The 55,685-nt window shown below is 65.4% G+C and carries 51 protein-coding genes (2 of these 51 running past the window's edge); 23 read left to right on the forward strand and 28 right to left on the reverse strand.

Annotated features, from left to right (window positions below; all coding sequences use genetic code 11):
- Positions 1 to 269, forward strand: partial view of an MFS transporter gene (locus G4Z14_RS04875; protein WP_164623663.1) — the end only. It extends 979 nt beyond the left edge of the window; 269 of the gene's 1,248 nt are visible here — the last part of the coding sequence; its start codon lies off the left edge, out of view; the stop codon is at positions 267 to 269.
- A 137-nt stretch (positions 270 to 406) separates the two neighbouring features.
- On the forward strand, positions 407 to 1,597 hold the full coding sequence (locus G4Z14_RS04880; RefSeq protein ID WP_164623664.1) for an MFS transporter: 1,191 nt from the start codon (positions 407 to 409) through the stop codon (positions 1,595 to 1,597).
- On the opposite strand, the gene G4Z14_RS04885 is transcribed toward G4Z14_RS04880, so the two are convergent.
- The gene (locus G4Z14_RS04885; protein WP_164623665.1) at positions 1,567 to 2,658 is read right to left on the reverse strand and encodes a capsular polysaccharide export protein, LipB/KpsS family; all 1,092 of its coding nucleotides are present in this window, start codon (positions 2,656 to 2,658) and stop codon (positions 1,567 to 1,569) included. The genes G4Z14_RS04880 and G4Z14_RS04885 overlap by 31 nt on opposite strands.
- A 72-nt stretch (positions 2,659 to 2,730) precedes the next feature.
- Here G4Z14_RS04885 and G4Z14_RS04890 point away from each other — a divergent pair, with 72 nt between their 5' ends.
- From G4Z14_RS04890 to G4Z14_RS04900, 3 genes are all read left to right on the forward strand, one after another.
- The gene (locus G4Z14_RS04890) at positions 2,731 to 3,633 is read left to right on the forward strand and encodes a glycosyltransferase family 92 protein (protein ID WP_164623666.1); all 903 of its coding nucleotides are present in this window, start codon (positions 2,731 to 2,733) and stop codon (positions 3,631 to 3,633) included.
- Positions 3,634 to 3,730: 97 nt separating this feature from the next.
- Entirely contained in the window at positions 3,731 to 4,753 is a 1,023-nt protein-coding gene (locus G4Z14_RS04895) for an aspartate-semialdehyde dehydrogenase (RefSeq protein ID WP_164623667.1), read from the forward strand.
- Positions 4,754 to 4,838: 85 nt separating this feature from the next.
- Positions 4,839 to 5,303, forward strand: coding sequence for a hypothetical protein (locus G4Z14_RS04900; protein WP_164623521.1), 465 nt, complete (start codon positions 4,839 to 4,841; stop codon positions 5,301 to 5,303).
- Here the strand turns inward: G4Z14_RS04900 and G4Z14_RS04905 are convergent.
- Together G4Z14_RS04905 and G4Z14_RS04910 are read right to left on the reverse strand one after the other, a co-directional pair.
- On the reverse strand, positions 5,273 to 6,616 hold the full coding sequence (locus G4Z14_RS04905; protein WP_164623668.1) for an aspartate aminotransferase family protein: 1,344 nt from the start codon (positions 6,614 to 6,616) through the stop codon (positions 5,273 to 5,275). The two genes, G4Z14_RS04900 and G4Z14_RS04905, sit on opposite strands and share 31 nt — an antisense overlap.
- Before the next feature lie 14 nt (positions 6,617 to 6,630).
- Complete coding sequence (locus G4Z14_RS04910) at positions 6,631 to 6,810, reverse strand: hypothetical protein (RefSeq protein ID WP_164623669.1); 180 nt, start codon at positions 6,808 to 6,810, stop codon at positions 6,631 to 6,633.
- Between G4Z14_RS04910 and G4Z14_RS04915 the strand changes: the two genes are divergently transcribed.
- A complete protein-coding gene (locus G4Z14_RS04915) occupies positions 6,809 to 7,174 on the forward strand; it encodes a CidA/LrgA family protein (RefSeq protein ID WP_164623670.1) in 366 nt (121 codons plus the stop codon). The genes G4Z14_RS04910 and G4Z14_RS04915 overlap by 2 nt on opposite strands.
- Positions 7,167 to 7,883: an LrgB family protein gene (locus G4Z14_RS04920; RefSeq protein ID WP_164623671.1), complete on the forward strand. Its 717-nt coding sequence runs from the start codon at positions 7,167 to 7,169 to the stop codon at positions 7,881 to 7,883. The genes G4Z14_RS04915 and G4Z14_RS04920 overlap by 8 nt, the downstream gene beginning before the upstream one ends.
- Positions 7,884 to 7,910: 27 nt before the next feature.
- Here the strand turns inward: G4Z14_RS04920 and G4Z14_RS04925 are convergent, their stop codons facing one another.
- The 6 genes from G4Z14_RS04925 to G4Z14_RS04950 all read right to left on the reverse strand — a co-directional run bounded on the left by G4Z14_RS04925 (position 7,911) and on the right by G4Z14_RS04950 (position 13,867).
- Positions 7,911 to 8,390 carry an RNA pyrophosphohydrolase gene (locus G4Z14_RS04925; protein ID WP_164623672.1) on the reverse strand — a complete coding sequence of 160 codons (480 nt, stop codon included), beginning with the start codon at positions 8,388 to 8,390 and terminating at the stop codon, positions 7,911 to 7,913.
- A 43-nt stretch (positions 8,391 to 8,433) separates the two neighbouring features.
- Positions 8,434 to 9,786 carry a S41 family peptidase gene (locus G4Z14_RS04930; RefSeq protein WP_227751543.1) on the reverse strand — a complete coding sequence of 451 codons (1,353 nt, stop codon included), beginning with the start codon at positions 9,784 to 9,786 and terminating at the stop codon, positions 8,434 to 8,436.
- Between the two features lie 4 nt (positions 9,787 to 9,790).
- A complete protein-coding gene (locus G4Z14_RS04935; protein ID WP_164623674.1) occupies positions 9,791 to 10,912 on the reverse strand; it encodes a murein hydrolase activator EnvC family protein in 1,122 nt (373 codons plus the stop codon).
- Entirely contained in the window at positions 10,909 to 12,432 is a 1,524-nt protein-coding gene (gpmI, locus tag G4Z14_RS04940; RefSeq protein ID WP_164623675.1) for a 2,3-bisphosphoglycerate-independent phosphoglycerate mutase, read from the reverse strand. Before gpmI ends, G4Z14_RS04935 begins: the two co-directional genes overlap by 4 nt.
- Before the next feature lie 58 nt (positions 12,433 to 12,490).
- Complete coding sequence (locus tag G4Z14_RS04945; protein ID WP_164623676.1) at positions 12,491 to 13,321, reverse strand: SDR family NAD(P)-dependent oxidoreductase; 831 nt, start codon at positions 13,319 to 13,321, stop codon at positions 12,491 to 12,493.
- An 81-nt stretch (positions 13,322 to 13,402) separates the two neighbouring features.
- Complete coding sequence (locus G4Z14_RS04950; RefSeq protein WP_164623677.1) at positions 13,403 to 13,867, reverse strand: SH3 domain-containing protein; 465 nt, start codon at positions 13,865 to 13,867, stop codon at positions 13,403 to 13,405.
- Positions 13,868 to 14,012: 145 nt separating this feature from the next.
- Between G4Z14_RS04950 and G4Z14_RS04955 the strand changes: the two genes are divergently transcribed.
- On the forward strand, positions 14,013 to 16,316 hold the full coding sequence (locus tag G4Z14_RS04955) for a DNA topoisomerase IV subunit A (protein WP_164623678.1): 2,304 nt from the start codon (positions 14,013 to 14,015) through the stop codon (positions 16,314 to 16,316).
- Between the two features lie 63 nt (positions 16,317 to 16,379).
- Here the strand turns inward: G4Z14_RS04955 and nagA are convergent, their stop codons facing one another.
- Both nagA and G4Z14_RS04965 read right to left on the reverse strand, forming a co-directional pair.
- A complete protein-coding gene (nagA, locus tag G4Z14_RS04960; RefSeq protein WP_164623679.1) occupies positions 16,380 to 17,504 on the reverse strand; it encodes an N-acetylglucosamine-6-phosphate deacetylase in 1,125 nt (374 codons plus the stop codon).
- Complete coding sequence (locus tag G4Z14_RS04965; protein WP_164623680.1) at positions 17,501 to 18,328, reverse strand: BadF/BadG/BcrA/BcrD ATPase family protein; 828 nt, start codon at positions 18,326 to 18,328, stop codon at positions 17,501 to 17,503. Before G4Z14_RS04965 ends, nagA begins: the two co-directional genes overlap by 4 nt.
- Before the next feature lie 63 nt (positions 18,329 to 18,391).
- Between G4Z14_RS04965 and G4Z14_RS04970 the strand changes: the two genes are divergently transcribed.
- Positions 18,392 to 19,054, forward strand: coding sequence for a 4'-phosphopantetheinyl transferase family protein (locus tag G4Z14_RS04970; RefSeq protein WP_164623681.1), 663 nt, complete (start codon positions 18,392 to 18,394; stop codon positions 19,052 to 19,054).
- On the opposite strand, the gene hpaR is transcribed toward G4Z14_RS04970, so the two are convergent.
- On the reverse strand, positions 19,042 to 19,452 hold the full coding sequence (gene hpaR / locus G4Z14_RS04975; protein WP_321573008.1) for a homoprotocatechuate degradation operon regulator HpaR: 411 nt from the start codon (positions 19,450 to 19,452) through the stop codon (positions 19,042 to 19,044). The genes G4Z14_RS04970 and hpaR overlap by 13 nt on opposite strands.
- A gap of 192 nt (positions 19,453 to 19,644) precedes the next feature.
- Here hpaR and hpaD point away from each other — a divergent pair, with 192 nt between their 5' ends.
- On the forward strand, positions 19,645 to 20,496 hold the full coding sequence (gene hpaD / locus G4Z14_RS04980) for a 3,4-dihydroxyphenylacetate 2,3-dioxygenase (RefSeq protein ID WP_164623683.1): 852 nt from the start codon (positions 19,645 to 19,647) through the stop codon (positions 20,494 to 20,496).
- A gap of 60 nt (positions 20,497 to 20,556) precedes the next feature.
- Here the strand turns inward: hpaD and trhO are convergent, their stop codons facing one another.
- Positions 20,557 to 21,459, reverse strand: a complete 903-nt coding sequence (gene trhO / locus G4Z14_RS04985) for an oxygen-dependent tRNA uridine(34) hydroxylase TrhO (RefSeq protein ID WP_164623684.1) — start codon at positions 21,457 to 21,459, stop codon at positions 20,557 to 20,559.
- 108 nt (positions 21,460 to 21,567) lie between these two features.
- Between trhO and pncA the strand changes: the two genes are divergently transcribed.
- The 3 genes from pncA to pncB all read left to right on the forward strand — a co-directional run bounded on the left by pncA (position 21,568) and on the right by pncB (position 24,302).
- A complete protein-coding gene (gene pncA / locus G4Z14_RS04990; protein ID WP_164623685.1) occupies positions 21,568 to 22,173 on the forward strand; it encodes a bifunctional nicotinamidase/pyrazinamidase in 606 nt (201 codons plus the stop codon).
- Positions 22,170 to 22,943 carry a DUF6782 family putative metallopeptidase gene (locus G4Z14_RS04995; RefSeq protein WP_164623686.1) on the forward strand — a complete coding sequence of 258 codons (774 nt, stop codon included), beginning with the start codon at positions 22,170 to 22,172 and terminating at the stop codon, positions 22,941 to 22,943. The genes pncA and G4Z14_RS04995 overlap by 4 nt, the downstream gene beginning before the upstream one ends.
- 66 nt (positions 22,944 to 23,009) lie before the next feature.
- Positions 23,010 to 24,302, forward strand: coding sequence for a nicotinate phosphoribosyltransferase (pncB, locus tag G4Z14_RS05000; protein ID WP_164623687.1), 1,293 nt, complete (start codon positions 23,010 to 23,012; stop codon positions 24,300 to 24,302).
- A gap of 11 nt (positions 24,303 to 24,313) precedes the next feature.
- On the opposite strand, the gene G4Z14_RS05005 is transcribed toward pncB, so the two are convergent.
- From G4Z14_RS05005 to G4Z14_RS05050, 10 genes are all read right to left on the reverse strand, one after another.
- Positions 24,314 to 25,330 carry an inorganic phosphate transporter gene (locus G4Z14_RS05005; protein WP_164623688.1) on the reverse strand — a complete coding sequence of 339 codons (1,017 nt, stop codon included), beginning with the start codon at positions 25,328 to 25,330 and terminating at the stop codon, positions 24,314 to 24,316.
- 13 nt (positions 25,331 to 25,343) lie between these two features.
- A complete protein-coding gene (locus tag G4Z14_RS05010; protein ID WP_164623689.1) occupies positions 25,344 to 25,988 on the reverse strand; it encodes a DUF47 domain-containing protein in 645 nt (214 codons plus the stop codon).
- A 90-nt stretch (positions 25,989 to 26,078) separates the two neighbouring features.
- Positions 26,079 to 27,008 carry a phosphotransferase enzyme family protein gene (locus tag G4Z14_RS05015; protein WP_164623690.1) on the reverse strand — a complete coding sequence of 310 codons (930 nt, stop codon included), beginning with the start codon at positions 27,006 to 27,008 and terminating at the stop codon, positions 26,079 to 26,081.
- Positions 27,005 to 28,267 carry an aspartate aminotransferase family protein gene (locus G4Z14_RS05020; RefSeq protein ID WP_164623691.1) on the reverse strand — a complete coding sequence of 421 codons (1,263 nt, stop codon included), beginning with the start codon at positions 28,265 to 28,267 and terminating at the stop codon, positions 27,005 to 27,007. Before G4Z14_RS05020 ends, G4Z14_RS05015 begins: the two co-directional genes overlap by 4 nt.
- A complete protein-coding gene (gene arfB, locus G4Z14_RS05025; protein WP_164623692.1) occupies positions 28,264 to 28,686 on the reverse strand; it encodes an alternative ribosome rescue aminoacyl-tRNA hydrolase ArfB in 423 nt (140 codons plus the stop codon). Before arfB ends, G4Z14_RS05020 begins: the two co-directional genes overlap by 4 nt.
- Before the next feature lie 285 nt (positions 28,687 to 28,971).
- Positions 28,972 to 29,592 carry a queuosine precursor transporter gene (locus G4Z14_RS05030; protein WP_164623693.1) on the reverse strand — a complete coding sequence of 207 codons (621 nt, stop codon included), beginning with the start codon at positions 29,590 to 29,592 and terminating at the stop codon, positions 28,972 to 28,974.
- A gap of 82 nt (positions 29,593 to 29,674) precedes the next feature.
- Complete coding sequence (locus tag G4Z14_RS05035; protein ID WP_164623694.1) at positions 29,675 to 30,565, reverse strand: esterase-like activity of phytase family protein; 891 nt, start codon at positions 30,563 to 30,565, stop codon at positions 29,675 to 29,677.
- On the reverse strand, positions 30,538 to 31,449 hold the full coding sequence (gene mepA / locus G4Z14_RS05040) for a penicillin-insensitive murein endopeptidase (RefSeq protein WP_164623695.1): 912 nt from the start codon (positions 31,447 to 31,449) through the stop codon (positions 30,538 to 30,540). Before mepA ends, G4Z14_RS05035 begins: the two co-directional genes overlap by 28 nt.
- Positions 31,446 to 32,810 carry an MFS transporter gene (locus G4Z14_RS05045; RefSeq protein ID WP_164623696.1) on the reverse strand — a complete coding sequence of 455 codons (1,365 nt, stop codon included), beginning with the start codon at positions 32,808 to 32,810 and terminating at the stop codon, positions 31,446 to 31,448. The genes mepA and G4Z14_RS05045 overlap by 4 nt, the downstream gene beginning before the upstream one ends.
- 95 nt (positions 32,811 to 32,905) lie before the next feature.
- The gene (locus G4Z14_RS05050) at positions 32,906 to 33,466 is read right to left on the reverse strand and encodes an acyl-CoA thioesterase (RefSeq protein WP_164623697.1); all 561 of its coding nucleotides are present in this window, start codon (positions 33,464 to 33,466) and stop codon (positions 32,906 to 32,908) included.
- A gap of 129 nt (positions 33,467 to 33,595) precedes the next feature.
- Here G4Z14_RS05050 and G4Z14_RS05055 point away from each other — a divergent pair, with 129 nt between their 5' ends.
- From G4Z14_RS05055 to yaaA, 3 genes are read left to right on the forward strand one after another with little or no spacing between them, the layout of a single operon-like run.
- Complete coding sequence (locus G4Z14_RS05055) at positions 33,596 to 33,883, forward strand: YggT family protein (RefSeq protein ID WP_164623698.1); 288 nt, start codon at positions 33,596 to 33,598, stop codon at positions 33,881 to 33,883.
- Positions 33,884 to 33,894: 11 nt separating this feature from the next.
- Positions 33,895 to 35,943, forward strand: a complete 2,049-nt coding sequence (gene recQ, locus G4Z14_RS05060; RefSeq protein WP_164623699.1) for a DNA helicase RecQ — start codon at positions 33,895 to 33,897, stop codon at positions 35,941 to 35,943.
- A 32-nt stretch (positions 35,944 to 35,975) separates the two neighbouring features.
- Positions 35,976 to 36,761, forward strand: coding sequence for a peroxide stress protein YaaA (gene yaaA / locus G4Z14_RS05065; RefSeq protein ID WP_164623700.1), 786 nt, complete (start codon positions 35,976 to 35,978; stop codon positions 36,759 to 36,761).
- A 55-nt stretch (positions 36,762 to 36,816) separates the two neighbouring features.
- Here yaaA and G4Z14_RS05070 read toward each other — a convergent pair whose 3' ends face one another.
- Positions 36,817 to 39,366, reverse strand: coding sequence for a response regulator (locus G4Z14_RS05070; protein WP_164623970.1), 2,550 nt, complete (start codon positions 39,364 to 39,366; stop codon positions 36,817 to 36,819).
- 173 nt (positions 39,367 to 39,539) lie between these two features.
- Here G4Z14_RS05070 and G4Z14_RS05075 point away from each other — a divergent pair, with 173 nt between their 5' ends.
- On the forward strand, positions 39,540 to 44,987 hold the full coding sequence (locus G4Z14_RS05075; RefSeq protein ID WP_164623701.1) for an alpha-2-macroglobulin family protein: 5,448 nt from the start codon (positions 39,540 to 39,542) through the stop codon (positions 44,985 to 44,987).
- A complete protein-coding gene (gene pbpC / locus G4Z14_RS05080; protein ID WP_164623702.1) occupies positions 44,984 to 47,026 on the forward strand; it encodes a penicillin-binding protein 1C in 2,043 nt (680 codons plus the stop codon). Before G4Z14_RS05075 ends, pbpC begins: the two co-directional genes overlap by 4 nt.
- A gap of 6 nt (positions 47,027 to 47,032) precedes the next feature.
- Here the strand turns inward: pbpC and bktB are convergent, their stop codons facing one another.
- Genes bktB through G4Z14_RS05095 form a run of 3 tightly spaced genes read right to left on the reverse strand, consistent with a single transcriptional unit; the run spans position 47,033 to position 49,247 of the window.
- Positions 47,033 to 48,202 carry a beta-ketothiolase BktB gene (gene bktB / locus G4Z14_RS05085; protein ID WP_164623703.1) on the reverse strand — a complete coding sequence of 390 codons (1,170 nt, stop codon included), beginning with the start codon at positions 48,200 to 48,202 and terminating at the stop codon, positions 47,033 to 47,035.
- The gene (maiA, locus tag G4Z14_RS05090) at positions 48,199 to 48,828 is read right to left on the reverse strand and encodes a maleylacetoacetate isomerase (RefSeq protein WP_164623704.1); all 630 of its coding nucleotides are present in this window, start codon (positions 48,826 to 48,828) and stop codon (positions 48,199 to 48,201) included. Before maiA ends, bktB begins: the two co-directional genes overlap by 4 nt.
- The gene (locus G4Z14_RS05095) at positions 48,825 to 49,247 is read right to left on the reverse strand and encodes a MarR family winged helix-turn-helix transcriptional regulator (protein ID WP_164623705.1); all 423 of its coding nucleotides are present in this window, start codon (positions 49,245 to 49,247) and stop codon (positions 48,825 to 48,827) included. Before G4Z14_RS05095 ends, maiA begins: the two co-directional genes overlap by 4 nt.
- A 158-nt stretch (positions 49,248 to 49,405) precedes the next feature.
- Between G4Z14_RS05095 and G4Z14_RS05100 the strand changes: the two genes are divergently transcribed.
- Positions 49,406 to 50,476, forward strand: coding sequence for an MFS transporter (locus G4Z14_RS05100; RefSeq protein ID WP_164623706.1), 1,071 nt, complete (start codon positions 49,406 to 49,408; stop codon positions 50,474 to 50,476).
- On the opposite strand, the gene G4Z14_RS05105 is transcribed toward G4Z14_RS05100, so the two are convergent.
- Entirely contained in the window at positions 50,473 to 50,631 is a 159-nt protein-coding gene (locus tag G4Z14_RS05105) for a hypothetical protein (protein WP_164623707.1), read from the reverse strand. The two genes, G4Z14_RS05100 and G4Z14_RS05105, sit on opposite strands and share 4 nt — an antisense overlap.
- 153 nt (positions 50,632 to 50,784) lie before the next feature.
- On the opposite strand from G4Z14_RS05105, the gene hmgA reads away from it, so the two are divergent.
- The 4 genes from hmgA to G4Z14_RS05125 form a co-directional block, all read left to right on the forward strand.
- Entirely contained in the window at positions 50,785 to 52,146 is a 1,362-nt protein-coding gene (gene hmgA, locus G4Z14_RS05110; protein WP_164623708.1) for a homogentisate 1,2-dioxygenase, read from the forward strand.
- A gap of 66 nt (positions 52,147 to 52,212) precedes the next feature.
- A complete protein-coding gene (fahA, locus tag G4Z14_RS05115) occupies positions 52,213 to 53,472 on the forward strand; it encodes a fumarylacetoacetase (RefSeq protein ID WP_164623709.1) in 1,260 nt (419 codons plus the stop codon).
- A 1-nt stretch (position 53,473) separates the two neighbouring features.
- The gene (locus G4Z14_RS05120; protein ID WP_164623710.1) at positions 53,474 to 54,424 is read left to right on the forward strand and encodes an MBL fold metallo-hydrolase; all 951 of its coding nucleotides are present in this window, start codon (positions 53,474 to 53,476) and stop codon (positions 54,422 to 54,424) included.
- Positions 54,425 to 54,507: 83 nt separating this feature from the next.
- Positions 54,508 to 55,685, forward strand: partial view of an FAD-dependent oxidoreductase gene (locus tag G4Z14_RS05125; protein ID WP_164623711.1) — the 5' portion only. The gene runs 364 nt beyond the window's last position; only the first 1,178 of its 1,542 coding nucleotides appear in the window; its start codon is at positions 54,508 to 54,510; the stop codon falls past the right edge of the window.

The following is a 55,685-nucleotide window of genomic DNA, read 5'->3' on the forward strand; positions in this document are numbered from 1 at the left end:
TCATGGGCGCGCTGTGGCTGGCGACAGTGCCGCTGACCTCGGGTCTTGTCGCCCATATCTACGGCATCCGCTATATGGGCACACTTTACGGCTTCATCTTCCTTTCGCACCAGATCGGCGGGTTCCTCGGGGTCTGGCTGGGTGGCAAGATGTTCGACATCACTGGCAATTACACGCTGGTCTGGTGGATTGGCGTTGGCGTCGGGGCGTTTTCGGCCATTGTCCACCTGCCGGTGCGCGAGCGGCCCTTGCAGGCTGCCGCTGCCTGATTGGCGGTCATTGCCTGCACCAGCAGGATTGCCAGATCGCGATCCTGGCATCTGGTCGCAGGTCAGAGCGCGGGGGGCGCGGCATTGACCCTGCCAGTCCCCCCTGCCAAGGTCGCCGCAACCGCGACGGAGACGCCATGCGCATCGGAATTGCCGCCCTGATCCTCGCCTATGTGCTGAGCCAGTTCTACCGCGCCTTTCTGGCGGTGCTGGCGCCAATTCTGGCGGCCGACCTGAACGCCAATGCCGAGGAACTGGCGCAGGCTTCGGGCTGGTGGTTCCTGACCTTCGCCCTGATGCAGGTGCCGGTCGGCTGGGCGCTTGACCATATCGGGCCGCGCCGCACCACGGCGCTGCTTCTGGCCATCGGGGCCGCGGGCGCGGCGGTCTTTGCCAGCGCCACTGCACCGCTGCACATCACGCTTGCCATGGTGCTGATCGGGGTCGGCTGTTCCTCGGTGCTAATGGCAAGCTATTTCATCTTCGCCCGCACCTATTCCCCGGCGGTTTTCGGCACTTTGGCCGGCATGGTGGTGGGCATCGGCAGTCTGGGCAACATCGGCGCGTCGCTGCCCTTGAGCTGGGCGGTCGAGGTCTGGGGCTGGCGCGGCACGGTCTGGGGGCTGGCGGCAATCACCCTTGCGGCCGCCCTGGTGATTTTCGCACTGGTGCGCGACCCCGCCAAGGTTGCGGGTGGCGTCAAAGGCTCGCTTCTTGATCTGCTGAGAATGCCCGCCCTTTGGCCGATCCTGCTGATGATGGCCGCCTGCTATGCACCTCCCGCGGGCATTCGGGGTCTTTGGGCCGGGCCGTGGTACGCCGATGTATTCGGCGCCGATGCCGCGCGGATCGGGCGGGTGACGCTGGTGATGGGGCTGGCGATGGTGGCCGGCAACTTCGCCTATGGTCCGCTGGATCGTATCCTCGGCAGTCGCAAATGGCTGGTCTTTGGAGGCAACGCGCTGATGCTCGTCTGCCTTGTCGGGCTTTATGCCCGGGTCGACAGTGACCAGTGGACCACGGTTGCGCTTCTGGCGGGCGTGGGCTTTTTCGGTGCGTCCTTTCCGATGGTCATGGCGCATGGCCGCGCCTTCCTGCCGCCGCATCTGACCGGGCGCGGGGTTTCGCTGATCAACCTGTTCGGCATCGGTGGCGCAGGGCTGATGCAGATCGTCACCGGGCGCATCCATAGCGCACTGACGCCGCCCGGCACCGTGGCAAATTCGGTTCCGCCCTCGGTGCCCTATGCGGCGCTGTTCCTGTTCTACGCTGCGCTGACGGTGGCGGGGCTGGCCATCTACCTTTTGTCGCGCGACCGGCGGGACTGATCGCACTTGGCAGCAAAGGCCGCGCGGTCAAAGCCGGTCTCGGAGAAGCGCGGGTAATACTGCGCCTCCAGCCAGGACATGAAGCCCTCGCGCAGACCCGCGTCAAAGGACTGCGGCGCGGCGAAAGCGGCGTTGACCTTGGCCTGAGAAGAGCAGGGTGTCACAAGACCCGGCAACGCAAAGAAGGCGCGGCCAAGGGTGATGACAGGCTTGTCGTGAAAGAAGGCCTGCAGGCCCATCGACGAATTCAACGTCACCACCCCTTGCGAGGCAGCCAGTTGCGCAAAGCTGTCGGTGGCATTGTCCAGAACCGCCCGCCCGGAGGCCAACAGGGGGGCAAGCAACGGGCGAAGGCTTTGCTTCGCGCTCGGATGCTCCTTCAGCCGAAGATGCCAGCCGGGGGGCAAGTGGGGCACGGCTGCTGTCAGGGCCCTGATGAACCCCGGATAATCCGCACTCCATCCGGCGAACAGCCGGACCTGACTGTCGTCGGGCACTTGCAGCGGGCAGAACAGAAATGGGGTGTCGGGCAAAGCTCCGCCGGTTTGTTGCACGTCGGTCCGGCGTGACGCCCGCGCGGCAAGGGACACCCCCATCGCCCGCCAGTCGGTGAGGGGTTGGGTGCGGAAAAAGTCCGGATCGCGGGGCACGCTGCCTTCGGCATTCACGCCCGCAGGGTCAAGCGTGATGCGGCCCGGCAGGGGGGCAAGCTCGGCATGCAGCACCGGCGCACCGGCATCGCGGGCGGCGTCAAGAAACACCTTGCGCCCACCTGTCAGCCCGTTCCACGCCACGGCCAGATGCTCGGGGTGGCGCGCGAAATAGCGCCGCGCCCAGTTGTATTGTCCCGTCAGCAGGGCGCGCTTCGCCCAACGCGCCAGCACGGTCCGCCCGGGTTTCTTCGCGCGTGCAAGCGCCGCGTCCACCCGCAGGCGCGTTTCAGGCCAGCCAAAGGGCGACAGGGGCACGACCCACAGCCGCCGCGCCCCGCCCTCCACCTCGGCCAGCGCGCGAAAGACAGCGGCCTTCTTGGCGTTGAACTCTTCAGGGTAAACGATCATTCTGGGCATCCCGTGGGGCTTGTCCCCTACCTAACCCGACAAACCCGCCCGCGAAAGCCGTTTGGACCGCCGATGATCCCTTCGTTCTTCCTGCGCCCGATCACGCGCTTTGCGATTGCCCCGCCGCCGGCCTCCGCGACGCGCGCCGGCGTTGCCATCGTGCTGATCGTGCGAAACGAGGCCCGCCACATCGCCGAATGGGCCAGATTTCACCAGATGGCGGGGGTGATGCAGTTCTTCGTCTATGACAACGGCTCGACGGACGGCACGATCGAGGCGCTCCGCGCCGCCCTGCCAGAGACGGCCCTTACAGTCATCCCCTGGGCGCAGCGGCGGTTCCGCACCACGCTCGGGCGCGAGATTCACAATCAGGTGCTGGCCTATGCCCATGCGCTGATGAACTTCGGCCCGGCCTGTCGCTGGATGGCCTTCATCGACGTCGACGAGTTTCTGGTGCCGGTCTCTGCCCGTTCGATCCCCGAGGCCATGCAGGGATTGGAGGGGACCGCGCATGTCTCCCTGCCGTGGCAGATGTTTGGCCGCGGCGGCCATGCCGGCCCGCCCGAGGGCGGCGTCGTGGCCAGTTATACCGCCCGCGCCCGCGATTCCTTTGAGTTGTCCCATGGCCTGAACTTCAAATGTCTGGTCGATCCGTCGCGCGTGACCGAGGTCGGCGTGCATGGATTTGCCATCGACGGGCGCGAAGAGGGCGTCAATGACGCCGGCCAGGTGGCCGCGCACAAGGACCGCGTGAAGCCGGGTTTTGCCAGCAGGGAACGGCTGCAACTGAACCACTACTACACCCGGTCGGACGCCGAATTGCAGGCCAAGATCGGGCGCGGATCGAACAAGGACGTGCAGGCCGACAAGCACATCCGCCGGGTGATGCGGATCGTTCAGGCGATCGAGGCCGATACCGTCGAAGACCGCACGGCCATCGATTTCGTGGCCCGGCTGCACAGCCCGCAACCCTGACGTCGCAGCGCGGCATTTCCCGCTTCCCCCCAAGCGATTCCTGCGCTAACAGGCCCCGTCCTTGAACGGTCTTGGACAGATATTGGAGATACCCAAGATGGGCTATAAAGTCGTCGTCGCGGGTGCCACGGGTAACGTGGGCCGCGAAATGCTGAACATCCTCGCCGAGCGCGAGTTCCCGGTTGACGAGATTGCCGCGCTGGCGTCGCGCAAATCTCTCGGCACTGAAGTCAGCTTTGGCGACAAGACTATCAAGACCAAGGATCTCGACACTTTCGATTTCACCGGCTGGGACATCGCGCTGTTTGCCGTGGGCTCCGAGGCGACCAAGGTTTATGCCCCCAAGGCCGCTGCGGCCGGTTGCGTGGTGATCGACAACTCCTCGCTCTACCGCTACGACCCGCAGATCCCGCTGGTCGTGCCGGAAGTGAACGCGGCCGCCGTCGACAATTACAAGAACAAGATGATCATCGCCAACCCCAACTGCTCGACCGCGCAGATGGTGGTGGCGCTGAAGCCGCTGCACGATCGCGCCAGGATCAAGCGGGTTATCGTGTCGACCTATCAGTCGGTCTCGGGCGCCGGCAAAGAGGGGATGGACGAGCTTTGGAACCAGACCAAGGCTGTCTACAACCCGGTTGACGACGTGCCGCCGAAGAAGTTCTCCAAGCAGATCGCCTTCAACGTCATTCCGCATATCGACGTCTTCCTTGACGATGGCTCGACCAAGGAAGAATGGAAGATGGTCGCCGAGACCAAGAAGATCCTTGATCCGGCGATCAAGGTGACGGCGACCTGCGTGCGCGTGCCGGTGTTTGTCGGCCATTCCGAGGCGATCAACATCGAATTTGAAGAACCGCTGGACTGGCAAGAGGCGCAGGACATCCTGCGCGAGGCGCCCGGCGTGATGCTGGTCGACAAGCGCGAGGCCGGCGGCTACGTCACCCCGATCGAATGCGTTGGCGAATATGCGACCTACATCAGCCGCGTGCGGCAGGATTCGACCATCGAGAACGGCCTGAACCTGTGGTGCGTGTCGGACAATCTGCGCAAGGGCGCAGCGCTGAACGCAGTGCAGATTGCCGAAGTTCTGGGTCAACGCTGCCTGAAGAAGGGCTGAGGACCTGCGACAATCCGGAAAGGCCCCGCTTCGGCGGGGCTTTTTCATTTGCGATTCGTTAATCTTGTCCTGGCAGGCTTCGGTCATGACACATCTTGCCCCCTTCCCGTGCGATCCTTTGCTGTGGCAGCGCTTCCTGTCCGCCTGTGACAGCCGCGACGAAACCCCCGGCGCCGTGTTGCGCGATCTGGTGCGGCTGGAGGTGCAGCGGATCGAGCGCCGCACCGCGAGGAGTGACGACGTCATCGACGAGCAGCTCCTCGGGCGCCTTCGGCTTCTCGTCGCAGAGGCGCTCTTTGCTTCGGGAAATTGGGGCCAGATGCAGGCCGCCTTGCGCGCCCGCGGGCTGCAATATGTCGCGGCGGGCGGTGGGCTGAACCTGATCGACCCGGAAACCGGCGAGGTCTTGTGCAAAGGATCACAGGTTGGCCCCGGCTATCAGGATCTCGTCCGCCGCTTTGGCGCGGGCTTTCCCGGCCATCCAAGACCGGGCCTTGCGGCTCTGGCCATGGCCAGCGTTCAGCCCAGACCCTCGGCGCGCAGCACCTGACGCACCGACTGCCCAGTCTTGTCGACGATCTCGGTCAACTCGTCATCCGTGCAATTGTAGGGCGGGGCCAGAATCACGATGTCGCCACTGACCCCGTCAACGTTGCCGCCAACCGGATAGCAGATCAGCCCGTTCTCCATCGCCTGCGCGCGGATCTTCATGAACAGCTTGCGGTCCTTGTTGAACGGCTGTTTGGAAACCCGATCCGCCACCAGCTCCAGCGCGATGAAATGGCCGCGGCCGCGAATGTCGCCAATGGCCTCGACCCCGGCGAAAGCTTCGGCAAGCCAACTCTTCAGCCGCGGGCCGTTGGCGGCGACCTTTTCCACCAGCCCCTCGCGGGCGACGATCTTCTGCACTGCCACCCCGGCGGCACAGGCGGCAGTATGACCGGTGAAAGTATGGCCAGTGCCAAAGGCTCCATCGGCGACGCGGATTGCCTGCCAGACACCAGTGGTGCAGATCGCCGCGCCCAAGGGTTGATAGCCGGCGGCCAGCCCCTTGGCCACCGACATGATGTCCGGTTCCACCCCGTCATGCGCCAAGGCCCGCCAAGTGCCACAGCGCCCGGCGCCGGACATCACCTCGTCGGAAATCATCAGGACGCCGTAGCGGCTGCAAATCTCGCGCACTGCCTTGGCATAGCCTTCCGGCGCCGGCACGCATCCCCCCGCCGCCCCGACCACGGGCTCAAAGACAAAGCCCGCCACGGTTTCCGGCCCTTCGCGCAGGATCGCCGCCTCAAGCTCCGCCGCGCAGGCGGCCCCGACGGTGTCCGCCGTGGCCCCGGCAATCGGACGGTAGGCATTGGCCGGCGAGATCTTCACCGAAGGGATGAAAGCGCCCTCATAGGCCGCCGTCCGCTCGGCAAAGCCGGAAAGCCCCAGCGCGCCAAGGGTGTTGCCGTGCCACGACCGCTGCCGCGAGATGAACTTGCGGCGCGACTTCTGGCCGATGGCGGTCTGGTATTGCAGCGCGATCTTCAGGCAACTCTCCACCGCTTCCGAGCCGCCGGTGACAAAGACCATCTCGCGCAGCGTGCCACCGCAGCGGGCGCGGATGATCTCGGTCAGTTCCTCGAGCGCATCGGTGCTGAAATTGTAGCGGTAGCCATGGGCGATCTGCGCAAGCTGGTCGCAGATGGCGCGGTTCACCTCGGCATTGGCATGGCCGAGGCAGTAAACCGCCGGACCGCCGGAGCCGTCGATATATTGTTTGCCGGCCGCATCCCACAGATAGCTGCCCCGCGCGCGCACCACCTTGGGCAAGGCATTGGTGTCTTTCAGGGACGTGGCTTCGAGTTGGGACGACATCGGCGGCTCCTTGACTATCCGGTCAGATTGTCAGGGAGCGGTGGCGGCTTCAAGGGCTGCGGCGGGGGAAAGTCTTCAGCCGACTCATGCGGGTGTTGCGAAAAGACCTTCTTGCGGTCCACAACCTGCGCGGCCTTCCCTTTTGCGCCGCGGTGGGCGTAGGCTTGCGGCACCAGCAAAAGGTTGCTTGCCATGATCTATGCTCTCCTGATCCTCCTGGCCTGCCAGCTTGCCGGCGAGGCGGCGGCGCGCGGGCTGAACCTGCCGTTTCCCGGCCCGGTTCTGGGCATGGTGTTGCTGGTCGCGGCCCTGACGGCGCTGCCGAAGCTGGCCGATCTCTTGCGCCCGGTAACGTCCGGCATTCTTGGCCACATGTCGCTCCTGTTCGTGCCGGCTGGGGTGGGTGTGGTTGGCCATTTCGCGGCTTTGGGCGGGCAGGGGCTTGGGCTGATGCTGGCGCTGGTCCTGTCCACGGTTGCGGCGATTTCGGTGGGGGCGCTGACCTTTGTCACGGTGGCGCGGCTCACCGGGGCGGCGGAAGGGGCGCAGGATGACTGACTTCGCCGAAATCTGGAGCTATCTGTCGCGCGGGCCGCTCTTGTGGCTGACGGCGACGCTTGCGGCCTATGCGCTGGGCGATGCCTGCTTTCGGGCCGCCAATCGGGCTCCGATCGTCAATCCGGTGCTGATCGCCGTTGCCTGTCTTGCCGCGCTTCTGCACCTGACCGCGACGCCCTATGCCACCTATTTCGAAGGCGCGCAGTTCGTACATTTCCTGCTTGGGCCGGCCACCATTTCGCTGGCCCTGCCGCTGTGGGAAAACCTGCACCGCGTGCGGCGCGCGGCCTTGCCGCTGGGGGCGGCCCTGCTCGCCGGGTCGTTTACCGCGGTGGTCTCGGCACTGGCGGTCGCGCGAGCGATGGGGGTTGACAGAGCGGTGCTTGCCTCTCTTGCGCCGAAATCGGCCACCGCCCCGGTTGCCATCGGTATTTCGCAAAGCCTTGGCGGCTCGCCCACGCTGACGGCGGTTCTGGTGATCCTGACCGGGATCATCGGGGCGGTTGTCGCCACGCCCTTGCTGAACCTGTTGGGCCTGAAGGACTGGCGGGCGCGGGGCTTTGCGGTCGGGGTGGCGGCGCATGGCATCGGCACGGCGCGGGCTTTTCAGGTCAACCCAACGGCCGGGGCTTTTGCCGGACTGGGCATGGGGCTGAATGCGATCCTGACCGCCGTTCTGGCCCCGATTGTTCTGGCGTGGTTCTTGTAAGGGGAGAGTCGGGCTGAAGCCCGGCCCTTACGCCAGATAGGCCCGGAAACTACGCACCACTTCCTCGTAGACTGCGCGTTTGAAGGGCACGATGGCTTCGATCATCTCATCGGCCCCGATCCAGCGCCACTTGCTGAATTCGGGGTGGTCGGTGTCAATCTTCACCTGATCGTCGCGGCCAAGATAGCGGTACAGGAACCATTTCTGCTTTTGCCCGCGATATTTTCCGCCCCAGACCTGGCCCAGCAGGTCGGGCGGCAGGTCATAGGTCACCCAGCCATGGGTCTTGCCGATGAACTCCACCAGATCGGCAGTGACGCCGGTCTCCTCCCGCAGTTCGCGCAGCGCCGCGGCGCGCGGCTTTTCGCCCTCGTCAATGCCGCCCTGCGGCATCTGCCAGGCGGGAACCGGATTATCCAGCCGCTGGCCGCCAAAGATCAGCCCATCGGCGTTGATGAGCATGACACCCACGCAGGGGCGATAGGGCAGGGTTTCGGGGTCGATCATGTCGGATCGGGCCGCCCGCCAACCGGGGCGGCCCCCTTTCACATCAGGGTTTCGGAGCCACAGCCGCGAGGCCGCGCAGGATGTCCACCGCATAGGCCAGCTGGTAATCCTCATCGCGCAGCTTTGCGGCCTCTTCGGTGCGGGCGCGCTCTTCCTCCAGTTGCTTGCGTTCGTCCTCGGTCATCGAATCATTGCTGATCGCGCCGCGCAGATCGGCTTCGGACCGCTCGTTGCGGGCCTCTTCCTCTTCGCGGGCCTTCTTTTCTTCCTCGGTCTCCAGCTCCACAAGCGGTTGGTTCACCACGATGTCGGGCATCACGCCCAACGCCTGGATCGAGCGGCCCGACGGCGTGTAATAGCGCGCCGTGGTCAGGCGCATCGCCCCGTCGCCCTTCAGCGGGATCAGCGTCTGGACCGAGCCTTTGCCAAAGCTCTTGGTGCCGACAACGATGGCGCGGCGGTGGTCCTGCAAGGCACCCGTCACGATTTCCGAAGCCGATGCGGACCCGCCGTTGATCAGCACGACAATCGGCTTGCCCTGCGCCAGATCGCCGGCTTCGGCGTTGAAGCGCTCACCCTCTTCGGGGTTGCGGCCGCGGGTCGAGACGATCTCGCCTTTTTCCAGGAAGGCATCCGACACCAGGATCGCCTGGTTCAAGAGCCCGCCGGGGTTGTTGCGCAGGTCGATGACGAAGCCGCTGACATTGTCCATGCCGCCGGCCTCGTCGACCATCTTCTTGATGCCGTCCTCGACGCCGGGATAGGTCTGGTCGTTGAAGGTGGAGATCCGCAGCACCACCGTATTGCCCACCAGCCGCGGCTTCACGGCCACCATCTTGATGGTGTCACGGATGATCGAAACATCGAACGGCTCGTCCGTTCCTTCGCGCACCACCGTAATGATGATTTCCGACCCGACCGGGCCGCGCATCTTGTCCACCGCCTCGTCCAGCGTCAGGCCCAGCACCGACTCGGCGTTGACATGGGTGATGAAGTCGCCGGCCTTGATGCCTGCCAGATCCGCAGGGGTGCCGTCCATCGGCGCCACGACCTTGACGAAGCCGTCTTCCTGCGTGACCTCGATGCCCAGCCCGCCGAACTCGCCGCGGGTCTGTTCCTGCATGTCGTCGAAATCCTTCGCCGACAGATAGCTGGAATGCGGGTCAAGCGAGGTCAGCATGCCGTTGATCGCCGCTTCGATCAGCTTTTCCGTGTCCACTTCCTCGACATATTGCGCGCGGATGCGTTCGAAGATGTCGCCGAAGAGATCGAGTTGTTCATAAACCGAGGTGGTCTTTTCCGCCTCTTGGGCGAGCAGCGGGCCAGCCACCTGTGTGGTCAGAATCACTCCCGCCAGCGCGCCGCCAAGGGCCGCCAATGCGAATTTCTTCTTCAACGTCTCAATCCCCTGCTTTGGCCAGACCGGCGAACCATTCCATCGGGTCCACCGCATCGGCACCTTGCCTCAATTCCAAGTAAAGCGTTTCCGTGCCCGATACGCCACTGCCATCTGTTGCAGGCACCAGAAACTCGTCGCCCGCCGCTTTTGTCCCGCCCATCAAGCCCAGAGCTGCCCCGCGGGCAACCACTTCGCCAACCGAGCCATACACCTGATCAAGCCCCGCGAGTACAAGAAGATAGCCGCCTCCGGGCTCGAGGATCATCACGTTTCCGTAGTCCAGCAACGGGCCGGCGTAGCGGATCGTCGCCGGCCATGGGCTGATGACCAGGGCACCGGGCCGCGTGGCCAGCGTCAGGCCGGGCCGGGTGACGCCGCGGGCGTCGGTCTCGTTGGGGGCAAGCAGGACGGTGCCAAGCACGGGAAGCGCAAGCTTGCCCTTCGCCTCGGCAAAACTGGTTGCGCCGGTATCGTCCAGCGCAAGGCCGGCGGCAAAGGCCTCCAGCGTGTCGGCGCTTTCCAGCAAGCCCTTCAGCACCTCGGGATCTTCGGTGAAGCGGCGCGGCAGGTCGGTGCGATCGGACATCGCCTGCGACAGCGCCGAACGCGCCTCTTGCGCGGTGGTGAGGCCCCTGGTCAGCGTCTCGCCCGCCGCCAGCTGCAAGGCGCGCAGGTCGCGCAGTTCCGTCAGATCCGCGCGCAGGGTTTCTGCCTCGGCCTGCAGAGCCGGCGTGACGTCGGCCAGCATCATGCCCGAGCGCACCGTGCCAAGCGGGCCAGTCGGGTGCATGAGCAGAAGCGGGCCGGGCTCGGCCTCGATGGTGGACAGAACGCCCAGAAGCTGCGCGATGCGGTCGCGTTTGGTCTGGAATTGCAGGGCCAGCGCCTCTTGGCGCAGTTCGGCTTGCCGCAAGGCCTCGCGCAGCGCACCCAGCCCTTCCTCATAGGCGCGAATGGTGCTGGTCAGCGCGGCGACCCGGTCCTTGGCTCCCTGTGCCTCGTCCAGCGCCTGCACCGAGGCTTGCAGGGCGGCGCTGGCGCTGGCCGCATCCTCGGCCACGCCGGCGCTGGCCGCTTCGGCGGTCAGGGCAAGGCACAGGCCAAGGGCGGCGGCGCGGATCATGCGATCAGGCTTTCCCCTGTCATTTCCGGTGGTTGGGGCAGGCCCATCAGCTGCAGGACCGTCGGTGCAAGGTCGGCCAGCCGCCCCCCCTCGCGCAGTCGCGCACCGGGCGGGCCGCCGACAAGGATCACCGGAACCGGGTTCACCGTATGTGCGGTGTGCGGACCGCCGGTCACCGGATCAACCATCATCTCGCAATTGCCGTGGTCTGCGGTGACGATCATCGCCCCGCCCTTGGCCTCAAGCGCCTTGAGCGCCCGGCCAAGGCCCTGATCCACCGCCTCGCAGGCCTTGATGGCGGCGGGCAGGCTGCCGGTGTGGCCCACCATGTCGGGGTTGGCAAAGTTGACCACGATCAGGTCAAAGCCGCGCTGGATGGCGCTGACGAGATGGTCGGCCACTTCGCCCGCGCTCATTTCGGGTTGCAGGTCATAGGTGGCGACTTTGGGCGAGGCTGGCATGGCACGTTCTTCGCCGTCAAAAGGCACTTCGCGCCCACCGTTCAGGAAGAAGGTGACATGCGGGTATTTCTCGGTCTCGGCCAGCCGGAACTGGGTCAGTCCCTGCTTGGCCACCCATTCGCCAAGGCAATTCACGATCACCCGCTTGGGAAAGGCGGTGGCCATATAGGCATTGTGGCCGGTGGAATATTCCACCATGCCGAGCATCGCCGACCATGCCGGGCGCTTGCCGGTGGCGAACCCGCCAAACTCCGGCTGACCCAGCGCCGCCAGAATTTCCCGCGCCCGGTCGGCGCGGAAGTTCAGGCAGAACACCCCGTCGCCATCCTTGGCCCCGGCATAGCCGCCGATCACGGTCGGGGCGAGGAATTCATCGGTTTCCTCCTTGGCATAGGACAGCTTTACAGCTTCCGACGCCGTCGCGGCATGGGTTTCCGAACGGGCATTCACCATCGCCTCATAGGCGCGCGAAACCCGCTCCCAGCGGTTGTCGCGATCCATCGCCCAATAGCGGCCGATCACGGTCGCCACCCGCGCTCCGGCGGGCAGAGCGGCCTCCAGATCGGCGACATGGGTGACGGCCGAGGATGGCGCCACGTCGCGCCCGTCGGTAATGGCGTGCAACGCCACCGGCAGGCCAAGCGCGGTCAAGGCACGGCAGGCGGCGATGACATGGCTGATATGGCCATGCACCCCGCCATCGGACACCACGCCCATCAGATGCGCCGTTCCGCCCGCCGCCTTGACCTTTGCGGCAAAGGCCAGCAGCGCCTCGTTCCGGGCGAAAGAGCCGTCCTCGACCGCCAGATCAATCGCGCCAAGGTCCATCGCCACCACCCGACCCGCACCGATGTTGGTATGGCCAACCTCGGAATTGCCCATCTGCCCGGTGGGCAGGCCGACATCGGGGCCGAAGGTGGTCAGCGTGGCATGCGGGCAGGTTGCCCAGAGCCGGTTGAAGTTCGGCACCTTCGCCTGCGCGGGGGCCGATGTCGCCGGATCGGGGCCAATGCCCCAGCCGTCGAGAATGCACAGAACAACCGGGTTACGCGCGATCATCTGCCGGACCTTTCCTTGCTTGCCCCGCTTCTAGCGCTCCACGGGCCAAGGGGCAATGTCAGCCGCGTGCAAGCACCCAGTCCAGCGCCCGTGTGGGCAGCAAGCGGCGCGCCAGGCCGGCGATATGGGTGGGGACCGTGACGTAATAGCGCGCGCGCGGGCGGCGGGTTTCAAGCGCATGGATCAGCTTCCGCGTCACCGCCGCGGGCGGCAGCTCAAAGCTGTCGGGCTTGGTCTTCACGCCGTAAAGCCGTCCTCGCAACGAACTGTATTCCTCGCGCCGGGCCGAGTTTTCCCAGTCGACCCACTTTTCGAAATGCGGAATTGCCTTGGCGCGGATCTCGGTGCCGATCGGGCCGGGTTCGATCAGGATCACCTCGATGCCGGTGCCGGCCATCTCGAAGCGCAGGACATCGGTCAGGCCCTCCATCGCGAATTTGGTCGCAACATAGGCGCCGCGCCATTTTGCGCCGACAAGGCCCAGCACCGAGGAGCAGTTGACGATGCGGCCATGGCCCTGCGCCCGCATGGCAGGGATCAGACGGCGCGTCAGGTCGTGATAGCCGAAAAGGTTGGTCTCGAAGATCTCGCGCAGCGCACCGCGCGGCAGGTCTTCCACAGCGCCGGGACAAGCGAAGGCGCCGTTGTTGTAAAGCGCGTCCAGAGTGCCGCCAGTGCGCGCCAGGGTTTCGGCGACGGCGGTCGTGATGCTGGCCTCATCGGCATAATCCAGCACGAAGCTTTCCAGCCCCTCGCCCCGCAGCCGGGCGCAATCGCCCTCCTGGCGGCAGGTGGCAAAGACCCGCCAGCCGCGCTTGTGCAGCGCATGGGCGGCGTCATAGCCGATGCCAGACGAACAGCCGGTGATCAGAATGGAACGCTGCATCATGCCTCCGTGACTACGGGGCAGGGTCTAGGCGCTAACGGTGCCGGTGGGAAGGCGCGGAATGCAAAGGACATGTATGGTGGGTTACTCGGTCAACAGGCGCGCAGCGACATAGCCTTGCAGCCCGTCGCCTTCGATGCGGATCAGCGACCAGCCATCCGGGCTGTCGGCGGGAACCAGCACCAGAACCGCTTCGCCGCGGGGCAGGCGGTCAATCACGGCGTGATCCTTGCCCGGACCTTCGCGGACATTCACGCTGGCGGCGTTGACATAGAAGATCTGGCCCTCCGGCGGGGTTTGCGGGGCACTTTCGGGGGTTGCCGGAAGGGCCGCTGCAGGACCGGACATCAGCGGTTTTTCAGGGGCAAAGGAGGTTTCCCTGACCTGCGGTTCAGCGGCTTGACTCGGGGCCGCCGTGATGGCCGCTTCTGCGGCAAGGCGTTCGGTGCTGGCCTGCATCAGGCCAAAGCGCAGCTGCCCGCGATCCTGACCGCCGATCAAGAAGGCTGCGTAAATCGCTGCGCAAAGCAATGCGGTCAACCGAAACATATCCGCCCCATTCACTCTAATACCCAAGAATCTATCACGATTCGTCCCGGCCTTGAGTGGAAAGAATCCGCAATCTTCCCCCTTCGCAGCGACCCGACTTTTTTTCCGACTGGACCGCCGCGCTGGTCTTGCATACACAACATGCATGTCCACGCCTGATGATGACGACAATATCCAGCCGATGACGGTGTCGGAGCCGCTCAGCCGCGCCATTGGCGAGCGGTATCTGACCTATGCGCTGTCGACCATCATGCACCGCGCCTTGCCGGACGCCCGCGACGGGCTGAAACCGGTGCATCGCCGCATCCTTTATGCCATGCGCGAACTGCGGCTGACCGCCACCTCGGCCTTCCGCAAATCGGCCAAGATTTCGGGCGATGTGATGGGCAACTATCACCCCCACGGCGATGCCGCGATCTATGATGCGATGGCGCGTCTGGCGCAGGATTTCAACGTGCGCTACCCGCTGGTCGACGGGCAGGGCAACTTCGGCAACATCGACGGCGACAATCCGGCGGCCTCGCGCTATACCGAGGCCCGCCTGACTGCGATTGCCGAAACGCTGATGGAAGGTCTGGCAGAAAACGCCGTCGACTTCCGCCCGAATTACGATGGCACGCTGGAAGAGCCGGTGGTGATGCCGGCGGCCTTCCCGAACCTTCTGGCCAATGGATCAAGCGGCATTGCGGTCGGCATGGCGACGAACATCCCGCCGCATAATCTTGATGAGCTGATCCAGGGCTGCCATGCGCTGCTGAAAGACCCCGAAACCAGCGACGAGGCGCTTGTAGGCCTGATTCCGGGGCCGGATTTCCCGACCGGCGGCGTCATCATCGAAAGCCGCGAGGCCATTCTGGACGCCTACCGCAGCGGACGCGGGTCGTTCCGCACCCGGGCGAAATGGCAGGTGGAGGATCTGGGCCGCGGAACCTGGCAGATCATTGTCACCGAGATTCCCTATCAGGTGCAGAAGTCGAAGCTGATCGAGAAGCTGGCCGAACTGGTGAACCTGAAAAAGGTGCCGCTTCTGGCCGACGTGCGCGATGAATCCGCCGACGACATTCGCATCGTGCTGGAGCCGCGTTCGCGCACCGTCGATCCCGAAGTGCTGATGGCGGCGTTGTTCCGTACGTCCGATCTGGAAAGCCGGTTCAGCCTGAACATGAACGTGCTGATCGACGGCAAGGTGCCGAAGGTCTGCTCGCTCAAGGAAGTCTTGCGGGCCTTCCTTGACCACCGGCGCGAGGTGCTGCGCCGCCGGTCGGAACACCGGGTCGAGAAGATCGACGCGCGGCTGGAGGTGCTGGAAGGCTTCATCATCACCTTCCTGAACCTTGACCGGGTGATCGACATCATCCGCTATGACGCCGATCCCAAGCGCGCCCTGATGGCCGAAGACTGGGGCAAGACCCATGCTCGCGCCAGTTCGGAAAAGGACTATGTCTCGCCCAAGCCGGGCGAGGGCGAACTTTCCGAAGTGCAGGCCGAGGCCATTCTCAACATGCGCCTGCGCAGCTTGCGCCGGCTTGAGGAGATGGAGCTGATCGCCGAGCGTGACGCCTTGATGAAGGAACGCGCCGATCTGGCCGACCTTCTGGAAAGCGACCGGCGGCAGTGGAAGCAGATCGGGGTGGAGCTGGAAGCCATCCGCAAGCAGTTCGGCAAGGACACCGTTCTGGGTGCCCGCCGCACCAGCTTTGCCGATGCCGGCGAGGTCGAGGAAGTCAGCTACGAGGCAATGATCGAGCGCGAGCCGATCACCGTGATCTGTTCGCAGATGGGCTGGATCCGCGCCATGAAGGGCCATGTCGATCTGGCCGCCGAGCAGAAGTTCAAGGACGGTGACGGGCCGCGCTTTGCCTTCCATGCCGAGACGACCGACAAGATCATCCTCATCGCCGCCAATGGCCGGTTCTTCACGCTTCTCGGCGCCAACCTGCCCGGCGGGCGCGGCATGGGCGAGCCGGTGCGGCTGATGGTCGATCTGGCCAACGATACCGAGATCGTCGATCTGGTGATCCACCGGGCCGGAGAGAAATGGCTGATCGCCTCCAGCGCCGGCGACGGGTTCATCCTGCCGTCCGACGAGGTGGTGGCGCAGACCAAAGCCGGCAAGCAGGTGCAGACGCTGGGGGCCGGCGTCAAGACCGTGCTTTGCCGCCGCGCCGCAGGCGATGCCGTAGCAGTGGTCGGCGACAACCGCAAGATGCTGGTCTTCCCGCTGGCCGACTTGCCGGAAATGGCCAAGGGCAAGGGCGTGCGGCTGCAGAAATACAAGGATGGCGGGCTGAGCGATGCCACCACCTTCACGCTGGCTTCCGGCCTGTCGTGGAAGGACCCGGCGGGCCGCACCCGGACAGAAACCGACTTGTCGGAATGGCAAGCGGCGCGGGCCACCGCCGGCCGCATGGCGCCTCGCGGCTTCCCGCGCGACAACCGGTTCACCTGAGACGCTCGTCGTCGGCCTGCGGCTGCTCTTCGCGGGAGCGGGCCGTCTTCCCACCTCTCCCGTTCAGGCCAGTCGCACCCCGCCCCGCCATGTGGCGGCCAGAGTCAGATCGTCGGTCAGATGCACCAGATCGGCGGGCGCTCCGGGGCGCAAGGTGCCAAGATCGCGGCACCCGATCACCCGTGCGGGAATCGTGCTGGCCATGGCAAGCGCCCGCTGCACCGGAATCCCGACGCGGTGAACCATGACCTGCACCGCCTGCGCCATGGTGAGATCGGCCCCGGCGAGCGTGCCATCCTCCAGCGTCAGCCGCCCGTCCCGGCGCAGGATGCGCCGCCCGCCCAGCGTGAATTCGGTCAGATCGGTTCCGGCGACGGCCATGCAGTCGGAAACCAGATAAAGCCCCTCGGGCCGCGCGGCGCAGGCGATCTTCAGGCTCTCGACTGCCACATGATGCCCGTCGGCGATCAGGCCGGCGGAAAGGTCCGAGGACAGAACCGCCCCGACGAGGCCCGGCTCGCGGCCGGTCAGCTGGCTCATGGCGTTGAACAGATGCGTGGCGCAACGCGCGCCGGCTGCGATCAGGGCCTGCGCTTCGGCGCAGCTGGCTTCGGCATGGCCAAGGCTGACGATCACCCCCGCGGCTGCCAAGGCGGCAACCTGTGCCGGCGTAACCGAAGCCGGCGCCAGCGTCAGCAGCAACGCGGGCAAGTCGCGTGCCGCTTGCAGGTAAAGCGACAGATCGGCCTCGGTCATCGGGCGGATCAGGGCGGCGTCATGCGCGCCCTTGCGGCCTGGGTCGAGGTGCGGGCCTTCAAGGTGCAGGCCCAGAAACCCGGGCGTTCCCACAGCGGCAATTCCCGCCCGCAGGACGCGGGCGGTCACCTCGGGCGTGTCGGTGATCAGCGTCGGCAGAATGCCCGTCGCCCCAAGCCGACCCTGCACCGCGCAAATCCGGGCCAATGCGGCGGCGTCGGTCGCCCCGCCGATCATCTCGCCGCCTCCGCCATTTACCTGAAGGTCAAGAAACCCGGGCGCGAGCACCCCGCCCGGCAGGCGCGTCACAGCGGCGTTCTCCGGCACTTCGGACGCCAGCGCCGCGATCCTGCCGCCTTCGACCACCAGCGTCTTGCCGTGATGCAGGGTGGCGCCGTCAAAGACCTTTGCGCCGGTGAATGCGCGCATCATGCCGCCTCCATCGCCAGCAGCAGGGCACCATCCAGCGCCGTGCCAAGCGCGACGCGCTGCGGCCAGTCGGTGATCCGTGCTGCATAGGCCGGTCCCAGCCCGCCGATGAAGGTCACGGGCAGGGGGGACTCGCCCTGCAAGGCGGCAATCGAGGCCCGCACCTCGGCCACCGCCTGATCCATCAGCGCCATGGCCGCGGGGTCGGGAGAGCCGATCAGCCGCGGCGCAAAGCGCGCGTAATCCCCGCCCCTAGCGGTCAGGGAAAAGCCGACCACCGCCTCGGGTGTGCCGAATTCATCGAGAATTCCACGCAGGAGCGGCGTCATCTCTGCGGCCCCATCCAGCGCCCGCAGCGCGCGCGCCAAGAGGGCGCGGCCCAGCACCGCGCCGGACCCTTCGTCGCCCAAAGCCAATCCCCAGCCACCGATCTGCCGAAACACCCCCGCGCGTTGCTCGGCGAAAACCGATCCGGTCCCCATCGCCGCCACGATCCCGTCGTGATGCCGCAAAGCGCCTTTCGCGGTGGTCACCGCATCGGTCACGATGCGCGCGGCAAAGGGCAGCTGTGCGCCGAGCCAGTCGGCGGCCCCGGCGGCATTGGCCCCGGCAAGACCGAGGCCGGCATGGCATTGATCTTCGGTCGCGCCGACCTGATCCAGAACCTGCCGCGCGGCACCCAGGATATTGTGAAGGGCGCCGGTGGGGTCTGACGAAATATTGGCCGGCCCGCCTTCGGCCCGCGCCAGAACCCGACCGGTGGCATCCGCCAAGGCCACCCGACAGCCCGTGCCGCCGCCATCCACTGCAAGAAAGAACCTGTCCATCCCCCTTCAATGCCGTGTCGCGGGGGGCTTTGCAAATCCTTGTGGCTCTGAGATTGTCGCCGCATGATCCTTGACGCGATTTCCACCGAAAACCCCTTTGCCGATCCGCATCTCAGCTGGTGCGAGGCGGGCTTTGTCGTGGCCGATGTGCAGCGGCTGGTGCAGGACGGGCCGCTTGGGCCGGTGACGGTGGACCTGCCCGAAGACCTGCGCAGCGCGGTGCCGAAGCGACGCAGCGAATTTCTTGCCGGGCGGGCCTGTGCCGGCATGGCGCTGCGGCAGGCCGGGTTGACCGAGACTGTGCTTCGCCAAGGCCGCGCGCCGGTCTGGCCGGCGGGCGTGGCCGGCTCCATCACCCACAGCCGCGACCGGGCGATTGCGGCCGTGTCCACCCGGTACAACGCCCTTGGCCTTGACTGCGAGGCCCTGGTGGCCCCCGATCGCGCCCTGCAACTGGCCGCCGCGATCTTTTCCGAGACCGAAGCGCGCCTGCGCCCCGAGGCCCTGCCCTTTGCCGGCTTCTTCACTCTGGTGTTTTCCGCCAAGGAGGCGCTGTACAAGGCGCTGTCCCATCGGCTGGGCCGTGTGCCGGATTTCCGCGAGGTGACGGTGACTGCATTGCAGCCGGGGCACATGGCATTGGTGCTGGATGGCGAGACCCACCGCGCGCGGTTCCGGCTTTCAGACCGGGATTGCGTGACGCTGGTCACGGTTCAGGGCTTGTAAAGGTCCAGAGTCTGCAATTCGTCCAGAAGGTCGAGCAGCTGTTCCAGCTTTTCCCGTCCGAAATCCTGTTCCAGCCGGGCAAAGATGGCGTTGCTTTCCGCCATGTGCGCCACGATCAGTGCGCGGCCCGCCTCGGTGATCGTGGCGATTGACTTGCGGCGGTCGCCCGCGTCGGTTGCCCGCGTCGCCAGCCCCTCATCTTCCATCGCGCGGATGATGCGGGTCAGGCTGGGCAGCAGGAGGCAGGCCTCCTTGGCCACCAGCGTCAGCTCCGACGGCCCGCGTTCATCCAGAACCCGTAGCACGCGCCATTTCTGTTCGTTGATGTCGGATTGCGACAGCATTTCGCGGATCGGCCCCATGACCGTTTCCCGCGCACGCAGAAGTGCGATGGGCAAGGACCGTCGGGTGCGGCGCAAGGGCGAGGGGGCGTCTGAACTGGCCATGCCCCGTCATGCCCGGAAATGCCGCATCAGACAAGGGACGGCGCGTCGCAGGGGTTGACAGGGCGGGCATAATAGTTAACATGTAAAGTATAAGGACCTCGCCACACGGCACGCAGGAAACGCGCCAAGGGTATGGGGGCAACCATGGGTAAGATCGTACTGACCGCCAAGGTCACACATGTGCCGACGATGCTGTTGTCGGAACGTCCGGGCAGGCTTTTCGGCACCCGCGCGCAAGCGATTGAAGGGCATCGGGAAATCGGACGCCGCGCGCGGGCGCTGGGGGCCGATACCATCGTGGTTCTGGACACGCACTGGATGGTGAACGCGGGTTATCACGTCAACTCGAACGCCCGTTACAAGGGCGTCTACACCAGCCACGAGTTTCCGCAGTTCATTCAGGGGCTGGAGTATGACCTGCCGGGCAATCCGGCCCTGGGCGATCTGATTGCCGAAAAGGCCCAAGCGCGCGGGGTTTACACGTTGTCGCACCATGTCGAGACGCTGGATCTGGAATATGGTACGCTGGTGCCGATGCATTACATGAACCCCGAGGGCGACCTGAAAGTTGTCTCGGTGTCGGCCTATTGCACGGTGCATTCCTTCGACTCCTCACGCAAGTTGGGCGAGGCGATCCGCGAGGCGGTCGAGGCGAGCGACACAAAGGTCTTGCTGGTCGCTTCTGGGTCGCTTTCGCACAAGATCTGGGAGAACGAGCTTTACGAGGCCAACAACGGCACCTTCACCATCAGCCGCGAGTTCAACCGGCAATGCGATCTGCGGGTGTTGGAGCTGTGGCAGAAGGGCGAAATAGCAACCTTCCTGAAGATGCTGCCGGATTACGCGGTGTATTGCTCGGGTGAAGGTACCATGCATGACACCGTCATGCTGTTCGGCGCGCTCGGATGGGACAGCTACACCGGCAAGGGCGAGCTGATCGGCGAGTACTTTCCGTCCTCGGGGACAGGGCAGGCCAATGTGATCTTCCCGGTCTAGCTCATCGAGTCCGTTCCGGGCACTCTTCGCGCGGCGTGCCGGCGAACCCGGCTCGCCGAGCTATCCGGCGAAGTGCCGCTCGCCCCGCGCCTCGGCCAGGTCCATCTGGCGCTGGCGCTCGCGGAAGCGGGCGCGGTCGGCGTCGGTGTATTCGCTGGCGCAATGGTGGCACTGGCAGCCGCGTTCGTATTCCGGGCGCAGCTTGTCCTCCGGCGACAGCGGGCGGCGGCAGGCGTGGCAACTGTCGTAAGGGCCGGGCACCAGCCCGTGACCGACCGAGACGCGACCGTCGAAGACATAGCATTCGCCATCCCACAGCGACTGTTCGGGCGGCATGTCTTCAAGATACTTCAGGATCCCGCCCTTGAGGTGGAATACGTCGTTCTCGCCAAGGCCCAGAAGGTAATTCGTCGACTTTTCGCACCGAATCCCGCCGGTGCAGAACATCGCGATGCGCTTGCCCTGGAACCTTGCGCGGTTTTCTTCCCACCAGCGCGGGAAGTCGCGGAAGGTGCGGATGTCGGGGTCGATCGCCCCCCGGAAGGTGCCGATGGCCACCTCATAGTCATTGCGGGTGTCGATCAGCGCCACGTCGTCGGAGGCCAGCAGCTCGTTCCACTCGGTCGGGTTCAGATAGCTGCCAACCCGCGCTGTCGGGTCGACGTCAGGCTGACCCATGGTGACGATCTCGCGCTTCAGCTTCACCTTCATGCGGCCAAAGGGCATGGTCTCGGACCAGCTTTCCTTGTGGTCCAGCGCGGCACAGCCGGGCAAGGCGCGCAGATGGGCAAGCACGGCGTCGATGCCGGCACGCGGGCCGGCGATGGTGCCGTTGATCCCTTCGCGCGCGAGCAGCAGCGAGCCTTTGACGCCCTGCGCGGTGCAAAGGTCCAGAAGCGGCCCGCGCCGGCTCGCGGGGTCGTCAAAGCGGGTGAAATGATACAGCGCGGCGATGGTCAGCATGCGGCGGCCTTACGCCATGCCAGCCTTGCGGGCAAGATGCCGGACTGCCGCAGCTTGACCGATCCTGCCGCGCCCCTTACCCCTTGCAAGGCCACGAGGGAGGTTCGCATGCGCAGGTCCGATGAAGCCCTGATCGTCATCGACGTGCAGAACGACTTTTGCCCCGGCGGCGCGCTGGCAGTCGCTGGCGGGGACGAGATCATCCCGCGCATCAACGCCCTGATGGCGGAATTTCAGACCGTGGTCCTGACGCAAGACTGGCACCCGGCGAACCACACGTCCTTTGCCGCGAACCATTCCGGCGCGTCGCCGTTTTCGCTGATCGAGATGCCCTATGGCCCGCAGGTTCTCTGGCCCACCCATTGCGTGCAGGGCAGCGCGGGCGCGGCCTTCCACCCCGCGCTGCGCACCGATCCGGCGCAGCTGGTGATCCGCAAGGGCTTTCGCGCCGCGATCGACAGCTATTCGGCCTTCTTCGAAAATGACCGGGTGACGCCCACAGGGTTGGAGGGCTATCTGCGAAACCGGAGCGTGACGGCGATCACGCTGGTCGGACTGGCCACCGATTTCTGTGTGGCCTACTCGGCGCTTGACGCCGCCCGACTTGGCTTTGCCGTAACGGTGCTTGACGAGGCCTGCCGGGCAATCGACCTGAACGGCTCGCTTGCCGGCGCGCGGGTGCAGATGCTGGCGCAGGGGGTGCGATTGGCGTGACACGCGGCGCGGTGCCATGGCTGCTGTTGCTGCTTGGTCAGCCCGCCATGGCGCTTGCCGACGAGATCTGCCTTGCGGCACCCTATGAGGCCGATTCAGCAGCAGGCAGCGATGTCCATGACCTTGCCGCCTTGTTTGCGCGGCTCGAGGCGGTCATGGCGGCGGAAGGGGCGATGGCCCGGCTGATCGCCACTGACGGGCCCAGCCTGTGTTCCAGCGATGAGCTTGTGGAGGAGCAGGCCTATTACGAGCCGGCCACCAACCGCATCGTGATACGGTGGGATCTGCCTGACAGTTTCAAACTGGCCATCCTGCTGCATGAATTGCGCCATCTGCAACAATCTCACGCCGGGCTGTTTCCCAGCATCGAAATGTCCATGGTGGCGTATCGTGATGCGCAACTTGCCCTTGAGGCTGATGCTGCCGCAGTGTCGCTGCACATCGCGTGGCACATCCGCGAGACCGGTGATGACGGGCCTTGGCTGGCGCTGGCGGGCTGGCCGACGCATGACGATCTGGCCGAGGTCTACAGGCGCGAGATCACCGCTACAGGCGATCCCGCCCGGGCCGCCGCCGCGACATTCGCCCAGTGGCACGCCGATCCCGATCGGCGACTGGTCTATGCCCATGCCAGCTATGCCACCTATCTCAATGCACTGGACCGCCGCAATATGCTCACCGGCACTGATGGGATCGCTCCGGGTTTTGCCGAGCGTCTTTGCCGTTTGCCGGACGATCGTCCCTATGCCTGCGCCGTGCCGTGGCCCTGAGGCGGGCCGTCTGGACAGCGCGCACGACGCTTGATTTAACGGGTACGTCACGAAGGGAGCGGCGCCATGGTCGATATCGCCACGCGGGTGCATAACCATAACTGGAAGATCGACCCGATTGTCCGGTCTCTGATCGACACCGACTTTTACAAGCTTCTGATGTGTCAGTCGATTTTCCGCAACAAGCCGGAAACCAATGTCGAATTCAGCTTGATCAACCGCAGCAGCAAGGTGCGGCTGGCCGATCTGATCGACGAAGGCGAATTGCGTGAGCAGCTGGACCATGTGCGCTCGCTGTCGCTGACGCGAGGCGAAAGCACCTGGCTGCGCGGCAATACCTTCTACGGCAAGCGCCAGATGTTCCGTCCCGATTTCATGGAGTGGTTCGAGGGCCTGCGCCTGCCCGCCTATCATCTGGAAAAGCGCGACGGACAATATGAGCTGACCTTTGAGGGCCGCTGGCCCGAAGTCATGCTGTGGGAGATCCCGGCGCTGGCGGTGCTGATGGAATTGCGCTCGCGCGCAGTGCTGAAGGAAATGGGCAAGTTCGAACTGCAGGTGCTTTATGCCCGCGCGATGACCCGGCTTTGGGAAAAGATCGAACGTCTGCGCGCGATCCCGGAGTTGAAGATCGCCGATTTCGGCACGCGGCGGCGTCACGGGTTCCTCTGGCAGGACTGGTGCGTGCAGGCCATGCAGGAAGGGCTGGGCGCGAAGTTTACCGGCACCTCGAATTGCCGCATCGCCATGCGCCGCGACATCGAGGCGATCGGCACCAACGCCCATGAATTGCCGATGATCTACGCGGCCTTGGCCAACAGTGATGCCGAACTGGCGCAGGCGCCCTATCAGGTGCTGGCCGATTGGCACGAAGAACATGACGGCAATCTGCGCGTCATCCTGCCCGACACCTTCGGCACCGAGGGCTTCCTGAAGAATGCGCCCGATTGGCTGGCCTCGTGGACGGGTATCCGCATCGACAGCGGCGATGCGGCGGCGGGTGCGGAAATTGCCATTCGCTGGTGGAAGGACCGGGGCGAGGATCCGACGAAGAAGCTGGTGATTTTCTCGGATGGTCTGGACGTGGCGCAGATCGAAAGCCTGTACACCCGGTTCCATGGCCGGGTGAAAGTGTCTTTCGGCTGGGGCACCAACCTGACCAACGATTTCCGCGGCTTCGTGTCAGGGGACAGGCTGGCGCCGTTCTCGCTGGTCTGCAAGGCGGTCTCCGCCAATGGCCGGCCAACCGTGAAACTGTCGGACAACCCGAACAAGGCCATGGGGCCTGCCGACGAAATCGCCCGCTACAAGCGGGTTTTCGGCGTGGGGGAGCAGGTCGCGCAAGAGGTGTGGGTGTAACCCGCACCCCTTTACATGAAGCGCGCGCCGATCAGGTAGAACACGGCGCCCATCAGCGCCGAGGCCGGGATGGTGATGATCCAGGCCCAGACGATCCGCCCGGCAATCCCCCAGCGCACCGCATGCACCCGCCGGGCCGAGCCGACGCCGACGATGGACGAGGTGATGGTGTGCGTCGTCGACACCGGAATGCCTAGGTAGGTCGCCCCGAACAGGGTGATGGCCCCGGCGGTTTCGGCACAGGCGCCCTGCATCGGCGTCAGCCGGGTGATCTTCGATCCCATCGTATGCACGATCCGCCAGCCGCCCAGCATGGTGCCGACACCCATGACGGTAAAGCAGCTGAGGACGACCCAGGTCGGCACGGTGAATTCGTCGTAATAGCCATTGGCGAAAAGCAGAACCGCGATGATCCCGGCGGTCTTTTGCGCGTCGTTCGAGCCGTGGCCGATGGAATAGAGCGCCGATGACACCAGTTGCAACTTGCGGAACAGGCTGTCGGTCTTGGCCGGATTGGCCCGCAGGAACAGCCAGCTGACCAGAACCACCAGAAGGATGCCCAGAATGAAACCCGTGACCGGCGACAGCACGATGGCGATCAGCGTCTTGGACAAGCCGCCCCAGACGATGGCGCCAAAGCCTGCCTTGGCCACCCCCGCCCCGATGATCCCGCCGACCAGCGCATGCGAGGACGAGGACGGAATCCCCAGCCGCCAGGTCAGGACGTTCCAGGTGATCGCCCCCATCAGCGCGCCGAAGATCACCGCGTTGTTCACCATCTCGGGCGAGATCAGCCCCTTGCCGATGGTCGAGGCCACCTTGGCCTCGAACCCGAAATGCGTGCCGATGAAATAGGCGGCGAAGTTGAAGAAGGCCGCCCACAGCACCGCATAGAACGGCGACAGCACGCGGGTTGAAACGATGGTGGCGATGGAATTCGCCGCGTCATGCATGCCGTTCAGCAGATCGAACAGCAGCGCGATGGCGATCAGGAAGACCAGAAGCAGCGTGACCGAAGTGGGATCCATGATGGCGCCCCGATCAGACGTGTTCGATGACGATGTCGCTCATCACATGAGCCACGTCCTCGAACCGGTCGCAGACCTTTTCCAGCCGGTCATAAAGTTCGGAGCCGACGATGAAGGCCAGCGGGTTTTCCTGCGCCTTGCCCTTGAACAACTCGCGCAGGCCGGCGTCATACATCTGGTCGGACTGTTCCTCGATCTTCGAAACCTCGCCGATCAGCGTATGCAACTTCGACGAATTGGCGCCGATGTCGCGCATCAGCGGCAGGGCCTCGGCCACGATGTTGGCCAGCAGGATGATCCGGTCGGCCATGGCGCGCATGTTCGGCTCAAATGCGGCGACGTCATACAGCATCACCGTCTTGCCGGTCTTGTTCATCTGGTCGATGGCGTCGTCAAGCGCCGAGGACAGTGCCTTGATGTCCGAGCGGTCGAAGGGCGTGATGAAGCTGCGGCGGATCGACTGCATCACCTCATAGGAGATGTGGTCGGCCTCTTCCTCCTGACTTGACAGGCGGGCGCAGAGATCGGCGGTCTTGTCGCCCCCTTCAAGGATCGCCCGGAGGGTTGCGGCGGCCTCCTGCGATTTCTTCGCCTGCGCTTCGAACAGGTCAAAGAAATTGTCCGACCGCGGCATGATTGCCTTGATGAGCTTGAACATGATGTCCCCCGGAGTGCGATGGCGGCAGCGGCCAATCAGGCCCGCGTTCTGGCTTCCCGACTATCTGTTCACAAAACTTTTGTAAATCTGTTACATTCGCCCGATCACCCGGTCGGCCCACATGCAGGCGCGCGCCAGATGCCGCGGATGTACCGGGTCGCCGGGCGGCAGCCGGGGCATGGTCCAGCCGACCGAGGCACAGGTGCGGGCCAGCGTGAACATCTCGACCGTCGCGATGTCGGTGGTGCCATAGCCCTCCATCAGCGCATCGCGAATTGCAAGGTAGGAAGGCTCGTACAGGTTCTGCGACAGGACCGTGCCAAGGTCGTAAAGCGCAAAGCCCCAACCGGAATCGTCAAAGTCGATCAGAGATAGGGAACGATCGTTCACCAACACGTTCTCGCGCAGGACATCGGCGTGGATCGGCACGACCGGCGCGGTTCTGGCGTGATCCTCCAGCCGTTCGTGCAGGAAGGCGCGGGCGCGGTTCAGGGTGGCCCGCTGGTCGGGCGTGGCTTCGGGATGCTCCCAGAACCGGCCCCAGAACGGGGTTTCGCCGACGAGACCGGGGATATCCCAACGGGGCCGGGAAAACGCCGGCGGCAGGGTCAGGCGCCCGGTGGCGGCGTGGAAATCGGCGACCAGTTTGCCAAGCGCGCGGTGACGGTCCAGCAGCACCGGCAACGGCAGGTCATAGGGCTGCCCGGCAATGCCCATCGCCTCGCCCTTGACCCATTCGATGACACTGGCCTTGCGTCCGTTGGACAGCGTGACCAGCAGATCGCCGTTCAGGTCCGGCAGCGCCGCCGGCACCGCCACGCCCTCTGCCGCCAGCGCGGCGCACCACCAGAGTTCCGACCAGATCGCGGCATCCGACTGATAACCCATGCGGTGCAGGCGCAGCGCAGCAGGTCCGGAGGGGAGCGCGACTTCGAACACCGCATTCTCGCGGTTGCGGATCAGTCGCGGCGAGTGGCCGCCCCAGTGACGGGCGGCCTCAAGGGCAAGCGCTTCGATCATGCCGTCACCTTGGTATCACGTAGGGTCTCTTCCAACCGGTCCATGAGATGGTCTGCATTCTCGACCGAGAACGGCAGTGGCGGCCGGATTTTCAGGATGTTCCGCCCCGCCCCGATGACATTCATCAGCACACCGCGCGCCACCATGCCCTCGACCAGATTGGCACAGAAGCGGGTAGCAGGTTCGCCATCGTCCAGCATGAATTCGGCGCCGAAGAACAGGCCGTTCGACCGGGTGTCGCGCAACAGCGGATGCCGCAGCGCCGCCATGCGGGCGGTGACATGGGCCGAGACGCGGGCGGCATTTTCCTGCAGCCCCTCGTCGCGGATCACATCCAGAACGGCGAGCGCCGCTGCGGCAGAGACCGGATTGCCGCCAAAGGTGTTGAAATAGGAAAACGCGTTGCGGAAGGCGGCCATCACGTCGGGCCGCGTCGCCACCGCGCCGACCGGGTGGCCATTGGCCATCGGCTTGCCCATCACCACCACATCGGGGGCAAAGCCCAGCTTGTCATGACCCCAGAAATGGCTGCCCGCCCGGCCAAAGCCCGGCTGCACTTCATCGGCGATCACGATGCCGCCGGCGGCACGGATCACCGCTACGGTCTTGTCAAGCCAGCCGCGTGCCAGAGTTGGCAAACCTTCGTTCGCAAACATCGGGCACAAGAGGATGCCCGAACATCCAAAGCCCGCCTCATCGAGCTCCCTGACCGCCTGCGCGACATGGCCGGCAAAGATCGACCCGTCGGGATCCGGGCGATTCAGGCTGTCGGGCGCCGGCACAAGACGCACATTCGGCCAGCGCCCGCCGATCGGAGGCTTGCGGGTGGACAGCTGGCTTACCGCCATGGTGTTGCCGTGATAGGTGGCGTCGGTGGCAATGATCCCGGTCTTACCAGTCGCCGCCTGCGCCATGCGCAGCGCGATGTCATTCGCCTCGGAGCCGGTGCAGGTCATGATCGCCTGACTGATGCCATGCGAGAAGGTGGCGGTCAGCCGTTCGATGTAGTTCAGCACGCCTTCGTGCAGATAGCGGGTATGGGTGTTCAGCGTGCCCGCCTGATCGCAGATCGCCTTCACCACGCGGGGGTGGCAATGGCCCACATGCGGCACGTTGTTGTAGCAGTCGAGATAGCGCTTGCCGGCGGCATCCCAGACCCAGACCCCTTCGCCTTTTACAAGGTGAACAGGTGTTTGGTAAAAGGTTGGCACATTCGGCCCCATCAGCCGGGCGCGGCGGTCCACCAGTGTTTCCGTCATTCCTCGTCTCCCACTTTCCCGCGCAAGGACTTTACTTCCCCGCGCTGCACCTTGGCGGCAATGCGCCGGCGCTGACTGCCAAGGGTCGGCTTCGTTGCGATCCGCCGCTTGGGTGCAACCAGTGCGGCGCGGATCATCTCGACCAACCGGTCGCGCGCAATTTCGCGGTTGCGCGCCTGGCTGCGGGTGTCTTCCACCTGCAGCACGATCGCGCCTTCCAATGTCCATTTGCGGCCGGCGATCTTCCTGAGCCGCGCTTTCACCGATGGCGTCAGATGCGGCGAGCGGTCGGCCTCGAAGCGCAACTCGACCGCTGTCGAGACCTTGTTCACGTTCTGCCCGCCCGGTCCGGAAGACCGCACGAAGCTTTCCGACAGTTCCCAATCGGCGATATGCAGGGTTTCGGTGATCCACAGCATGGCAAAGCTCTAAGCCAAATTCATATTATGTGCAACGAAATTTCGATGACTGAAAGAGAAAGGGTCGCCGACATGCGGCGACCCTTTCCGAGATCCAAGGAGATGAGCCAGTTAGGAGCATCATCCAATCTTGTAGTCCGTTTCACCAAGGGATTGCCCTTAGAAAACACCCCCCAAGACTGTCCCGACACGTCTCTCCAATATCACTCTAGACACTGGATCACCTCCTTTCAAAAGTTGCCGATGAGGTGAGCCTGACACAGATTTTGTGTTTGTCAAAAGTTTTTACGCAATCCGTGCCGCAAGTTTTCCGACAATGAGACGAAAAGGAACCAGTGCCACGAAAGCGAGCGCGAGCTTGACCAGGAGGTCCGCCGTGGCCAGCGAGACCCAGAGCGGGGCCACGGGGCCAGCCCCGAGAAGCGGCAACATCTCGCCCGCCCAGGACACGTCATTGGCGGGTTCCAGCATGGTCAGCGCTGCCGAAAAGGCGATCGAGAAGAACATCGCGGTGTCGAGCGTGGCAGAAACCAGCGTCGAGACCAGCGGTGCTTTCCACCAAGATCCTTCGCGCAGGCGGTTGAACACGGCAATGTCGGTGAGCTGTGCCGCGAGGAAGGCCGCGCCCGACCCGATGGCGACGCGGAAGCTGACCAGCGGGCCGAATTCGCCCATGATCTGCGAGCCGATGAGCGAGCAGATGATCCCCACGACAAAGCCGAACAGCACCACGCGGCGCGCGGCGGCGGCGCCTTGCAGGCGGTTGGTGAGGTCGGTCACGAGGAAGGCGAAGGGATAGGTGAAGGCACCCCAGGTCAGCCAGGAGCCGAAAAGGAACTGCACGAGGATGTTGGAGGCCACAACGATGGCGGCCATGGCAAGGATGCCGGGCAGGAGTTTTGTCATATCTGATCCGTTTTTTACAAGGTCGCGGAGACTTGTGCCCCGTCAGGGGGACGCGGCGGAGTAGCGCCAAACGCCTCGCGCGTCAATCGGGCAGGCGAAACTCGACGATCTGGGTCTGCTGCAGCAGGAAGAAGTTGTCGTCCGAGATCATCGTGGCCCAGCCCGTTCCCGCGACGTCGCGCCAGACCGACAGGCCTTCGAGATTGTCATACGTCCCGAACGGGGTGACAAACAGCGTGACCTCGCCCGTCAGGCCGCCATCGGCGATGTCGAACCGCCGCAGGCGGCTGGCGAAGCCGCCGAGGCCGCGGAAATCCCGTTCCAGCAGATAAAGCCGGCCCGCGAGAATATCGGCGGCAACCGGCGAAAAGCTGCCGCGACGCGGCAGGGACAGGGGCGCGATCCAGTCGCCATCGGCCCAGCGATAGACCGGGATGTCTTTCGTCGGCGGATCCTCCGGCACGGCATAAAGCGTGGGTCCCTCACCGACGGCCAGGGCCTCGAGCGCGCCATTCCGGGGCAGACGGGCAAAGGCCGGGTTGGGCTGCAACTCGGAAACGGTGCCGCTGTCCACAGTAAGACGCGCCACGCGGGGGCGATTTTCGAACGAGACAAAGGCTTGGCCGGCATCGTCCATCGCGAGCCCCTCGCTGTCTGCCCGGCGACCGGCAAGCGGCTTGCCGCCCTTCGCAACCGTCAGCGGCCGGATCGGCCCGGCAGTGACGCCGACAATCCGTCCGGCGCGATCGCGGTCGACCTGGCCGGCGATGATCATCGCCTTGTCGCCAAGCGCCACAAGGCGCCGGCCGCCGTCCAGCACCTCGATCCCGGAAAGGCCGCCGAAGGCGTCATCCCGCAAGCGCCAGACGAAGGGATCGACAAAGCCTGCGGGCGGGTGCTCTTCCGCGCTGCCCCGAAAGCCCGAAAGCAGGACCAGAAGCAGGCTTAAGGCGAAACGAGAACGTCTTGGCATTGCTGCGGCAGGTCGGCCATGGTGAATTCGCGCGGACCCTTCTTGCGCGGCGCGTCGTCGTCCTTCGGCTTCTGCTTGCCCGGTTTTGGCGGGTTCAGGTAGTCGGTGACCCACCACATCAAGGTGTCATCGCACCCGTTGCCACCCTTGGACAGGCTTGAAACCGCGGGCTTTTGCGTTTCGCACATCCGCGCGCCCTTGGGGCATTTCAGCCGCACATGGAAATGCGTGTCATGCCCCGCCACCGGGCGCAGCTTCTGCAGCCATTTCTTGTCGGAGGCCGCCGCGGTCTTGCAGATTTCGATCTTGATCGCGGCGGCGACAAAGATCCGGTCCACGCGCGGATCACTGGCCGCAAGTTCGATCAGCGCCCGCGCCTTCGGGCCCCAGTTGCCCGTGACCGACCGCTGGTCGGCCGAACGCATCGGGATCGACGAGATGTCTTCCCGCTCCTGCCGGCTCAGGTTCAACCGTTCAGGAGCGAGCCACCAGATGTCCGCATCCAGCCCGATCTGGTGGCTGGCATGGCCAGAGGTCATCGGCCCACCGCGCGGCTGGCTGATGTCGCCGATGTAAAGCCCGCGGCCCCAGCCGATGGCGGCGGCCTGCGCCGACAGGTCCGCCAGATATTGCACCATCACCGGCTGACCGAAATTGCGCCCGCGCGACAGGCGCATCGCCTGCCAGGTCGGCCCGGTTTCCGGCAGCTCCACCATGCCCGCCGCGCAGCCACGGGCATAGGAGCCGATTGGCATGCTGTCTTGTCGGCTGGGCGCATTTTGCGCGCCGAACAACTGGTTTGCCAAGGCCTGCGCCCCGACCGGCCCAGCACCTGAACCAAGCGGGACCGCCAGAAGGGTCATCAAAAGGAACTTGCCGATCATCCACGCTCACCTTTCGGATTGACCCAGAGTAGCAGGATCAACGCGAGCAGGAAAAGCAGGATGACGGGCGCGATGCCCATTCTTGCCGATTGGCTGAACCATGTCGCCACCGCGACCAATCCCGGCGTCAGAAAGCTGGCGACCTTGCCAGACAGCGCGAACATGCCAAAAGCCTCGGTTGCCCGGTCTGGGGTGGTGTGGCGGAGCAGCATGGTGCGGCTGGAGGCCTGCAGCGGGCCGCCGGCGCCGCCGATCAGCGCGCCGCAGATGAAGAAGATGATGTCGGGCGTCGAGGAGGCCGGATCAAGCGGCAGGCCCCAGATCTGGTCGCGGTCCATCCCGACGACCAGCGTACAGACCACCAGAAGCACCACGATCGACCAGACGATCACCGGTTTCGGCCCGCGGTTGCTGTCCATCTTGCCGGCGATCCAGCTGGTCAGCACCGCCGTTGCCCCGCCGACGATGCCAAAGATGCCGATCTGCGTCACCTCCCAGTTCAGCACGTTCGAGGCATAGATGCCGCCAAAGGTGTAAAGCCCGTTCAGCGCATCGCGGTAGAACAGCGACGAGCCGAGATAGGCCGCAAGGCTCTTGCGAAAGCGCAGGCCGCGGATGAACTCGGCGACGCTGGCCAAGGCCGCGCCCAGATGCACGCGGCCCGGCGCGACCTTGGGTTCCTTCACCCACAGCACGAAGGGGATCATGAACACCAGATACCAGATGGCCGAAAACGGCCCGACAAAGCGGGTGCCCTCGCGCGCCTCGGGGTCAAGGCCGAACAGCGGCTCGCGTCCGATCAGGGTGGTGCCGTTGCCGCCCTCGGCGAAAAACAGCAGCATGGTGAACAGGGCGACCAGCCCGCCCAGATAACCAAAGGCAAAGCCCGATCCGGAAATCTTGCCCATGTCGTCGCCTTCCGAAAGGCTGGGCATCAGCGCATTGGTAAAGACGGTTGCGAATTCCATCGACAGGAAGGCCATGCCGAAGAAGAACATCGCCCAACGCAACGTGCCAATCTCGCCCCCCGGTGCCACATACCACAGCGCAGCCGAAGACCCGATGTAAAGGGCCGAAAAGAACCAGACCCAGACCAGCCGCTTGCCCGTGCCATCGGCGATCGCGCCCAGAATCGGCGCCATGACCAGAATGACCAGCGAGGCAAGGAACAAGCCGAAGGCCCAATAGCTTTGCGCGGCGGCCTTGGCGGCCTCTTCGTCCATGCCGGCGCCCATGAAATAGCCGCGCGCCACCTCGCCGAAATAGGGGCCGAAGATGAAGGTCAGGAGAAGCGTGTTGACCGGCTGGCTTGCCCAGTCAAAAAACCACCAACCCCAAATGCGCTTGCCTTGCGAAACCATCGCGTCCCCCTCCTGCGGCCCGTTCGCGGCCCTGGACCGGGATAAGGCCCGAAACCGGGCGGGCTGGCAAGGGGAGGGCTTCGCGGCGGGAAGGCTCAGCGCGCCACAGTTGCCCGCGCCGCCTCGGGCAGGGCCGGCGGCCAGACGCGCCCCGCGTCCCCGGCGATCCAGGTCTTGACCCAATCGGGCAGGTCCGGGCTTCGCACCGGCTGGCCCAGCGCCTCCAGCACCTCTTGCGGCGGCACCATGCCGCCCTTGCGGATGAAGGCCGACCGCAACAGCATCGAGGCCGTGCAGTCGCCATCGCGCCAGAAGCTTTGCTCCAGATAGACAAAGCGGTCGTCCCAGCCAAGGACGCGGCTGACCTGTGTCAGCTTCTGCAACAGCGTCACGCGGCGGCGGTAACGGGTGGAATTGCCCGCCACCGTGATGCCCCAGCCCTTCGCCTTGGCCACGCGGCCAAACCCCATCCGCACCGACATCGGGATGCGGCCCAGATCGAACAGCGTCAGGGTGCGGCCGTTGTTCAACTCGCGCCAGGGGTCCAGGTCCCAGGGCCAGATGCGATGGGTGCTGATGTGAGGCTCCAGAATCGCCAGAGGCGGCGCCTTGCGGAACTTCCACATTTCCTTGGCCATGCGGAGATAGGGATACATGCGGCGCCTCCTTTTCCCGCTGCCTGCCCACCGCCGCGACAAAGGTCAAGCGGAACGCTACGGCAGGCGTCCCTTGCGCTTCTGGGGGTCTCGCATTACCCATACCACAACAGATTGTAGGTGCCCCGCATGACCTCGCTTCTCCAGATCGTCCTGATGCTGATCCATGTCGCCAAATGGATCGTGCTTGCCCATGTCATCATGAGCTGGCTCATCAACTTCAACGTGCTGAACCTGCGGCAGCCGCTGGTCTGGCAACTCTGGAACGGGTTGAACCGGGTTCTGGAGCCGGTCTACTCGCGCATTCGCCGGATCCTGCCGCCGACCGCAGGGATCGACTTTGCCCCTCTGGCGGCGCTGCTGGCGGTCTTTGCCGCCGAAATTGTGATTTCAAACAATCTTTACGCCTTCGGGTGATACCTTCCCCCATGCCTGCCGATGTCGCCTCGCTTTTGCATTCCGTTTTCGGCTTTCCCGGATTTCGTCCCGGTCAGGCCGAAATCGTGCAGGCCGTGCTGGCCGGGCGCAACACGCTGGCCATCATGCCGACGGGGGGCGGCAAGTCGCTGTGCTTCCAGTTGCCGGCGCTCTGCCGCGAGGGGGTAACGGTGGTGATCTCGCCGCTGATCGCACTGATGCGCGATCAGGTGCGGGGCCTGCGCGAAGCCGGGGTCGAGGCCGGGGCGCTGACCTCGGGCAATACCGACGAGGAAACCGAACAGGTGTTCACAGCGCTGGATGAAGGGCGCCTGAAGCTTCTGTACATGGCGCCCGAAAGGCTGGCGTCCGGTGCCACCCTGCCCATGCTCCGCCGTATCGGATGCAGCCTGATCGCGGTCGACGAGGCGCATTGCGTTTCGCAATGGGGTCACGACTTCCGCCCTGATTACCTGCGCATCGGCGATCTGCGCCGGGCCTTGGGCGTGCCGGTTGCCGCCTTCACCGCCACTGCCGATGAGGAAACCCGAGCTGAGATCGTCACACGCCTGTTCGATGGCCAGCCCCCCGACACCTTCCTGCGCGGTTTTGACCGGCCGAACATCCACCTTGCCTTTGCCGTCAAGGACAAGCCGCGCGAGCAGATTCTGGGCTTTGCCGCCGCCCGGCGTGGCCAGTCGGGCATCGTCTATTGCGCCACCCGCGCCAAGACCGAAACCCTTGCCGCCGCGCTGCGGGCGGAAGGGCACGCCACCGCCTTTTATCACGGCGGGATGGGGGCCGAAGATCGCCGCCGGGTGGAAATCCGCTTCCAGCAGGAGGACGGGCTGATCGTCGTGGCGACGATTGCCTTCGGCATGGGCATCGACAAGCCCGATATCCGCTGGGTGGCGCATGCCGATCTGCCGAAATCGGTCGAAGCCTATTATCAGGAGATCGGTCGCGCGGGCCGCGACGGCGCCCCCGCCGAGACCTTGACGCTTTACGGCCCCGACGACATCCGCCTGCGCCGGGCCCAGATTGATGAGGGCACCGCGCCGCCCGACCGCAAGGAGGCCGATCATGCCCGCCTGAACGCGCTGCTCGGTCTGGCCGAGGCCACGGCCTGCCGCCGTCAGGTGCTATTGGGCTACTTCGGCGAAGCGTCCGGGCCGTGCGGCACCTGCGATCTGTGCGAGCATCCCGCGGCGCTGTTTGACGCCACCGACGCCGTGCGCAAGGCGCTGTCGGCGATCCTGCGCACCGGCGAATGGTTCGGCGCCGGACATCTGATCGACATCCTGACCGGCAATGCCACCGCCAAGGTCCGCGAAAAGGGCCACGACGCGCTGCCCACCTTCGGGGTTGGCAAGGAGTTGTCGAAGCCGGCCTGGGGGGCGGTCTTTCGTCAGATCATGGGGCGTGATCTGGTGCGCCCGGATGGCGAGCGCTTCGGCGCCCTGCGCATGACCGAGGCGGCCCGTCCCATCCTGCGCGGCGAGGCGAGCATCACACTGCGCAGCGACACGGTGGAAAAGGCCCAGCCGCGCTATGCGGTGAAAACCCTTGTGGCGGAAGAGGATGCAAGCCTGCTTTCCGCGCTGAAGGCCAAGCGCCGCGCCTTGGCCGAGACGGCAGGCGTGCCAGCCTATGTCATCTTCCCCGACCGCACGCTCATTGAGATGGCCGAAAAGCGCCCGGCGACACTGGATCAGATGATGGGCATCACCGGGGTCGGCTCGAAAAAGCTGGAAAGCTATGGCGCGGTGTTCCTGGCGGTCATCACCGGGGCAGAGGCGGCGGCGCTGCACCCGGCGCGCAAGGCGCTGGTCGGGCGCGATGCGGGGGCGGTCTACGATCGGTTGGCCGAGGTGCAGCTTTCGCTTGCGCGCGGGCCGGATGGCATCGGCAAGTACCTGACCTGCACGCAATCCACGCTGCGCCATATTGCCGAACGCCGGCCCTCGACGCTTGCGGAGTTGCAAGCCATGCCGGGAATGGGCGACCAGAAGGTCGACCGCTTTGGCGCGGCCTTTCTCGAAGCCCTGCGCGAGGGCTGATCCGGGCCAGTTTGCCCGCAATGGAGACCCCGATGCTGACCGTGATTTCCCCCGCCAAGCGGCTGAACGAAAAGCCCCATCTCCTGCCGCCGGGGATTGACCTGACGGTGCCGGAGTTTCTGACCGATGCAGCCAGGCTCGCCACACTGGCGCGCGGGCTTTCGGCCCGCGATCTTTGCGCGCTGATGGACATTTCGCCCAAGCTCGGGGACCTGAACCGCGACCGCTTCGCCGCCTTTGACGCCAAGGCCCCCGGTCAGCCGGCGGCCTTTCTTTTTGATGGCGATACCTACGCGGGTCTTGAGGCGCGACGGATGGAGTCCGACACGCTGCGCTGGGCGCAGGGCCATCTGCGGATTCTGTCCGGGCTTTATGGCCTTTTGCGCCCGCTGGATGGCATCCAGCCCTATCGCTTGGAAATGGGTGCGCGGTTGGCGAACCCGAAGGGGCCGGACCTCTACCATTGGTGGGGCAAGAAGCCGGCGCTGGCCTTGAAGGCGCGCGCAGCCGAGGTCGGGGCGAAGGTCCTGGTGAATTGCGCGTCGGCCGAATATTTCGGGGCGGTGGATGTGAAGGCCCTCGGTCTGCCCGTCCTCACACCCGTCTTTCTTGAGGAAAAGGCTGGAGAGGCCAGGATCGTCTCCTTCTGGGCCAAGAAGGCGCGCGGGGCGATGGCCCGCTTCATTGCGGAAAACCACCTGACCGACGCGGCCGACCTGCGCGGCTTCTCGACCGGCGGTTATGCCTTTGCCGCAGATCAATCGGACGATGCGCGTCTGGTGTTCCGCCGCCCCGCACCCGCAGTCGAAGCTGCCTGAAGGCCGCGCCTCGTCGGATTTCATCCGCTCGCTGCGAAACGGGCCAGCCCGGGGATCAGGCGGCCGTTTCCGCGGCGACGGCAATCGGCAAGGCATCGGCCGGACAGAAATCCGCCAGCGTTGCGGTGATCGCCTGCTTGCGCAGCGGCTTGGTCATGTAGCGGTCAATCCCCGCCGCAAGTATGGCCTCGGCGTCGCCTTCCATCGCATGGGCGGTCAGGGCCACGATCGGCACATGCGCCGCGCCTTCGGCGGCGCGGATGGCGCGGGCGGCCTCGCGGCCGTCCATTTCGGGCATGGAAATATCCATGAAGATCATGTCGGGCCTGAAACTTTGCCACAGTTCCACCGCCTCGCGCCCATTGCCGGCAAAGACCAGATCAATGTCGATGTCGCGCACCATCTTCTGGAACACCAGCTGGTTGGTGCGGTTGTCTTCGGCGGTAAGCACCCGCATCTTGCGGGCCTCGCGCGCTGGGGGCGGGGGCAGGGCGGGCACGATTTCCTCGGTCTCCTCGTCGCCGGAGATGGCCTGCAAATGTCGGTAAAGCTCGGCCCGCAGGACCGGTTTCTGCAGGATCGCCGCGAGATGCGCCGCCCGGCCGCTTTCCCGGGCATTGGCGGGGCTGGAGGACAAAAGCACCAAGGGCACCGGATTGCCCATGGCCCGGATGTTTTCGGCCAGTTGCAGCCCGTCCATCTCCGGCATGTCGTGGTCGGTGATCACCACATCGAACTGCCCGGTTTCCAGCGCGACTATGGCCTCGGCCCCCGAGCGGCAGAGCGTCACGCTGATGCCACAGGGCACCAGCTGACGTTCCAGAATGGTGCGGTTGATGAACTGGTCGTCGACCACCAGCCCGCGCTTGATGTGGATCGGGCGGCGCGGCGGCGCGGCGGCCTCGGCCACCGGCAGGGACAGGCGGAAGCCGAAACAGGAGCCCTTGCCGATCTCGCTGTCGACCCAGACTGCGCCCTCCATCCGTTCGATCAGGCGCTGGGTGATGGCAAGGCCAAGGCCCGTGCCTTCGAACTTGCGGTTCGACTGGCTTTCCACCTGATTGAACTCGCCAAAGATGTGGTCAAGGTTGTCGGGCGCGATGCCGATGCCGGTATCCTCCACCGTGACATGCAGTTGCTGGCGGCCCGGGCTGTCCTCCAGCCCGACGACGCGCACCAGAACATGACCCTTTTCGGTGAACTTCACCGCATTGCCGACCAGATTGGTCAGCACCTGCCTGAGCCGCCCCGGATCACCGACATAGCGGGTGGGCAGGAACATGTCGAAGTCGATCATCAGGTCGATGCCCTTCTCCCGCGCGCGCGGTTGCAGAAGCATCGTGACTTCGTGGATGGTACGCTCCAGATCGAAAGGTTCGGGGTGAAGCGTCATCCGTTCAGCCTCGAGCTTCGAATAGTCGAGAATGTCGTTGATGATGACCAGAAGCGCCTCACCCGAGGAACGGATGGTTTCAGCGAACAGCCGCTGCTCTTCGCTGAGAGCGGTGTCGCACAGCAGTTCGGCCATGCCGACGACGCCGTTCATCGGCGTGCGGATTTCGTGCGACATGTTGGCGAGAAAGGCCGATTTGGCGCGGTTCGCCGCCTCGGCCTCGGCCCTTGCGGCCTCAAGCGCGGCCTGTTGTTCGCGTTGCTGGCTGATGTCGCGGCGCAGGCCGACGCGGCCGCCGTCAGGGGTGCGGTGGTCATGTTCTTCAATCCAGCGACCATCGGATAGCTGACATTCCGAGACGCCATCGGCCACCCGGAGCTGATCGAGCCGCTCGGCCAGCCAATCCTCCTCGCGGCCCACGGCTTCGGGAACATGGCCGTTGCGCAGGCCGTGGCGCAAAAGCTCTTCGAAGGCGACGCCGGGCACCATCGCCTCGGCGCTGTCGCGGAACATATCGCGGTAGCGTTGATTGAAGGCCAAGAGGCGTTCCTCCCTGTCAAAAAGCACAAAGCCATCGGGGATCGCCTCGATCGCGGCCCAGATGCGCATCTCTTCGGTGATGTTGAGCGCGAGGCTGACCATGCCGCCATCGCGCGCGCGCCGGTCGATCAGGCGCACCCAGACGCCGCCGCGGAACTGCACGACCACGGGGTCGATTTCCCCGGCCAGCCAGCGCGACTGCATGCGGGCGCACCAGTCAGCCGGCAGCTCATCGCCGAGTTCCACCAGCCCGCCGTGGCTGGCGGCATGCAGGATGTCGCCATAGCTGGCGCCGACGATGATGTCGCTGCCGCGAAAGGCGGCGAGATAGGCGGTGTTCGCGGCGACAAGCCGCTGGTCGGCGTCAAAGACCGCAAAGCCATCCGGGATGGTGTCGATCGAATCCCACAACCGGCGTTCTGCCATGACAGCGGCGCTTTGCGCCCGGTCAAGATCGCCCAGAACCCGGCTGTTCTGGCCCTTCAGAAGTTCGGCTTCGGTCAGGGCGGATTTTACCACCTGCCGCTGTTCGACGATCTGGTCCGACAACGCGCGGGCGTGTCGGGCAAGTTTTTCGTTGGCCGCAAAGAGTTCACGGCTCTTCTGTTCCAGCAAGCGTTCCGCCGCCAGCCTTGCCCGCCGTTCCCTTGCCAGCCTTTCCCCGATGTCCATCCGTCCATCCTGCACGAAATCCGCAGCGCCTTCGGGCCGCTGCGCCCGGCCAGACTGACGGAACATTGTGAATACGCGCTTAACGGGTTTTCCTTTTGTTGCGTGAACTTCGCTTGCTTGCACGAAGGGCGGCATGCGAAACTCGGGCCGAGTTCAGACTCGGGAGATTTCACATGCGGGCATTTCGAATTCTGGCCCTGGCCGGGGCCATTTCGGCATTGTGTCTTGCCGCTGCCGGCGGGCTATCCGCCCAGCCCCTGATCCCCGAGCGCCGGCTGGTCCTGACCGAGAACACCGACCTTCCGGGCGGCGATCTGCAGTCGATCTTCGACACCACGATCGAGGCCTGCGAGCGCGCCTGCCTGACCAATCCGGCCTGCACGGCCTTCACCTTCAACACCCGCAAGGCCGCCTGTTTCCCGAAGTCGCAGCCGGGAGAGGCCGAGGCCTTCTCGGGCGCCCTGTCCGGCTTTGTGATCGCGGCCGAAGCCGGGGCGGCGGATCGTGCCGGAACCCGCGCGGACGAACTGACATTCGTGCAACCCTGGGAGCTTCAGGGAATCCTTGAACAGGCCGGAAACCTTGGCAACGCCCATGTCACCGGGCCCTTCACCGCCGAGGACCATTTCCGCTCCGCCGCCGAGGCCGAAGCCAATGGCGACCCGGCGACGGCCAGCCGGTTTGTCGGCGCCGGGCTGAACCTGACCGATGCAGCCGCCGATTGGGCCGAGTATTCCCGGCTGCTTTACGAGGCCGGCCTGCAGGACCAGAACAACCGCCGCCAGTATCACGAACAGTCCTATCAGGCCGCCGTGAATGCCTATCTGCGGGCGGATGGCGCGGCCTTGCAGCATACGATCCTTGTCGGGATGGGGCAGGCGCTGGAGGCGATCGACCGCGGCCGGGACACGGTGCAGGCGCTGCGTCTGGCACAAAGCCTGCAGATGCGCGACGACACCGCAGCGGCTTTGGAAGATGCCATCGGGAAATACGGTTTCCGCATCATCGACCATGAGGTTCAGGCCGATTCCGCCCGCCCGCGCCTTTGTGTCAATTTCTCCGAAGATCTGGTGAAATCGGGGGTCGATTACGCGACCTTCGTTCAGCTTCCTGCCCCTGATCTGACGGTCAGTTTCGACGGCTGGCGGCAGCTTTGCGTCGAGGGCGTCGCCCATGGCTCGCGCCAGACCGTGAGTTTCCGCGAAGGGCTGCCGGCGGCGGATGGCCAGACGCTGGCAAAATCCATCGACATCACCGCTTATGTCCGTGACCGCAGCCCCGGTGTGCGCTTCCCCGGTCGCGGCTATGTCCTGCCGCGCAGCGACGCCGTGGCGATCCCGGTGGAGACGGTGAACACCGACAAGCTGGAGCTTGCGCTTTTCCGCGTCACCGACCGCAACCTGCTGCGCTCGGTGCAGAATGGCTATCTCGGCCAGCCGATGATGGAGTTTCAGGAATATGATTTCTCCAGTCAGATCGGCACGGAAATCTGGACCGGCACGGCCACGGTGCCGCAAGAGGTCAACAGGGATCTGACCACCCGCCTGCCTCTGGCCGAGGCCTTGGCCGGCCAGCCGGCGGGGGTGTATGCGCTGCGCGCTGCGGTGCCCGGCGTCGATCCCTATGTCGTGCCGGCAGGCTGGCAATGGTTCGTGGTATCGGACCTTGGGCTGACCACGCTTTCGGGCGTGGACGGGCTGCATGTCTTCGTCCGCAGTCTTGGCACGGCAGGCGCGAAAGAGGCGGTTTCGGTCGAGCTTCTGTCCAGGGCAAACGAGGTTCTGGCAACCGCCAGTACCGATGCCATGGGCTATGCCCGCTTTGATGCGGGACTGGCCTTGGGCAAAGGCTCTGCTGCACCGGCGATGGTGGTGGCCAAGGATGGCGCGGGCGACATGGCCTTCCTGTCACTGACCGACCCGGAGTTTGACCTTTCCGACCGCGGGGTGGAAGGGCGCGAAGCCGCGCCGCCGGTCGATGTGTTCCTCACCACAGACCGCGGTGCCTATCGGGCCGGTGAAACGGTGTTTGCCACGGCCTTGGCGCGCGATCCGCAGGCGAGGGCGGTTGAGGGCCTGCCGCTGACCGCGATTCTGAAACGTCCCGACGGGGTGGAGTATTCCCGCGCGCTGGTGGGCGACGCCGGCGCAGGCGGCCATGTGTTCCAGCTGCCGATTGCAGGCTCCGCTCCGCGCGGCGTCTGGCGGCTGGAGGTGTTTGCCGATCTGGAGGCGGATGCCCTGACGTCGAAAACCGTCCTCGTCGAGGATTTCCTGCCCGAACGCATCGACTTCGACCTTGACCTTGCGGCGGCAGAAATCCGGCTGCGCGATGCGCCCGATCTGACCCTTGCCGCCCGATATCTTTTTGGTGCGCCGGGCGCCGATCTGGCGGTGGAGGGCGAGGTCCTGCTGCGCACCGCCAAGGAACTGGACGGGTTCCCGGGCTACAGCTTTGGTCGCCATGACCAGCCTTTCGATGCGGTGATGGAACCCATCGCCCCGGCGCGTACGGACAGCAACGGCGCGGCTACGCTGGCTCTGGCCCTGCCCGCGGTCGAAGACCCCGGCCGCCCGGTTGAACTGCGTGCGACAGTCCGCGTCGCCGAAGGTTCGGGCCGCCCGGTCGAACGGCAGATCACCCGATTGCTCGCCCCCTCTGCGCCGATGATCGGTGTGAAGCCGCTGTTCGAAGATGTGGCGGCTGAGGGGAGCGAGGCGCGTTTCAGCCTTGTCGGCATCGGGCCTGACCTGAAACCGGCATCGATGAAGGCCCGCTACACCATCAACCGGATCGAGACCGAGTATCAGTGGTATCAACAGGGCGGCAACTGGAACTGGGAGCCGGTCACCTCGCGGCAGCGGGCCGGTGAGGGTGAGGTGTCCTTGGCCGGGCAGCCGGTGGAAATTGCCGTTCCGGTGCAATGGGGCGAATATGAAATCCTGTTGGAAGGGCTGGATGGCGTGCCGGCCGCGACGTCGATCACCTTCTACGCCGGGTGGTATGGCGGCGCGGATGCCTCGGCAACGCCCGACATGCTGGAGCTGTCGCTCGACAAGCCCGCTTACAAGCCCGGCGACACCGCCACGCTGCGCGTTGTGCCACGGGCCGCGGGAACTGCCCTTGTGACGGTTCTTTCGAACCGTCTGATCGCCATGCAGGCAGTCGAGGTGACGGAGGGCGAGAACCTGATCGAGCTTCCCGTTACCGATGACTGGGGGGCCGGGGTCTATGTCACTGCCTCGGTCCTGCGCCCGATGGATGTGGCGGCGGGCCGCAATCCGACTCGAGCGCTGGGCCTGACCCATGCCGCGATCGACCCCGGAGCGGCAGCGCTGAAAGCCACCATCGAAGCCCCGGTCGAGACCGCTCCGCGTGGCCCCGTGGACGTGGCGGTGAAGGTCGAGGGCGTGACCGAGGGCGAGACCGCTTATGTCACCCTTGCCGCCGTCGATGTCGGCATCCTGAACCTGACTGCCTTTGCGGCCCCCGATCCGCAGGGCCATTACTTTGGCCAGCGCAAGCTGGGGGTGGGCATCCGCGACCTTTATGGTCGCCTGATCGACGGGTTGAACGGCGCCGAGGGTCAGGTGCGCTCGGGCGGGGACGCAGGTGCGCAGGCGCGGCTGCAATCGCCGCCGCCGACCGAGGAGCTGGTGGCCTATTTCTCTGGCCCGATTGCCGTGGATGGCGATGGCTACGCCCGCGCCTCTTTTGCCCTGCCGTCCTTCAACGGCTCGGTCAGGCTGATGGCGGTGGCATGGTCAAAATCCGGTTTGGGTCAGGCCAATGCCGATGTGCTGGTGCGCGATCCGGTTGTCGTCACCGCGTCGGTCCCGCGCTTTCTGGCGCCGGGGGACGAGTCTCGTCTGTTGCTGGAAATCGTCCATGCCACCGGACCCTCGGGCCGGATGGGTCTTGATGTCTCCTCGCCGGGGCTGACGCTGGGGCCGGTGCCGTCTGGCGTCGATCTGGGCGACAAGGCCAAGGCGGTCTTTGCCATTCCGGTCACGGCCGGCGACATAGGGGTGCAAACCATCGAGGTGGCGCTGACCACTCCTGACGGCAAGCAGTTGAAAAAGACCCTCTCCGTTCCGGTGCAGATCAATGACCCGGCCGTCGTGCGGGTAAGTCGCCTGACCCTGGCCAAGGGTGAGGAATTCACCTTCGACCAGAACGCCTTTGCCGGGCTGGTCCCCGGTTCGGGCAAGGCCACCATGGCCGTCGGCCCGATCGCCCGGATCAACGCGCCGGGCATTCTGGCCGCGCTGGACCGCTATCCCTATGGCTGCACCGAGCAGATGACGTCAAAGGCGCTGCCGCTGTTGTATTTCGATCAGGTGGCAGTTGCGCTGGACCTGCCGCAGGCGAATGACATCAAGGGCCGGGTCGCGGAGAGCATCACGGAAATCCTGATGAACCAGTCCTCTACCGGCGGCTTCGGCCTCTGGGGGCCATATGATGGCGACATGTGGCTGGATGCCTTTGTCACCGACTTTCTCAGTCGCGCCCGGGCGCGGGGCTTTGCGGTGCCAGACCTCGCCCTGCGCCGCGCCCTGGACAACCTGCGCAATCAGGTCAATTACTACCCCGACTTCGACAAGGGCGGGGAACCCTTGGCCTATGCGCTGATGGTGCTGGCCCGCGAAGGGGCTGCTGCCGTGGGTGATCTGCGCTACTACGCCGATGTCAAGGGCGATGCCTTCGCCACCCCGACCGCCATGGCGCAACTTGGGGCCGGGCTTGCCAGTTATGGCGACCAGCCCCGCGCCGATGCGATGTTCCGCCGTGCCGCAGTCGCGCTGGAGGCCCTACAAGGCGCTGAGGCCGAGCAGATCTTCCGGGCCGACTATGGCACCAGCTTCCGCGACGCGGCCGCCGTTCTGGCGCTGGCGGCCGAGGCGGGCAGTGCCGTGGTTGACACGGAGATGCTGACCACCCGCATCGCCACCGACCGAAACCTGTCGACGCAAGAGGCGACATGGGCGCTTCTGGCCGCGAATGCGCTGATCGACCGGGCCGGGGCCGAAGGCATCACCATTGACGGCACTGCTGCAAATGGTCCTTTGGTCAAGGTTCTGGATGCCACCTCTGCTGCCCCGATCCGGGTGAAGAACGACAGCGCCGCCGATACCACGCTGACGGTGACAACCTATGGCGTGCCGTCAGAACCCGAACCTGCGGGCGGCACCGGCTACGCCATCACCCGCAGCTATTTCACCTTGCAGGGGGAACCCGCCGATATGGGCGCGGTCAAGGTTGGGGATCGCTTCGTTGCCGTGCTGGAGATCACGCCCTTCGGCCGGGGCGAAGCGCGGCTCATGGTTGCCGATCCCCTGCCGGCGGGGCTGGAGATCGATAACCCGAATCTCATCACCGCCGGGGCGCTGGAGGCGCTTGACTGGCTGGGGCTGGAAAGCGAGGTCGCCCATTCCGAGTTCCGGCAGGACCGCTTCCTGACCGCGATCGACCGGTATTCGGACCAGCCCTTCAAGCTGGCCTATGTCGTGCGTGCGGTGTCGCCCGGCACGTTCCACCACCCGGCGGCTTCAGTCGAGGACATGTATCGTCCCGACCTGACCGGGCGGTCGGAAACCGGGCGCCTGACCGTCGCAGAGTGATGCGGGCGCGGTTCCTTCTGGCATTGGCGGCGGGGCTGGTCCTTGCCGCCACTGGCCGTGACCGGCTGGACAGCTGGATCGACGCCACCCGCCTGCCGCCCCTTGTGCCGAGTGCTTCCGTGCAGGTGCTGGACCGCGAGGGGGCGCTGCTGCGTGCCTATACGGTGGCCGATGGTCGCTGGCGGCTGGCGGTTGCTCCTGCCGACGTGGACCCGGATTTTGCCGCAGCGCTCATGGCCTATGAGGACAAGCGGTTTCTGGCACACGACGGCGTCGACCTCCGCGCACTCGCCCGCGCGCTGGGGCAGGCAGTCTGGAATGGCCGCATCGTTTCGGGCGGGTCGACGCTGACGATGCAGGTCGCGCGGCTTCTGGAAGAAGGCACGACGGGGCAGGTCTCGGGCAAACTGCGGCAGATGCGCGTGGCATGGGCCTTGGAGCGGCGGCTTACCAAGGACGAAATCCTTGGGCTATATCTGATGCTTGCGCCCTATGGTGGCAATCTGGAAGGGATCCGCGCCGCAACGCTGGCCTATTTCGGCAAGGAACCGGCGCGTCTGACACCTGCCGAGATCGCCCTGCTGGTCGCCATCCCGCAAAGCCCGGAGACCCGCCGCCCCGACCGCCACATTGCCCGCGCCACCGCCGCGCGGGACCGGGTTCTGGCGCGGGCCGAACGCGACGGGCTGATCGACGCCGAACAGGCGCGCGCGGCGCGGACCGAGCTTGTCCCCGCCAGCCGCAAGGCCTTTCCGGCTCTCGCCCCCCATATGGCCGACCGCGCCCGTGCCGCCGACCCTGCGGCGCAGATCCATCACCTGACCCTCGACCGTGGCCTGCAATCGGCCTTCGAGGCGCTGGCGGCTGAGGGCGTCGCCGGGCAGGGCGACCGGCTGCAGATCGCGCTGGTGGCGGCCGATCACCGGACAGGGGAAATTCTGGCCTCCGTCGGTTCCTCGGCTTTCACCGATGACGCCCGCGCCGGCTTTGTCGACATGACGCAGGCCCTGCGCAGCCCCGGCTCCACGCTGAAACCCCTGGTCTATGGTCTGGCCTTTGACGAGGGCCTCGCCCATCCCGAAACCCTGATCGAAGATCGCCCGACGGATTTTTCCGGCTATCGCCCGCAGAATTTCGACCGCCAGTTTCGCGGCACCATCCGCGTGCGCGAGGCGCTGCAACAATCGCTGAACATCCCTGTCGTGGCGCTGATCGAGGCGCTGGGACCGGCGCGGCTGTTGACCGCACTCGACAGGGCCGGCGTGAAATATGACCTGCCGCCGGGTCAGCCGGGTCTGGCGATTGCGCTCGGTGGCATTGGCGTGACGCTGCAAGACATGGTGCAGCTCTACGCCGGGCTCGCGCGGGGCGGCGTTGCGTTGCCGTTGCGCTGGCGGATGGCGGATGGCGGCGGCGAGGGCCAGCGCTTGCTGGCCACGACGAGCGCATGGTTTGTCGGTGACATCCTTGCCGGGCTTGCCCCGCCGCCCGGAGCGCCGCAGAACCGGCTGGCCTACAAGACCGGAACCTCCTATGGCCACCGCGATGCCTGGGCCATCGGCTATGACGGGCGGCATGTGATCGGGGTCTGGATGGGCCGCCCGGACGGCACGCCGGTTCCGGGGGCCTTCGGCGCCGATCTGGCAGCGCCGGTACTGTTTCAGGCCTTTGCCCGCCTGAAGCCGGGTCTCGCCCCGCAAGCTGCCGCCCCACCCGCAACGCTGCTGCTGGCCAATGCCCAGCTGCCGCAGCCCTTGCAGCGCTTCCGCAGCCGCTCGGCGGCGTTCGAGGCGGCGGCCGACGCCCCCGTCGTCGCCTTCCCGCCCGACGGGGCCGAGGTGGAACTGTTGCAGGCTGGCCTGATGGCCAAGGTCGAAGGCGGCACCGCCCCCTTCACCTGGCTTGCCAATGGCCGCCCGGTCGCCGTCGCCTTGCGTGACCGCGCGGTGATGCTGCCGGGGCTGGGACAAGGCTTCGTCACCCTGTCGGTGATCGACGCCGCCGGTCGGTCCGCCCGGGCCACCGTGCGTTTGCGTTAGGGCCGCTCACACCCGTTCGATGGCAAGCGCAATGCCTTGCCCGCCGCCGATGCACATGGTCACCAGCGCGGTCTTGCCGCCCGTCCGCTCCAGTTCATAAAGCGCTTTCGTGGTGAGGATAGCGCCGGTCGCCCCAACCGGATGGCCCAGGGCGATCGCTCCGCCATTGGGGTTCACGCGCGCAGGGTCCAGCCCGAGGCCGCGGTTCACGGCGATGGCCTGTGCCGCGAAAGCCTCGTTCGATTCCACCACCTCGAAATCGGCGGGGTTCAGACCCAGCCTGGCGCAAAGCTGCTGCACCGCCGGGATCGGCCCCAGCCCCATCACCCGCGGGGCGACGCCCGCCACCGCATATCCCATGATCCGCGCCCGCGGTGTCCGGCCGCCCAAGGCATCGCCGCGCGCCAGCACCAGCGCCGCCGCGCCATCATTGATGCCAGAGGCATTGCCGGCCGTCACCGTCCCCTCCTTCTGGAAGGCCGGGCGCAGGCCGGCCAGCGCTTCGGCGGTCGTGGCCTTCGGGTGTTCGTCCACGGCAAAGGACACCGTGCCCTTGCGGCCCGCCAGGTCCAGCGGCGCGATCTGATCGGCAAACCGCCCTTCGGCAATCGCACGGGCGGCGCGGGTCTGGCTTTCCAGAGCAAAGGCATCCTGATCGGCGCGGGAAATGCCGCCCTCGGCCGCAACGTGCTCGGCGGTGATGCCCATGTGGCCGGTGCCAAACGGACAGGTCAAGGCGCCGGTCATCATGTCGATGGCCTTGGTGTCCCCCATCTTCTGCCCAAAGCGCGCGGTCTGCAGGATATAGGGCGCGCGGCTCATGCACTCCGCCCCGCCCGCCAGCGCCAGATCGGCATCGCCCAGCATCAGCATCTGCGCCGCCGACACAATGGCCTGCGCCCCCGAGCCGCAAAGCCGGTTGACGTTCATCGCCACTGCGCCTTCGGCCATGCCCGCATTGATCGCGGCAACCCGGCTCAGGTACATGTCGCGCGGCTCGGTATTGAGGACATGGCCGAAAACCGCTGTGCCGATCTGCCCCGCCTCAACCCCCGCCCGTGCAATCGCGGCTTTTGCCACATGGCTGGCAAGGTCAATCGGACCAAGGCCCGACAGGCTGCCGCCAAAGCTGCCGATGGCGGTGCGGGCGGCAGAGAGGATGAAGACGTCGGTCATTGGGGTTTCACCTTGTCGGGATGGGCGGCGGCGATGGCCGGGATCGCCTGCAACTCTGCCACGATGCGCGCGATTTGCGAGTGCGACGTCACGTCCACCCCCCAGCGCTGGGCGTTATAGACCTGTGGCACAAGGCAAAGGTCGGCCATGGTCACGCGGTCGCCATGGCAGAACCGGCCGGTGGCGGCATGGTCCAACATGACCTCCAGCGCCGCCAGCCCCTCGCTGATGAATTTCTGCTGCCAGGCTTGCATGGTGATCGCTCCGCCCGAGGCGCTTTCGGCAAAGCGGCCAACACGCAGGTTGCAGACCGGGTGGATTTCCATCGCCACCGCATAGGACAAGGCCCGCACCCGGGCGCGTCCTGCCGGGTCGTCGGGCAGGAAACCGGCCTGGCGGGTCTCGTCCAGATATTCGATGATCGCCAGCGACTGGGTCAGCGACAGCCCGTCAATCTCCAGTGTCGGAACCAGACCCTGCGGATTGCGCGCAAGGTTTTCGGCGCCGGTCTGTTCGGCCTTGAGCAGGTCGACAGGGGCCAGCGCAAACGGCTCTCCGACAAGGTTCAGCGCCATGCGCACCCGGTAAGCGGCGGAAGAGCGCCAGTAGTCGTGAAGCTTGGTCATTTGTCCTCGTAAAGCTTTTGCAGCCCGGCGCGGAACTCGGGGGAAAGTGCGCCAAGTTGCGCGATGATTTCGGCCTGATAAGTGTCCGCAATCGGCATGATGCGTGCGATCAGCTCGCGCCCCTTGCGCGTCAGCCGCATGTCCAGAAGCCGCCGATCCTCGGCGTTCTCGCGCTTTTCGATCAGGCCTGACGTTTCAAGCCGCGCTGCGGCCCGGCTGACCTTGGATTTGTCCATATCCACCCGCGCGTGGATTTCCCGCACCGAGACGGCATCCGACTGCGCCAGATGCGCCAGCACCCGCCATTCCGGGATGCTCAGCCCGAACTCGGCCTTGTAGCGTTCGGCAAACTCGCGCGAAATGCGGCTCGAGACCACGGCAAGCTGATAGGGCAGAAAGGCAGAGAGATCGAAACTCATGGCGGCACCTGGGCGGGACTGGCCAAAGCCTGCCCGCAAGCGGGCGACGGCGCAAGGGCCGATCACGGAGAGCTTGATTGACCTTGGCGGGCGGGCGCATTAGGGCACCGCGATCCTTGTGAGGCATTCGAATGACGCGCCGGACGAAATTTCTGCTGTTGGCGACGGGCATCGCCGGCTTCGTCATTCTGGGGCTCGCCCAGGCAATCTTCGGGCCGGTGCTGCCGGTCTATGCCCGGATTTTCGGGCTGGAGATTTCCGCCGTCGGCTGGGTGCTTTCGGTGTTCTGGGCTGGCAGCCTGACGGCGGTCGGGGCGGTCTATGCGGCGCCGACGGTCATCGGCCCGAAAACCGGACTTCTGTCCGCCGCTGCCGGAACCGCACTGCTGGCCCTGATGAGCAACTGGGCCATGGTTCTGGCAGGCGCCTGCGTGTTCGGCTTTGGCTATGGCGTGATTGCCGCAGTCTGGAACCCGCGGGTTCTGGCCGCTTTCGGCGCTCGCGGCCCAGCGATGATGAGCCTGATGAACGCGCTGTTCACGCTTGGCGCCATTGCCGCGCCGCAAGTGTTTCTGGGGCTGGGGCAGGATCCGGCCGCGGTGTTCTGGGTATTCACGATCTTCGCGGGTCTTGTTGCTGTCGCAACGCTGGCGATGGGCGATACCCGCGCCGCTCCGGCACGGGCCGGGGGCGACGGCCGGATCGATTGGTCCATCCTTGGCTTTGCCTTCCTTGGCATCGGGCTGGAATCCAGCCTTGTCGGGCTTGGCCCAACGGGTCTTGCTCAGGCCGGAGAAACACCGGAAGCGGCCGCGCGGCTGTTGTCGCTGTTCTTCATCAGCTATCTGGTGGCGCGGCTGTCGCTGGTGGTGATCGCCCATCGCATCGCGCCCTTCGCGATCTATGCGGCGACGCTCGCGCTGCTGGCGGTTCTGACCTTTGCCGCGATTGCCGGTGACGCCGGGTTCTGGTTTCCTTTCATGGGGTTTGCCTGCGGCTACATCTTCCACGGCGAGTACCTCACCGGCTTGCGGCGCATGGGCGCCACCACGCGGGTTTCCGCCCTGCTTCTGGCCGCGGGAATGCTTGGCGCCATCGTGCAGCCGGTTCTCATCACGCAGGCCCTGAGCGGCCTGGGGCCGAAGGGCTTTTTCCAGATCATCCTTGGTGTGGCGCTGGGGCTGAGCGTTCTGGCCGGCTTGAACCTGCGCCGGCTGACGCGGGCCTAGAAGCGACGGTTGAACAGGCCCGCGTCACGCATGGCGTGACCGCCGGTCAACATCTGCCAGATACGCAGCATGGCCAGATCATCGGTTTGGCCGTGCTGACCCGATCCGTCCTGCAGTCGCAACACCCGGATTCCATCGACATATTCCACAGACATCACATTTCCCTTTCCATCGCAGGCCCCTGCCTCGACCGAAAGTTTGCGCCAAGGCTGTTAACAAAGGATTGCGGGCTTGACTTCGTTGCAGGTGCAACGATATTTTATGGATCAAAGACTCATCAAATCTGCAGCGATTCCGCGAGGCCCCCCATGAACACGCAGAATAGGCCATCAGGCATGATCCGCGCCGTGACACCTGTTGGCACCCATGAGTTCTACATGCCCGGCTTCGGCAATGACTTTGAAACCGAGGCGCTGCCCGGTGCGTTGCCGCAGGGCATGAACTCGCCCCAGAAATGCAACTACGGGCTTTATGGCGAGCAACTCTCGGGCACCGCCTTTACCGCGCCCAGCCACCAGAACGAGCGGACCTGGTGCTACCGGATCCGGCCCTCGGTCAAGCACACGCACCGGTTCCGGAAGATCTCGGTCTCGCACTGGAAATCGGCGCCGCTGATCGCCCCCGACATCGTGTCGCTCGGCCAGTATCGCTGGGACCCGGTGGCGGTGCCGGGCGAGGATCTCAACTGGATCACCGGCATGCGCACCATGACCACGGCGGGGGATGTGAACACCCAGACCGGCATGGCCAGCCACATGTATCTGGTGAACACCTCGATGAAGGACGAGTATTTCTTCTCGGCCGATGGTGAGCTTCTGGTGGTGCCGCAGGAGGGCCGGCTGCGGTTCTGCACCGAGCTTGGGATCATCGACCTTGAACCGCGCGAAATCGCCATCCTGCCGCGCGGCCTGGTCTATCGTGTCGAAGTTCTGGAAGGCCCGGCGCGCGGCTTTGTCTGCGAGAATTACGGCCAGAAATTCGTGCTGCCGGGGCGGGGGCCGATTGGCGCCAACTGCATGGCCAACCGGCGCGATTTCAAGACCCCGGTGGCGGCCTTTGAAGACCGCGAGGCGCCCTCGCGGGTCTACGTCAAATGGTGCGGCCAGTTCCACCTGACCGAAATCGGGCATTCGCCGCTCGACGTGGTGGCCTGGCACGGCAACTATGCCCCGGTGAAATACGACCTGCGCACCTATTGCCCGGTGGGGTCGATCCTGTTCGATCACCCTGACCCGTCGATCTTCACCGTGCTGACCGCGCCGTCGGGGATCGAGGGTACGGCCAACATCGACTTTGTGCTGTTCCGCGAACGCTGGATGGTGGCGGAAAACACCTTCCGCCCGCCGTGGTACCACAAGAACGTGATGTCCGAGCTGATGGGCAACATCTATGGCATCTATGACGCCAAGCCCAAGGGCTTCGTGCCCGGCGGCATGTCCTTGCACAACTGCATGCTGCCGCACGGGCCGGACAAGAACGCCTTCGAAGGCGCCTCCAACGCCGAGCTGAAGGCGGAAAAGCTGGACGAGACCATGAGCTTCATGTTCGAAACCCGCTTCCCTCAGCACCTCACCCCCTGGGCCGCGACCGCCGGCCACATGCAGGAAGACTACATCGACTGCTGGGGGTCGCTGGAGAAGAAATTCGACGGCACGCCCGGGTTGAAATGACGCAAGTGGGGGTTTCACACCCCCACACCCCCGTGGGATATTTGTGCCAATATGAAAGGCAAGACGATGGGTTTGATCCGGTCTTGGGTTGAGAGCGCCAATGGCGACACTGATTTTCCGCTGAACAACCTGCCCTGCGGGGTGTTTTCGACGGGAGATCAGGAGCCGCGCTGTGGCGTGGCGATTGGCGATTTCATTCTGGACCTGACGGCGCTGGAGGAAGAGGGGATCCTCGGTTTTGCCGAAGGCCCGCTGTTTGACGTGCCGTTCTGGAACGAGGTGATGGAGGCCGGACCGGCGGTCTGGGCTGATCTGCGGGCGAGGATCACGGCACTTTTGGCCGAAGGCGCGGCGGCGCGGCCGCAGGTGGAGCCGCATCTGGTGCCGCGCGCCGGGGCGGTGCTGCACATGCCCTTCCTCGTGGCGGAATACACCGATTTCTATGCCGGGCGGAACCACGCCTTCAACGTCGGCACCATGTTCCGCGGGGCGGAGAACGCCCTGCCGCCGAACTGGCTGCATATTCCGATCGGGTATAATGGCCGGGCCTCGTCGGTGGTGGTGTCGGGGACCGAGGTGCGCCGGCCCTGGGGGCAGGTGAAATCACCCGAGCATGAGCTGCCGGCCTTCCAGCCCTCGCGCCGCTTTGACATCGAGCTGGAGATGGGCGCGGTGGTGGGGCAAGCCTCGCGGCATGGCTATCCGGTGACGGTGGCCGAAGCTGACGCGATGATCTTCGGCTATGTGCTGCTGAACGACTGGTCGGCGCGCGACATTCAGGCTTGGGAATACCAGCCGCTCGGGCCGTTCCAGGCCAAGGCGACGGCGACGACCATCTCCCCCTGGGTGGTGATGAAGGCGGCGCTGGAGCCGTTCCGCACCTCGACCCCGGCGCGGGAGAAGGTCTTGCTGCCCTATCTCGCCGAGCCGACGCCGATGCTCTACGACATTGCGCTGGAGGTCGGGCTGACGCCCGAGGGCGGCGAGGAGACCGTCATCGCCCGCACCAACTATGCGGAAATGTATTACTCGGCGGCGCAGCAGCTTGCGCATCACACCACGAGCGGCTGCGCGATGAATGTCGGCGATCTTCTGGGTTCGGGCACGATTTCGGGGCCGGAGAAGGACAGTCGGGGCAGCCTGCTGGAACTGTCGTGGGGCGGCAAGGAGCCGTTTGCCATCAAGGGCGGCAGCCGCAGCTTCATCGAAGACAATGACACGCTGGTGCTGCGCGGTGCGGCACGCGGCGACGGGTATCGGATCGGGTTTGGTGACTGCGCGGGCAAGGTGATCCCGGCGCTGGCGAACCCCTATGAAAGGAACTGACATGAGCAAGGCATTCGCATCGCAGGGCGATCTGGGCGAGAAGAAAACCTCGTTCACCGAGGTGGGACCGGGGCTTTACGCCTTTACCGCCGAGGGCGACCCGAACACCGGCGTCATCATCGGCGACGAGTCGGTGATGGTGGTCGAGGCGCAGGCGACGCCGCGTCTGGCGCGCAAGGTGATCGAGTGCATCCGCAGCGTGACTGACAAGCCGATCAGCCATCTGGTGCTGACCCATTACCATGCCGTCCGCGTGCTGGGGGCTTCGGCCTATGGCGCGGGCGAGGTCATCATGTCGGAAGCAGCGCGCGGCATGGTCGAGGAACGCGGGGCGGAAGACTGGGCCAGCGAGTTCGGCCGCTTCCCGCGGCTGTTTCAGGGCCATGAGGAAATTCCGGGGCTGACCTGGCCGACCACCACCTTTTCCGAGGCGATGACGGTCTACCTGGGCAAGCGCAAGGTCGAGATCATGCATCTCGGCCGCGCCCATACCGCAGGCGATGCCGTGGTCTGGGTGCCCGATGCCGAGGTGATGTTCACCGGCGACATCGTGGAATACCACTCGGCCTGCTATTGCGGCGACGGGCATTTCAGCGACTGGGCTGACACGCTGGACAATATCGCCAGCTTTGACCCTGTGGCCATTGCGCCGGGGCGCGGCGATGCGCTGGTCGGTCGTGACATGGTGGCCAAAGCCCTGGCGGCGACGGCGGATTTCGTCGAAAGCACCTATCGGCCGGTGGCGAAAGTGGCCGCCCGGGGCGGCAGCCTGAAGGAGGCCTGGGACGCGGTGCGCGCGGCCTGCGATCCGAAGTTCAAGGACTATGCGATCTACGAGCATTGCCTGCCCTTCAACGTCGCCCGCGCCTATGACGAGGCCCGCGGCATCGACCATCCGCGGATCTGGACGGCGGAGCGCGACCGCGAGATGTGGGCGGCCCTTCAGGGCTGAACCGTCAGGAGCGGGGGTTTCACACCCCCGCACCCCCGTGGGATATTTTTTCCAGTATGAAAGCAGGCGCCGGGGAGGGCAGCATGGCTTATGAGTATCGGCCGTTCGACTATGTGCCGCCGCCGGGGCTGACGGCGGCCGAGCCGCGGCATAGGGTGGCGATCGTCGGGGCTGGGCCGATCGGGCTGGCGATGGCGATCGAGCTGGCCAATCACGGCGTGCCGGCGGTGGTGCTGGACGACAACAATGTGGTGTCGGTGGGCAGCCGGGCGATCTGCTGGTCGAAGCGCAGCCTTGAGATTCTGGACCGACTGGGCGTCGGGCAGGCCTGCGTGGACAAGGGCGTGACCTGGAAGGTCGGGCGCACCTTCCACCGCGCGGCGGAGGTGTTCAACTTTGACCTTCTGCCCGAGGACGGCCACAAGATGCCGGCCTTCGTCAACCTGCAACAGTATTATGTCGAGGAATACCTCGTGGCCCGAGCGCAGGCCATGGGCATTGAATTGCGCTGGAAGAACAAGGTGGTGGCGGTCGAGCGCCACGCCGATCATGCGGTGCTGACGGTGGAGACGCCGGATGGGCCTTACGAGCTGGAGGCTGACTGGGTGATTGCCTGTGACGGCGCGCGCAGCCCGGTGCGCGGCATGCTGGGGCTGGAGTTCGAGGGCGAACTGTTCGAGGAGCGCTTTCTGATCGCCGATATCCAGATGCAGGCGGATTTCCCCTCGGAGCGCTGGTTCTGGTTCGAGCCGGAGTTTCATAACGGTCAGTCGGCGCTGTTGCACAAGCAACCCGACAATATCTACCGGATCGACCTGCAACTCGGTTGGGACACCGATCCCGAGGTGGAAAAGCAGCCCGAACGGATCATCCCGCGCATCGAGAAGGTGGTGGGGCACAAGAATTTCACGCTGGACTGGACTTCGATCTACACCTTCCAGTGCCGGCGGCTGCGGCAGTTCGTGCATGGGCCGGTGCTGTTTGTCGGCGACAGTGCCCATATCGTCAGCCCCTTTGGGGCGCGCGGCGGCAATGGCGGGTTGCAGGATGTCGATGCCTTGGGCTGGCGGCTGGCGGCGGTGGTCAAGGGGGCGCAACCTGCCGCGATTCTGGCGGGCTATGACCGGGAGCGGGTATTCGGGGCGGATGAGAACCTGCTGAACTCCTCACGCTCCACTCGCTTCATGTCGCCCGAGGACGGGGTGGAGCGGCTTTTTCGCGATGCGGTGCTGCATCTGGCCAGCCGGGTGGATTTCGCCCG

The organism is Tabrizicola oligotrophica (assembly GCF_011008935.1).
Taxonomy (GTDB): domain Bacteria; phylum Pseudomonadota; class Alphaproteobacteria; order Rhodobacterales; family Rhodobacteraceae; genus Tabrizicola_A; species Tabrizicola_A oligotrophica.

Bases quoted from the DNA above. Each gene is read 5' to 3' on its own strand.
- G4Z14_RS04880 (WP_164623664.1), top strand. From the start codon at position 407: ATGCGCATCGGAATTGCCGCCCTGATCCTCGCCTATGTGCTGAGCCAG.
- G4Z14_RS04885 (WP_164623665.1), bottom strand. From the start codon at position 2,658: ATGATCGTTTACCCTGAAGAGTTCAACGCCAAGAAGGCCGCTGTCTTT.
- G4Z14_RS04890 (WP_164623666.1), top strand. From the start codon at position 2,731: ATGATCCCTTCGTTCTTCCTGCGCCCGATCACGCGCTTTGCGATTGCC.
- G4Z14_RS04895 (WP_164623667.1), top strand. From the start codon at position 3,731: ATGGGCTATAAAGTCGTCGTCGCGGGTGCCACGGGTAACGTGGGCCGC.
- G4Z14_RS04900 (WP_164623521.1), top strand. From the start codon at position 4,839: ATGACACATCTTGCCCCCTTCCCGTGCGATCCTTTGCTGTGGCAGCGC.
- G4Z14_RS04905 (WP_164623668.1), bottom strand. From the start codon at position 6,616: ATGTCGTCCCAACTCGAAGCCACGTCCCTGAAAGACACCAATGCCTTG.
- G4Z14_RS04915 (WP_164623670.1), top strand. From the start codon at position 6,809: ATGATCTATGCTCTCCTGATCCTCCTGGCCTGCCAGCTTGCCGGCGAG.
- G4Z14_RS04910 (WP_164623669.1), bottom strand. From the start codon at position 6,810: ATGGCAAGCAACCTTTTGCTGGTGCCGCAAGCCTACGCCCACCGCGGC.
- G4Z14_RS04920 (WP_164623671.1), top strand. From the start codon at position 7,167: ATGACTGACTTCGCCGAAATCTGGAGCTATCTGTCGCGCGGGCCGCTC.
- G4Z14_RS04925 (WP_164623672.1), bottom strand. From the start codon at position 8,390: ATGATCGACCCCGAAACCCTGCCCTATCGCCCCTGCGTGGGTGTCATG.
- G4Z14_RS04935 (WP_164623674.1), bottom strand. From the start codon at position 10,912: ATGATCCGCGCCGCCGCCCTTGGCCTGTGCCTTGCCCTGACCGCCGAA.
- gpmI (WP_164623675.1), bottom strand. From the start codon at position 12,432: ATGATCGCGCGTAACCCGGTTGTTCTGTGCATTCTCGACGGCTGGGGC.
- G4Z14_RS04945 (WP_164623676.1), bottom strand. From the start codon at position 13,321: ATGATGCAGCGTTCCATTCTGATCACCGGCTGTTCGTCTGGCATCGGC.
- G4Z14_RS04950 (WP_164623677.1), bottom strand. From the start codon at position 13,867: ATGTTTCGGTTGACCGCATTGCTTTGCGCAGCGATTTACGCAGCCTTC.
- G4Z14_RS04955 (WP_164623678.1), top strand. From the start codon at position 14,013: ATGTCCACGCCTGATGATGACGACAATATCCAGCCGATGACGGTGTCG.
- nagA (WP_164623679.1), bottom strand. From the start codon at position 17,504: ATGATGCGCGCATTCACCGGCGCAAAGGTCTTTGACGGCGCCACCCTG.
- G4Z14_RS04965 (WP_164623680.1), bottom strand. From the start codon at position 18,328: ATGGACAGGTTCTTTCTTGCAGTGGATGGCGGCGGCACGGGCTGTCGG.
- G4Z14_RS04970 (WP_164623681.1), top strand. From the start codon at position 18,392: ATGATCCTTGACGCGATTTCCACCGAAAACCCCTTTGCCGATCCGCAT.
- hpaD (WP_164623683.1), top strand. From the start codon at position 19,645: ATGGGTAAGATCGTACTGACCGCCAAGGTCACACATGTGCCGACGATG.
- trhO (WP_164623684.1), bottom strand. From the start codon at position 21,459: ATGCTGACCATCGCCGCGCTGTATCATTTCACCCGCTTTGACGACCCC.
- pncA (WP_164623685.1), top strand. From the start codon at position 21,568: ATGCGCAGGTCCGATGAAGCCCTGATCGTCATCGACGTGCAGAACGAC.
- pncB (WP_164623687.1), top strand. From the start codon at position 23,010: ATGGTCGATATCGCCACGCGGGTGCATAACCATAACTGGAAGATCGAC.
- G4Z14_RS05005 (WP_164623688.1), bottom strand. From the start codon at position 25,330: ATGGATCCCACTTCGGTCACGCTGCTTCTGGTCTTCCTGATCGCCATC.
- G4Z14_RS05010 (WP_164623689.1), bottom strand. From the start codon at position 25,988: ATGTTCAAGCTCATCAAGGCAATCATGCCGCGGTCGGACAATTTCTTT.
- G4Z14_RS05015 (WP_164623690.1), bottom strand. From the start codon at position 27,008: ATGATCGAAGCGCTTGCCCTTGAGGCCGCCCGTCACTGGGGCGGCCAC.
- G4Z14_RS05020 (WP_164623691.1), bottom strand. From the start codon at position 28,267: ATGACGGAAACACTGGTGGACCGCCGCGCCCGGCTGATGGGGCCGAAT.
- arfB (WP_164623692.1), bottom strand. From the start codon at position 28,686: ATGCTGTGGATCACCGAAACCCTGCATATCGCCGATTGGGAACTGTCG.
- G4Z14_RS05030 (WP_164623693.1), bottom strand. From the start codon at position 29,592: ATGACAAAACTCCTGCCCGGCATCCTTGCCATGGCCGCCATCGTTGTG.
- G4Z14_RS05035 (WP_164623694.1), bottom strand. From the start codon at position 30,565: ATGCCAAGACGTTCTCGTTTCGCCTTAAGCCTGCTTCTGGTCCTGCTT.
- mepA (WP_164623695.1), bottom strand. From the start codon at position 31,449: ATGATCGGCAAGTTCCTTTTGATGACCCTTCTGGCGGTCCCGCTTGGT.
- G4Z14_RS05045 (WP_164623696.1), bottom strand. From the start codon at position 32,810: ATGGTTTCGCAAGGCAAGCGCATTTGGGGTTGGTGGTTTTTTGACTGG.
- G4Z14_RS05050 (WP_164623697.1), bottom strand. From the start codon at position 33,466: ATGTATCCCTATCTCCGCATGGCCAAGGAAATGTGGAAGTTCCGCAAG.
- G4Z14_RS05055 (WP_164623698.1), top strand. From the start codon at position 33,596: ATGACCTCGCTTCTCCAGATCGTCCTGATGCTGATCCATGTCGCCAAA.
- recQ (WP_164623699.1), top strand. From the start codon at position 33,895: ATGCCTGCCGATGTCGCCTCGCTTTTGCATTCCGTTTTCGGCTTTCCC.
- yaaA (WP_164623700.1), top strand. From the start codon at position 35,976: ATGCTGACCGTGATTTCCCCCGCCAAGCGGCTGAACGAAAAGCCCCAT.
- G4Z14_RS05070 (WP_164623970.1), bottom strand. From the start codon at position 39,366: ATGGACATCGGGGAAAGGCTGGCAAGGGAACGGCGGGCAAGGCTGGCG.
- G4Z14_RS05075 (WP_164623701.1), top strand. From the start codon at position 39,540: ATGCGGGCATTTCGAATTCTGGCCCTGGCCGGGGCCATTTCGGCATTG.
- bktB (WP_164623703.1), bottom strand. From the start codon at position 48,202: ATGACCGACGTCTTCATCCTCTCTGCCGCCCGCACCGCCATCGGCAGC.
- maiA (WP_164623704.1), bottom strand. From the start codon at position 48,828: ATGACCAAGCTTCACGACTACTGGCGCTCTTCCGCCGCTTACCGGGTG.
- G4Z14_RS05095 (WP_164623705.1), bottom strand. From the start codon at position 49,247: ATGAGTTTCGATCTCTCTGCCTTTCTGCCCTATCAGCTTGCCGTGGTC.
- G4Z14_RS05105 (WP_164623707.1), bottom strand. From the start codon at position 50,631: ATGTCTGTGGAATATGTCGATGGAATCCGGGTGTTGCGACTGCAGGAC.
- hmgA (WP_164623708.1), top strand. From the start codon at position 50,785: ATGAACACGCAGAATAGGCCATCAGGCATGATCCGCGCCGTGACACCT.
- fahA (WP_164623709.1), top strand. From the start codon at position 52,213: ATGGGTTTGATCCGGTCTTGGGTTGAGAGCGCCAATGGCGACACTGAT.
- G4Z14_RS05120 (WP_164623710.1), top strand. From the start codon at position 53,474: ATGAGCAAGGCATTCGCATCGCAGGGCGATCTGGGCGAGAAGAAAACC.